General features: G+C 61.9%; 50 protein-coding genes, 1 rRNA gene and 1 riboswitch (1 of these 52 running past the window's edge). Of the genes, 21 read left to right on the top strand and 30 right to left on the bottom strand.

Annotation, left to right across the window (positions count from 1 at the left end; all coding sequences use genetic code 11):
- Positions 1–194, top strand: partial view of a PucR family transcriptional regulator gene (locus AC1DWA_RS18675; RefSeq protein WP_019746725.1) — the 3' end only. It extends 1,324 nt beyond the left edge of the window; 194 of the gene's 1,518 nt are visible here — the last part of the coding sequence; the start codon falls outside the window, past its left edge; the stop codon is at positions 192–194.
- Here AC1DWA_RS18675 and AC1DWA_RS18670 read toward each other — a convergent pair.
- From AC1DWA_RS18670 to AC1DWA_RS18655, 4 genes are all read right to left on the bottom strand, one after another.
- Positions 171–3,422 (bottom strand): NAD-glutamate dehydrogenase domain-containing protein, encoded by a 3,252-nt coding sequence (locus AC1DWA_RS18670; RefSeq protein ID WP_477847486.1) that lies wholly within the window; start codon positions 3,420–3,422, stop codon positions 171–173. The two genes, AC1DWA_RS18675 and AC1DWA_RS18670, sit on opposite strands and share 24 nt — an antisense overlap.
- 127 nt (positions 3,423–3,549) lie before the next feature.
- The gene (locus AC1DWA_RS18665; RefSeq protein WP_097387941.1) at positions 3,550–5,238 is read right to left on the bottom strand and encodes a flavin monoamine oxidase family protein; all 1,689 of its coding nucleotides are present in this window, start codon (positions 5,236–5,238) and stop codon (positions 3,550–3,552) included.
- Complete coding sequence (locus AC1DWA_RS18660) at positions 5,235–6,080, bottom strand: carbon-nitrogen hydrolase family protein (protein WP_021342734.1); 846 nt, start codon at positions 6,078–6,080, stop codon at positions 5,235–5,237. The genes AC1DWA_RS18665 and AC1DWA_RS18660 overlap by 4 nt, the downstream gene beginning before the upstream one ends.
- A gap of 133 nt (positions 6,081–6,213) precedes the next feature.
- Positions 6,214–6,849 carry a helix-turn-helix domain-containing protein gene (locus tag AC1DWA_RS18655; RefSeq protein WP_020968310.1) on the bottom strand — a complete coding sequence of 212 codons (636 nt, stop codon included), beginning with the start codon at positions 6,847–6,849 and terminating at the stop codon, positions 6,214–6,216.
- Positions 6,850–6,995: 146 nt separating this feature from the next.
- On the opposite strand from AC1DWA_RS18655, the gene speB reads away from it, so the two are divergent.
- The gene (speB, locus tag AC1DWA_RS18650) at positions 6,996–7,952 is read left to right on the top strand and encodes an agmatinase (protein ID WP_003941134.1); all 957 of its coding nucleotides are present in this window, start codon (positions 6,996–6,998) and stop codon (positions 7,950–7,952) included.
- On the opposite strand, the gene AC1DWA_RS18645 is transcribed toward speB, so the two are convergent.
- Positions 7,916–8,590: a class I SAM-dependent methyltransferase gene (locus tag AC1DWA_RS18645; RefSeq protein WP_030534841.1), complete on the bottom strand. Its 675-nt coding sequence runs from the start codon at positions 8,588–8,590 to the stop codon at positions 7,916–7,918. The two genes, speB and AC1DWA_RS18645, sit on opposite strands and share 37 nt — an antisense overlap.
- A 111-nt stretch (positions 8,591–8,701) precedes the next feature.
- Here AC1DWA_RS18645 and AC1DWA_RS18640 point away from each other — a divergent pair, with 111 nt between their 5' ends.
- Entirely contained in the window at positions 8,702–9,139 is a 438-nt protein-coding gene (locus AC1DWA_RS18640) for a hypothetical protein (RefSeq protein ID WP_030534842.1), read from the top strand.
- A 168-nt stretch (positions 9,140–9,307) separates the two neighbouring features.
- Positions 9,308–10,909 carry an ABC transporter substrate-binding protein gene (locus AC1DWA_RS18635; protein WP_029254380.1) on the top strand — a complete coding sequence of 534 codons (1,602 nt, stop codon included), beginning with the start codon at positions 9,308–9,310 and terminating at the stop codon, positions 10,907–10,909.
- 40 nt (positions 10,910–10,949) lie between these two features.
- On the opposite strand, the gene AC1DWA_RS18630 is transcribed toward AC1DWA_RS18635, so the two are convergent.
- The 3 genes from AC1DWA_RS18630 to AC1DWA_RS18620 form a co-directional block, all read right to left on the bottom strand.
- A complete protein-coding gene (locus tag AC1DWA_RS18630; protein WP_477847481.1) occupies positions 10,950–11,330 on the bottom strand; it encodes a 6-carboxytetrahydropterin synthase in 381 nt (126 codons plus the stop codon).
- 35 nt (positions 11,331–11,365) lie between these two features.
- Entirely contained in the window at positions 11,366–11,731 is a 366-nt protein-coding gene (locus AC1DWA_RS18625; protein WP_020968305.1) for a metal-sensitive transcriptional regulator, read from the bottom strand.
- Between the two features lie 198 nt (positions 11,732–11,929).
- Entirely contained in the window at positions 11,930–12,736 is an 807-nt protein-coding gene (locus tag AC1DWA_RS18620) for a hypothetical protein (protein ID WP_477847479.1), read from the bottom strand.
- A 251-nt stretch (positions 12,737–12,987) separates the two neighbouring features.
- Between AC1DWA_RS18620 and AC1DWA_RS18615 the strand changes: the two genes are divergently transcribed.
- From AC1DWA_RS18615 to AC1DWA_RS18605, 3 genes are read left to right on the top strand one after another with little or no spacing between them, the layout of a single operon-like run.
- Positions 12,988–14,424, top strand: a complete 1,437-nt coding sequence (locus AC1DWA_RS18615; protein WP_477916902.1) for an MFS transporter — start codon at positions 12,988–12,990, stop codon at positions 14,422–14,424.
- Positions 14,375–14,902: a carboxymuconolactone decarboxylase family protein gene (locus AC1DWA_RS18610; protein ID WP_021333740.1), complete on the top strand. Its 528-nt coding sequence runs from the start codon at positions 14,375–14,377 to the stop codon at positions 14,900–14,902. The genes AC1DWA_RS18615 and AC1DWA_RS18610 overlap by 50 nt, the downstream gene beginning before the upstream one ends.
- On the top strand, positions 14,886–16,208 hold the full coding sequence (locus AC1DWA_RS18605; RefSeq protein WP_198586322.1) for an MFS transporter: 1,323 nt from the start codon (positions 14,886–14,888) through the stop codon (positions 16,206–16,208). The genes AC1DWA_RS18610 and AC1DWA_RS18605 overlap by 17 nt, the downstream gene beginning before the upstream one ends.
- Before the next feature lie 79 nt (positions 16,209–16,287).
- Here the strand turns inward: AC1DWA_RS18605 and AC1DWA_RS18600 are convergent, their stop codons facing one another.
- Positions 16,288–16,566 carry a YHS domain-containing protein gene (locus AC1DWA_RS18600; protein ID WP_020968300.1) on the bottom strand — a complete coding sequence of 93 codons (279 nt, stop codon included), beginning with the start codon at positions 16,564–16,566 and terminating at the stop codon, positions 16,288–16,290.
- Between the two features lie 272 nt (positions 16,567–16,838).
- Here AC1DWA_RS18600 and AC1DWA_RS18595 point away from each other — a divergent pair, with 272 nt between their 5' ends.
- Positions 16,839–17,798, top strand: coding sequence for a DMT family transporter (locus AC1DWA_RS18595; RefSeq protein WP_070796419.1), 960 nt, complete (start codon positions 16,839–16,841; stop codon positions 17,796–17,798).
- Here AC1DWA_RS18595 and AC1DWA_RS18590 read toward each other — a convergent pair.
- Positions 17,788–18,462, bottom strand: coding sequence for a TetR/AcrR family transcriptional regulator (locus tag AC1DWA_RS18590; RefSeq protein WP_070796459.1), 675 nt, complete (start codon positions 18,460–18,462; stop codon positions 17,788–17,790). The two genes, AC1DWA_RS18595 and AC1DWA_RS18590, sit on opposite strands and share 11 nt — an antisense overlap.
- 158 nt (positions 18,463–18,620) lie before the next feature.
- On the opposite strand from AC1DWA_RS18590, the gene AC1DWA_RS18585 reads away from it, so the two are divergent.
- Positions 18,621–20,123, top strand: coding sequence for an MFS transporter (locus tag AC1DWA_RS18585; protein ID WP_019746694.1), 1,503 nt, complete (start codon positions 18,621–18,623; stop codon positions 20,121–20,123).
- 341 nt (positions 20,124–20,464) lie between these two features.
- Here the strand turns inward: AC1DWA_RS18585 and AC1DWA_RS18580 are convergent, their stop codons facing one another.
- Positions 20,465–22,072, bottom strand: coding sequence for an ABC transporter substrate-binding protein (locus tag AC1DWA_RS18580; RefSeq protein ID WP_477847473.1), 1,608 nt, complete (start codon positions 22,070–22,072; stop codon positions 20,465–20,467).
- A gap of 159 nt (positions 22,073–22,231) precedes the next feature.
- Positions 22,232–22,810: a CGNR zinc finger domain-containing protein gene (locus AC1DWA_RS18575; protein ID WP_080908861.1), complete on the bottom strand. Its 579-nt coding sequence runs from the start codon at positions 22,808–22,810 to the stop codon at positions 22,232–22,234.
- A gap of 63 nt (positions 22,811–22,873) precedes the next feature.
- Here AC1DWA_RS18575 and AC1DWA_RS18570 point away from each other — a divergent pair, with 63 nt between their 5' ends.
- On the top strand, positions 22,874–23,251 hold the full coding sequence (locus tag AC1DWA_RS18570) for a hypothetical protein (protein ID WP_080908860.1): 378 nt from the start codon (positions 22,874–22,876) through the stop codon (positions 23,249–23,251).
- 92 nt (positions 23,252–23,343) lie between these two features.
- Positions 23,344–23,688 carry a PH domain-containing protein gene (locus AC1DWA_RS18565; RefSeq protein WP_019746690.1) on the top strand — a complete coding sequence of 115 codons (345 nt, stop codon included), beginning with the start codon at positions 23,344–23,346 and terminating at the stop codon, positions 23,686–23,688.
- Here the strand turns inward: AC1DWA_RS18565 and AC1DWA_RS18560 are convergent, their stop codons facing one another.
- Both AC1DWA_RS18560 and AC1DWA_RS18555 read right to left on the bottom strand, forming a co-directional pair.
- On the bottom strand, positions 23,689–24,900 hold the full coding sequence (locus tag AC1DWA_RS18560) for a saccharopine dehydrogenase family protein (protein WP_477847470.1): 1,212 nt from the start codon (positions 24,898–24,900) through the stop codon (positions 23,689–23,691).
- Positions 24,893–25,891 carry an alpha/beta hydrolase family protein gene (locus AC1DWA_RS18555; RefSeq protein WP_477847524.1) on the bottom strand — a complete coding sequence of 333 codons (999 nt, stop codon included), beginning with the start codon at positions 25,889–25,891 and terminating at the stop codon, positions 24,893–24,895. The genes AC1DWA_RS18560 and AC1DWA_RS18555 overlap by 8 nt, the downstream gene beginning before the upstream one ends.
- 143 nt (positions 25,892–26,034) lie before the next feature.
- On the opposite strand from AC1DWA_RS18555, the gene AC1DWA_RS18550 reads away from it, so the two are divergent.
- Entirely contained in the window at positions 26,035–26,913 is an 879-nt protein-coding gene (locus AC1DWA_RS18550; protein ID WP_477847468.1) for a PaaX family transcriptional regulator C-terminal domain-containing protein, read from the top strand.
- Here AC1DWA_RS18550 and AC1DWA_RS18545 read toward each other — a convergent pair.
- The 8 genes from AC1DWA_RS18545 to AC1DWA_RS18510 all read right to left on the bottom strand — a co-directional run bounded on the left by AC1DWA_RS18545 (position 26,892) and on the right by AC1DWA_RS18510 (position 36,834).
- A complete protein-coding gene (locus AC1DWA_RS18545) occupies positions 26,892–27,506 on the bottom strand; it encodes an LLM class oxidoreductase (RefSeq protein WP_020906017.1) in 615 nt (204 codons plus the stop codon). The two genes, AC1DWA_RS18550 and AC1DWA_RS18545, sit on opposite strands and share 22 nt — an antisense overlap.
- 210 nt (positions 27,507–27,716) lie before the next feature.
- Positions 27,717–29,042, bottom strand: a complete 1,326-nt coding sequence (locus AC1DWA_RS18540; RefSeq protein WP_477847466.1) for an aminotransferase class V-fold PLP-dependent enzyme — start codon at positions 29,040–29,042, stop codon at positions 27,717–27,719.
- A gap of 53 nt (positions 29,043–29,095) precedes the next feature.
- A riboswitch (SAM riboswitch) is annotated at positions 29,096–29,210 on the bottom strand.
- Between the two features lie 60 nt (positions 29,211–29,270).
- Positions 29,271–30,806 (bottom strand): PucR family transcriptional regulator, encoded by a 1,536-nt coding sequence (locus AC1DWA_RS18535; protein WP_477916899.1) that lies wholly within the window; start codon positions 30,804–30,806, stop codon positions 29,271–29,273.
- The gene (locus AC1DWA_RS18530; protein ID WP_400822816.1) at positions 30,803–31,861 is read right to left on the bottom strand and encodes a DUF917 domain-containing protein; all 1,059 of its coding nucleotides are present in this window, start codon (positions 31,859–31,861) and stop codon (positions 30,803–30,805) included. Before AC1DWA_RS18530 ends, AC1DWA_RS18535 begins: the two co-directional genes overlap by 4 nt.
- Positions 31,862–31,867: 6 nt before the next feature.
- Positions 31,868–32,977, bottom strand: a complete 1,110-nt coding sequence (locus AC1DWA_RS18525) for a DUF917 domain-containing protein (protein ID WP_317831081.1) — start codon at positions 32,975–32,977, stop codon at positions 31,868–31,870.
- Positions 32,974–34,554 carry a hydantoinase/oxoprolinase N-terminal domain-containing protein gene (locus AC1DWA_RS18520; RefSeq protein WP_400822813.1) on the bottom strand — a complete coding sequence of 527 codons (1,581 nt, stop codon included), beginning with the start codon at positions 34,552–34,554 and terminating at the stop codon, positions 32,974–32,976. Before AC1DWA_RS18520 ends, AC1DWA_RS18525 begins: the two co-directional genes overlap by 4 nt.
- Positions 34,555–34,584: 30 nt before the next feature.
- Positions 34,585–35,952 (bottom strand): purine-cytosine permease family protein, encoded by a 1,368-nt coding sequence (locus tag AC1DWA_RS18515; RefSeq protein ID WP_019746680.1) that lies wholly within the window; start codon positions 35,950–35,952, stop codon positions 34,585–34,587.
- A gap of 150 nt (positions 35,953–36,102) precedes the next feature.
- A complete protein-coding gene (locus AC1DWA_RS18510; RefSeq protein WP_021333722.1) occupies positions 36,103–36,834 on the bottom strand; it encodes an SDR family oxidoreductase in 732 nt (243 codons plus the stop codon).
- Positions 36,835–37,078: 244 nt separating this feature from the next.
- On the opposite strand from AC1DWA_RS18510, the gene AC1DWA_RS18505 reads away from it, so the two are divergent.
- On the top strand, positions 37,079–37,219 hold the full coding sequence (locus tag AC1DWA_RS18505; protein ID WP_003941170.1) for a hypothetical protein: 141 nt from the start codon (positions 37,079–37,081) through the stop codon (positions 37,217–37,219).
- A 15-nt stretch (positions 37,220–37,234) separates the two neighbouring features.
- Here AC1DWA_RS18505 and AC1DWA_RS18500 read toward each other — a convergent pair whose 3' ends face one another.
- Positions 37,235–37,699 carry a hypothetical protein gene (locus tag AC1DWA_RS18500; protein ID WP_397510839.1) on the bottom strand — a complete coding sequence of 155 codons (465 nt, stop codon included), beginning with the start codon at positions 37,697–37,699 and terminating at the stop codon, positions 37,235–37,237.
- Between the two features lie 3 nt (positions 37,700–37,702).
- On the opposite strand from AC1DWA_RS18500, the gene AC1DWA_RS18495 reads away from it, so the two are divergent.
- The 6 genes from AC1DWA_RS18495 to AC1DWA_RS18470 all read left to right on the top strand — a co-directional run bounded on the left by AC1DWA_RS18495 (position 37,703) and on the right by AC1DWA_RS18470 (position 47,863).
- Positions 37,703–38,005, top strand: coding sequence for a ribosomal protein L7/L12 (locus tag AC1DWA_RS18495; protein WP_228117932.1), 303 nt, complete (start codon positions 37,703–37,705; stop codon positions 38,003–38,005).
- 428 nt (positions 38,006–38,433) lie between these two features.
- On the top strand, positions 38,434–40,287 hold the full coding sequence (locus AC1DWA_RS18490; RefSeq protein WP_007727149.1) for a BCCT family transporter: 1,854 nt from the start codon (positions 38,434–38,436) through the stop codon (positions 40,285–40,287).
- 122 nt (positions 40,288–40,409) lie between these two features.
- Positions 40,410–44,303 (top strand): Pls/PosA family non-ribosomal peptide synthetase, encoded by a 3,894-nt coding sequence (locus AC1DWA_RS18485; protein WP_214500062.1) that lies wholly within the window; start codon positions 40,410–40,412, stop codon positions 44,301–44,303.
- A gap of 11 nt (positions 44,304–44,314) precedes the next feature.
- Positions 44,315–45,616 (top strand): M1 family metallopeptidase, encoded by a 1,302-nt coding sequence (locus AC1DWA_RS18480; protein ID WP_044480251.1) that lies wholly within the window; start codon positions 44,315–44,317, stop codon positions 45,614–45,616.
- Positions 45,617–45,764: 148 nt separating this feature from the next.
- Positions 45,765–46,280 (top strand): hypothetical protein, encoded by a 516-nt coding sequence (locus AC1DWA_RS18475; RefSeq protein ID WP_029537460.1) that lies wholly within the window; start codon positions 45,765–45,767, stop codon positions 46,278–46,280.
- Positions 46,281–46,291: 11 nt separating this feature from the next.
- Entirely contained in the window at positions 46,292–47,863 is a 1,572-nt protein-coding gene (locus AC1DWA_RS18470) for a flotillin family protein (protein WP_477847460.1), read from the top strand.
- Positions 47,864–47,912: 49 nt separating this feature from the next.
- Here AC1DWA_RS18470 and AC1DWA_RS18465 read toward each other — a convergent pair whose 3' ends face one another.
- Together AC1DWA_RS18465 and AC1DWA_RS18460 are read right to left on the bottom strand one after the other, a co-directional pair.
- Positions 47,913–49,187: an MFS transporter gene (locus AC1DWA_RS18465; RefSeq protein ID WP_029254359.1), complete on the bottom strand. Its 1,275-nt coding sequence runs from the start codon at positions 49,185–49,187 to the stop codon at positions 47,913–47,915.
- A complete protein-coding gene (locus AC1DWA_RS18460; RefSeq protein ID WP_020968281.1) occupies positions 49,187–49,831 on the bottom strand; it encodes a GntR family transcriptional regulator in 645 nt (214 codons plus the stop codon). Before AC1DWA_RS18460 ends, AC1DWA_RS18465 begins: the two co-directional genes overlap by 1 nt.
- A gap of 175 nt (positions 49,832–50,006) precedes the next feature.
- Here AC1DWA_RS18460 and AC1DWA_RS18455 point away from each other — a divergent pair, with 175 nt between their 5' ends.
- Positions 50,007–51,128: a GGDEF domain-containing protein gene (locus AC1DWA_RS18455; RefSeq protein WP_030534865.1), complete on the top strand. Its 1,122-nt coding sequence runs from the start codon at positions 50,007–50,009 to the stop codon at positions 51,126–51,128.
- 14 nt (positions 51,129–51,142) lie between these two features.
- Here the strand turns inward: AC1DWA_RS18455 and AC1DWA_RS18450 are convergent, their stop codons facing one another.
- From AC1DWA_RS18450 to AC1DWA_RS18435, 4 genes are all read right to left on the bottom strand, one after another.
- The gene (locus tag AC1DWA_RS18450; protein ID WP_269577545.1) at positions 51,143–51,940 is read right to left on the bottom strand and encodes an SDR family NAD(P)-dependent oxidoreductase; all 798 of its coding nucleotides are present in this window, start codon (positions 51,938–51,940) and stop codon (positions 51,143–51,145) included.
- A gap of 77 nt (positions 51,941–52,017) precedes the next feature.
- Positions 52,018–52,716 (bottom strand): class F sortase, encoded by a 699-nt coding sequence (locus AC1DWA_RS18445; RefSeq protein ID WP_134998487.1) that lies wholly within the window; start codon positions 52,714–52,716, stop codon positions 52,018–52,020.
- 129 nt (positions 52,717–52,845) lie between these two features.
- On the bottom strand, positions 52,846–54,315 hold the full coding sequence (locus AC1DWA_RS18440; protein ID WP_477847456.1) for a hypothetical protein: 1,470 nt from the start codon (positions 54,313–54,315) through the stop codon (positions 52,846–52,848).
- Between the two features lie 619 nt (positions 54,316–54,934).
- Entirely contained in the window at positions 54,935–55,393 is a 459-nt protein-coding gene (locus AC1DWA_RS18435; RefSeq protein ID WP_019746665.1) for a carboxymuconolactone decarboxylase family protein, read from the bottom strand.
- A 49-nt stretch (positions 55,394–55,442) separates the two neighbouring features.
- Here AC1DWA_RS18435 and pdxR point away from each other — a divergent pair, with 49 nt between their 5' ends.
- Complete coding sequence (gene pdxR / locus AC1DWA_RS18430; RefSeq protein ID WP_477847454.1) at positions 55,443–56,834, top strand: MocR-like pyridoxine biosynthesis transcription factor PdxR; 1,392 nt, start codon at positions 55,443–55,445, stop codon at positions 56,832–56,834.
- Positions 56,835–57,127: 293 nt separating this feature from the next.
- On the opposite strand, the gene rrf is transcribed toward pdxR, so the two are convergent.
- Positions 57,128–57,244: ribosomal RNA gene (gene rrf / locus AC1DWA_RS18425) — 5S ribosomal RNA — on the bottom strand.
- Between the last annotated feature and the right edge of the window lie 28 nt (positions 57,245–57,272).

The following is a 57,272-nucleotide window of genomic DNA, read 5'->3' as shown; positions in this document are numbered from 1 at the left end:
CACTGGTCGCGTCTTTGCGCGCCTATCTCGAGGCGAACGGCCAATGGGAATCGGCCGCAGCCGAACTCGGTGTTCATCGGCACACCCTCCGAGGTCGCATCGCACGCATCGAGGAACTGCTGCAATGCGACCTCGGACAGGCCAGGGTCAGAGCCGAACTGCTGCTATCGCTACTCGCCTGGGAGGGTCGCTGAACGCTCCGCGGCGTGTACCGAAGCGAAACTGGACGCACCGCGAACGAGTAGTTCGAGTTCGGTGTCGACCGTGCAGAGACGGGCGGTGTCCAGCGCTCCACTGCGGCTCACGCTCGACATCAAGGCCGTGAACCGGCGCACCGCTTGCGGATTGGCGGCGGTCCACAACTCGACGACCTCCGGAATACCTTCACCGAGCGCTCCGGACACGAGGTCCGCGAAACGCGCCGTCAACCTGGCGTGGACGGCAGCGCTGCCCATGACCTCCCAATGCGAGGCACCGACGGCAACGTCGACGCCCCCGAGAACGTCGCCCAGATCGAGGGTGTCGGAGAGTTCCCGGTAGATCGCAGCCGCGGCCTGAACCGTCGTATTCTCCTGCAACGCAATGTCAGCCAGGGCGAGCGCCCCGAAAGACGCCTCGATGCGGTCGCTGGCCGACAGCCCTTCGGTGAGAGCCCGCACCGGCGCGGCCCATCGATCGATGTCGGCTCGCGGGTTCACGGTGAACCGGCCGGCTGCTCCCGGACGACGCAACACCCAGCTCATCTCGGATTCCAACAACTGCTGCAAGCGATCGAGAGCCTGCAACTGCTCGGTGGCGCGCAGCTCAGAGTTCAAGATCTCGCGCCGAAGTTCCTCGGTGCCGAGCACTTCGCTGACCACTGCGTAGGCCAGAGCCGCTTCCGGACTGTGGACTCCGAGGTGTTCCTCCAGCCGGAACAGCACGCCGGGGCCGACGCGGTTGACCAGTTCGTCGACCACCGAGGTGATGATGATGTCGCGGCCCAACCGATGTGCGCGGATCGCGTCCGGTGCTGCCTCGACGACGGAGAGCGGGAAGTACTGCGGGAGACGATCGGCGAAGATCTGATTGTCCGGGACGGTCGACGCCCCCAATTCCGCCGTCAGCACGTTCTTCGACTGCGCCACCAGCACAGCAAGTTCCGGACGGAGTAGGCCCTGCCCGGCTCGCGCCCTGACCGCCAGCGCCTTGGCGTCCGGCAATGATTCTTCGAGGCGCTTCATCGCGCCCGCCGAGACCAGGTTCTCGATCAACCGTTCGTGCTGATCGAGTAGGGCGGGAGCGCGGTGCTCGGCCAGGCTGATCGCGAGGGTCTGATCTTCACTGGCCTCGAGTACCGATGCGGCTACCTCGTCCTGGGCCGCCGCGAGTAGTTCATTGCGCGAGGTCGCGTCCAACTCTGCGAGTGCGATCTTGATGTTGACCTCACGGTCCGAGGTAGCCACGCCTGCCGCGTTGTCGATGAAGTCGGCGTTGATTCGTCCTCCGCCAGCGGCATATTCGATGCGGGCACGCTGGGTGAAACCCAGGTTGCCGCCCTCACCCACCACGGTTGCACGCAACTCGTCAGCGCTGACGCGAACTGCGTCGTTGGACGGATCGGCCGCGTCGACGTTGCTTTCGGTCGACGCCTTCACGTAGGTACCGACGCCGCCATTCCACAACAGGTCCACCGGAGCGCACAGGATCGCTCGGATCAGTTCCTGCGGAGTCAGCCTCTCCTCGGCGATACCGAGGACCTGACGCGCCTCGAGCGGAAGGCGGATCGACTTAGCGCTACGCGGCCAGACGCCACCACCAGGCGACATCACGGTGCGGTCGAAGTCGTCCCAGGACGAGCGCGGCACGGTGAAGAGGCGAGCGCGTTCGGCAAACGTCGTCTCGGTGTCGGGGTTCGGGTCGATGAAGATGTGGCGGTGATCGAATGCCGCGACCAAACGGATCTTGTGCGAGAGCAACATTCCGTTACCGAACACATCGCCGGACATGTCACCGATGCCCGCGACGGTGAACGGATCGGTGTCGACGTCGAGGTCGCGCTCGGCGAAGTGGCGTCGAACCGCTACCCAGGCGCCGCGAGCGGTGATGCCCATCGCCTTGTGGTCGTAGCCGGCCGAACCGCCGGAAGCAAAAGCGTCGCCGAGCCAGAAACCACGCTCGACGGCGATGCCGTTCGCGACGTCGGAGAACCGTGCGGTCCCCTTGTCCGCCGCCACGACGAGGTAGGAGTCTTCACCGTCGTACTCGATTACTTCTGCCGGGTGCACCGCTGCGCCGTCGACGATGTTGTCCACCACGTCCAGCAAGCCGCGGATGAAGGTGCTGTACGACTCCTGCACCTGCGCCGGGGTCGGTGACGACGTGCCCCGAACCACGAACGCACCCTTGGCTCCCGAGGGAACGATCGGCGAATTCTTCACGCTCTGGGTCTTCATCAGACTCAGAGCCTCGGTGCGGAAGTCCTCGTATCGATCCGACCAACGCAGGCCACCACGGGCGACGGAGGAGCTACGCAGATGCACGCCTTCGACATTGGGTGCGCTGACGTAGATCTCGCGGAAAGGAACTGTCTTCTGCGGGGTGGAGAGCAACTGCGAGTCGATCTTGAACGACGCGTACGGCAGCGGTTCGCCGGCCTCACCGCGCAGGTACCAGTTGGTGCGCAGAGTCGCCTGCAAGAATGAACGCACACCGCGCAAGACGCGATCCTCGTCGAGAGTGTCTGCACCGTCGACTGATTCGTCGATGGCCGCCGCCGCGGTGGCCACGGCCGTCTCACGCGAACCTGCTACTGCGGGATCGAAACGCGCGGTGAAGAGTTCGATTGCCTGCCGTACGAAGAGCGGCTTCGCTGCCAACACTCCGACGATGTAGCTCTCGGACAACCCGATACGAGCCTGAGCGAGGAAACGGCACGCAGCGCGCAGCAACTCTGCGTCGCGCCACGTGATGTCTGCTCGTCCGATCAGACTGGAGAATGCGTCCATACGGGTCTGTCCGGCGATGACGGCTTCGAAGGCGTCCGCCATCTTCTCGAGCGCACTGCCGTCGAAGGTGCTCGGCTCGAAGGTGAAGTAGTGTGCCGAACCCAGAACGGTCGGAAGCGGGCGGTGCGTCGAAACTCGGAGTCCGAGGGACTCGAAGTTCTCGCACAGATCGGAGAGGGAGGGTTCTCCGGACGGCCACAGCACCACACAGGTCAGATCGTCACTGTTCAGGGCATCGCTGTTCAAGTCGTCGCTGTTCAAGTCGTCGCTGTTCAAGTCGTCGCTGTTCAAGTCGTCGCCCTGACGGAAGACGAGTCGCTGGCCCGCTGCTGCCAATTCGGCGACCAGTTCGAGCGCCGGGTCACCGGATCGATCACCGCCCGCGGGTCTCGATTCTGCAGCTGCGGTCTTGGTCGCCGATGATGTGCTCGCCATTGAACACCCTCCTGGAAATTATTGGATCCGAACACTTTCCAGTGTTGCGTGGATCACCGGAAAGAGGTCGTGCCCGATAGGAGTACCAACCCCCATCGGGCACGACATTTCGGCAGTTGCGGTGAGCTCAGTCGCCCAACCTGATCGGAGCGAGCTCCTCGAACACGTCGCCGGGTCCGGGATTCTCGGTAGGCGCAGCGCCGCCGAGATGGTTGACGACGCCCCATACCGCGTTGATCGCGGTCTGGATCGCGCCCTCGGCCCAGCCGGCAGTCCACGACACGTCGTCACCGGCGAGGAAGATTCCCCGATGACGCGGTTCGAGATCATTCTGCACGAAGTGAGAGAACAGGCGCTCCTGGTACCGGTAGTGCCCCGGAAGGTTCGCCTTGAACGCACCCATGAAGTCGCGCTCGGTTTCCCACGACAGCGTCACCGGGCTCGAGATGATGTGGCTGCGGAAGTCCACGCCTGGGTAGATCTCTTCGAGCGACCGCAGCATGATGTTCATGCGCTCGGTGGCGTCGAGCGCCAGCAGCTTCAGCGAATCGTCCGACCAGGTGTACGACAAGCAGATCAGGCCTGGCTTGCCCTCGCCCTGATCGAGCAGGTAGGTGCCGCGACTCATACGGTCGGTCAGTGTCATCGACACCGAATCACGGCCGGTCACGGGATCCTTGTCCTTCCAGAACGGGCGGTCGACGAGAACGAACACCTTGGTCGAACCCATGTAGTGAGTTCGCTCGATCGCAGTCCAGTGGTCGATCGGGAACAGATCGTCGTCACACCTGATGTTATTCAGCAGCATCCAACTCTGCACTGTCACAACGGCACTCGCATACGTGCGAATGAAACCTCCGGAGTCCGTCACCGTGATGTTGCCTGGCTCGGTACGCCGGAGTTCGGTGACGCGGGGACGCGTCTCGCCGTCGTTGAGCGAAGCGACCGTCGTACCGGCAGGCCAATGCGCCATGTGCGCCGGGGCGCGGTTCCACAACCGCATCGGCAGCTGCTGCGATCCACCCACGATGCCGCGGTGGTCGTCGTCGGCGGCCGTGATGACCACACGAAGGATTTCGAGGATCGAGTTGGGGTAGTCGGTATCCCAACCACCCGTACCGAATCCGACCTGCCCGAACACTTCCCGCATGTGGAAGGACTTGAAGTGCTTCGACGCGGCGAGGAATCCGTAGAACGTCTGGTCGTCGTAGCGCACCACGAGGTCGTTCCAGATCCGCTTGATCTCTGCGGTGTCGCGGTCACGAATGGCCTGCTGCAACGGAATCAGATCGGCATGCTCTTCGAGAGTGCGCTGCCAGGCCTGCGCCACCTCGGTGTAAATCGGCGGCAGATCCTCGAGAGTGTGCGCGTAGTGGCTCTCACCCTTGAGATCGATGACGGTGCTCGGCGTGACCTCGGCAAGGGGATTCGGGAACTCCTCGGTCTGCAGACCCAGTTCGTTCAGATAGTGGAACAACGTCGTCGACGACGGTGGGAAACGCATTGCGCCCATCTCGGCGACAACCCCGGGGTGCCCGTCGAACTCGACCGACCGCATCCGGCCACCGATCTGATCAGCTTCGTAGACAATCGGTTTGAGACCGACCTTGAGCAACTCGTAGGCCGCGATCATGCCGGAGAGTCCACCACCGATCACGGCAACTTCTGTACCCAGTGCCAGATCGGGCACCGAGCCGAGTCCCGCCGGACTGGAAACGTAGTCGTCGTACGGGAACGGAAAATCCGGTCCGAACATCGTGAGGGGCGGCTGCTTGCCGGGTTCCGAGGAACTGTCCGGAGCTACTGGGATGGTCATCTACGGTTCTCCTTGGAGACAGTCGTGACAGAAAGGTCTGGATACAGATCGAGGCGTCGATCGTCGAGATGCGTGTTGAGGGTGCGCGATTGCGAGACGGTGGCGGCGGCGATATCCGCGAAGAGCAATTCCTGGCCGCCCCCGGCCCGCGCCAACTCGGCACCGTCGGGTGCGATGGCGCACGAGAGACCGCAGTAGGTCAGCTCGGTTTCGGCGCCGCAGCGATTGACGTAGGTGACAAACATCTGACTCTCGTATGCGCGGGCCGGAACCACTTGCTGCGCAATGTGTTCGTACGGAGTCATCAACCCCGTCGGCACGATGAGCCATTCGGTACCGGCGTCGGCATGGGCCCGAACCGCTTCGGGAAATTCCACGTCGTAGCAGATCAACAATCCGCAGCGGATGCCCTCGAAATCGAACCCGACCACCAGGGTCTCACCTGGCCGGAAATGTTCGCGGTCGAGCGTGCCGAACAGGTGTGTCTTGCGGTAGTGCGCAAGCGAAGTGCCATCGCGGTCCACCACCTGCACGCTGTTGTAGACGTCTCCCCCGTCGAGTTCGGGGTAGCCGTAGACGACGGCGATGCCTGCACTGCGAGCAATCTCGGCGACGGAATCGAAGATCGGGCCGTCGGCCGGTTCCGCGCGCAGCGACACCAGTTCGCCGATGTCGTAGCCGGTTGCGGACATCTCCGGCGTCAGCAGGATCTTCGCACCGGATGCCGCAGCCTCGCGGGCAGCGGTGTCGATTGCAGCGAGGTTGAACTCCACCGACGCAAAGGTGTCCGGGGTGGTGAGCGGACCTTGGAACAGGCCAACTCGAACTGAATCGACATGCATGGTGCGCTCCTTCAGGAGTTCCGTGACGCCAATTTTCGACGGTGTGTGTGACGGGGACAACTACCAGCGTGACGGGTGCCGCCAATCATGTCAACTCTTGTTTCCTAAGAATCAACATTCACGGATTCGTGTCTCACGAAGGCGACGCGCGTGGCCCTTCCGGCAATGCCGGATTCAAGACCCACAGAACCTTCGCCAGAACCGAGCCTTCGGCCTGAAAACTATGGTTGTGCGTCGGCGTGAATGTGAAGGAATCGCCCGCCGCAAGCACGACGTCTTCGGCATCGACGGCCTCACCGTTCGGATCCGTCCGACCGCCCTCGAACGAGACCCGCAAGCCGCCCTCCAGCACGTGCACGAAGTTCACGTCGATCGGCAGACTGTAGAACTCCTGACCACTTCCGCCGCCTGGTTCCAGCTCGCCGAGCAGCACCTGAATTCGACGCTCGTTGGTAGGCGTGAGCAGGTACTCCGTCATCTTTTCGCCACCGAAGCTGATTTGCGGCATGGCGTCGGCGCGGACTACTTCACCGGCGGACGCATTCTCGAACAGGGATCCGACGGGGATCTCGAGCACCGCGCACACCTTGATCAGGGTCGCCACCGACGCGTTGACGTGATCGCGCTCGAGTTTCGAGAGATACCCCTTCGTCACACCACAGGCCTCGGCCAGGTCGTCGAGGGTCAACCGCTTCGATTGACGTGCCGCCTTGAGCCTCGCCCCGATGCGCGGTCCGACCGGCTCGACCGCTTCCTTCGCCTTGGCCACTGAACCCACTCCTTCACGACCGCCGTGTCCCTTTCAGGAAACAGGGGTTGACAACCGAGCCTCTTGAAGAAACCATACTTGCTCAGAGAGCTACATCACTGAAGGGCGCCCGGTGTGCGCCGAATCGAGAGCAGGGACCTCTGCACATGGCTACCAACAACCCCGGATCGTTCATCGGACCCGTCGACGCCACGCGCGTCCCCCGCTACGCCGAGCCAACCACTTTTGCGCGTCTGCCGCGCCTCGATGAGGTCTCGCGCGCCGACGTGACAATCCTCGGCATCCCCTTCGATTCGGGTGTCAGCTACCGACCCGGCGCTCGGTTCGGTCCGGGGCACATCCGCGCTGCGTCGAAGCTGCTGCGTCCGTACAACCCCGCGCTGAAGGTCTCGCCCTTCGCCAACCAGCAGGTAGCCGATTTCGGCGACATCGGCGTCAACCCCTTCGACATTCAGGAAGCACTCACGACGGTTCAGTCCGCCGTCACCGACCTGCGCGCCGACGGTTCCTCCGTGCTCACGCTCGGCGGCGACCACACCATCGCACTTCCGATCCTGCGCTCACTGGCCCGCGATCACGGCCCGATCGCCGTCCTGCACTTCGACGCTCACCTCGACACCTGGGACACCTACTTCGGTCAGCCTTTCACCCACGGCACCCCCTTCCGCCGCGCCAGCGAAGAAGGCCTGATCGACATGGAGCGTTCGCAGCACATCGGTATCCGTGGACCGCTCTACAGCGAGAAAGACCTCGAAGACGACCGCGTCCTCGGCTTCCAGGTGATCCGCAGTGACGACTACGAGGTCGACGGCGTCGCCAGCATCGTCGAGCGCATGCGTAAGCGCCTCGACGGTGGCCCGGTGTACGTCTCCGTCGACATCGACGTGCTCGATCCCGCACACGCTCCGGGTACCGGAACACCCGAAGCGGGCGGCATGACCTCTCGCGAATTGTTGAACACACTGCGCGGGTTGGTGGGACTCAACGTGGTCGGCGCCGACATCGTCGAGGTAGCGCCGGCGTACGACCACGCCGAGATCACCGGTATCGCAGCGGCTCACGTCGCTTACGAGTTGCTGTCGGTGCTCGCACTCAATCGCTGAAGCAGCACAACGGTATCCGTGGTGTGATGCATCTCGGGGTTCGCGGGAAGATCACGTTCCCGCGACTCCGAGACCAACACCTTCCAACCATCGGTGAACAGCGACTCCACGTATTCGGGTGTATGCAGCATTGCCCGATGATGTTCGGTGGGCGACTCGTGGGGCGAGTGGCCCACGATCAGCAAATGCCCGCCCGGCGCGACCAGATCTCCGAGAGCACGGAACAATTCCCCGCGCGCGGGTTCGAGCATGTGGAAGAACTGCGCGGACACCAGATCGAACGATCGACCCTGCGGATCCCACTTCGTCAGGTCGGCTTCCAGCCATTCGATGTCGACGCCCTCGCCCTCGACGTGAGCCTGGGCGCGACTGAGCGCTACCGACGATATGTCGGTGCCGGTGACCTTCCACCCGCGACGTGCCAACCACAAAGCGTCGGCGCCTTCGCCGCAACCGACGTCGAGTGCAGTGCCCGGTTCGAGGTCGGAGGCTTCGGCAATCAACTGTGGGTTGGGATTTCCGCTCCAGCGCGCGGGACGTTCCTCGTACAGCGAGTTCCAGAACTGTGCGTCCGCCTTGGCGTACGGATTCTCGGCGGTTTCAGAGTTTTCGTGGTGATTGTGGTGTTCGTGGCTCATGCACCCAGGATGAACGACCTTCCACAACTCACGCAACCATCTTTGCCGAAACAGCAACTTCTCCATTTCGACGCTCTGCTAACGTCACGCTTCGTGGCAGGTGGATTTCCCGTGTTTCGTCTCTACTGCAACTCAGAGGGCTCACACGTTTTGTGTTGTGCGCATTTCCCCGAGTTCAGCGGTTCGAACGCGGACGAAGAGTTCACCACTCAGCAGAGTTTCGACCGCGCAGTCGAGAAGATGCTGCGCGAGGCGTCCTTCGAACCGACAACCCTGACGTTGGTGGGCGAGCAACAGGGATATCCAGTCGGAGACCACCTGTTCGATGCGACGGTTCCGCGAACCGGCAGAGTCTCCTTTGCCTTTCAAGAAGCCGGACCGCCGTGGATCGTTCTCGGCCTCGATGTTTCTTCTGAAAAATTCTGGTCCGAGATCGACGAAGACGAAGATCTCCTCGCCCTCGGCCCGATCTCTCCGTTGACGTCGGTCCCTGCCGTTGTACTCACTGCAACCGGGTGGCCACGGCAAAATGACCTCGACTCACCGTGACCTGAACTGGTTCATCACCCCGGTTCTCGTGAGATCGAACAAAAATCGGCATGATTTTCGTGAAGATCGACCGAGATGCCCGTCACGTCCTACGCCAAGATTTAGCGGTCACACTCGACCGCGCCCTCTCGAATTTCGCTCGGGCCCTGGCTCCTTCACGGAGGCACAATGAAACACCGCTCTTATCCGGCACTTGCAACGGCCGCGGGGCTCGCACTCGTGTTGTCGGCTTGCAGCTCGGGAGGCACGTCCTCGGGCTCCGACGGCGGTGAACCTCTGACAGACGGAACCTTCCGTTATGCGTTGCAAGCCGATCCGGGTGCACTCAACCCGATCATGTCCGGCTCCGCGGCAACCGCTGACATCTCGAGGCTGGCCTACGACTCCCTGGTCTACCAGGATCCGGACACCAGTGAATTCAAACCGTGGTTGGCAGAGAAATGGGAAGAGACGCCGACCTCCGCATCCTTCACCATCCGCGAGGGAGTGACCTGTACCGACGGGTCGACGCTGAACGCGCAGACCGTCGCGAACAACATCAACTTCGTGGCCGATCCGGCCAACGGTTCACAACAACGCGGCACTACGGTCCCCGTAGGCGCTTCGGCCACTGCCGATCCCGCGACCCGCACCATCACGGTCACCACTCCGGCGCCGAGCCCCTTCCTCCTCCTCACGGTCAGTCGCCTCCCGATCATGTGCGACGCCGGACTCGCGGACCCGACCGCCTCGAACAAGAAGTCTCTCGGTTCCGGGATGTTCGAAGTCACCGAAGTCGCCGCCAACGACCACTACACGTTCGAGCGTCGTGACGGCTACAACTGGGGCCCCGACGACACCACCTCCGACACACCAGGTGTCCCCAAGACCGTCATCGCTGTCATGGCACCCAATGTCAGCACCGCCGCAAACCAGCTTCTCTCCGGCGAACTTAACGCATCTCCGATCGCCGGTCCGGACAAGGACCGGATCGAAGCCGCCAATTTCGCCTCGATCAATCGCCCGATGCCGTCCGGTCAGATGTACTTCAACCAGATCGCGAACAATCCCACCAGCGATCCCGCCGTTCGCAAAGCACTCATCCAGGGAGTCAATCTCGACGATCTGGCAGAAGTTATCACTGCCGGCCAGGGCACCCGCGCAACAAGTCTCGTCGGTGTAGAGCCCCGCGCCTGCGTGTACGACTCCGTCACCGGCAACATTCCGGACTACGACGTCAGCGCAGCGAAGGCAACCTTGGACGCGGCCGGCTGGACCGCCGGGTCGGACGGAAAACGAAGCAAAGACGGAAACCCGTTGACACTCCGCCTCTTCTACGCAGGAGGCGAAGAGGCTCGCAGCGCAGCAGCCGAACTCGCTCAATCTGCATGGTCGGATCTCGGCGCAAACGTCGAGGTAACGGGAGCCGACCAGACCAAAGTTGTCGACGTCATGCTCAGCGGTAAAGACAACAATCAGTGGGACATCGCATGGATCCAGATCAACAATTCGATTCCCAGCGGGTTCACCCCGTTCTTCACCGGACCTGCTCCGGCAGCCGGTAAGAATTTCTCTTCGATCAACAACCCCGCCTACGAAGCAGCGGTGGCCAAGGCTTCCGGGTTGACCGGCGACGCAGCGTGCGCAGAGTGGGCAGACGCCGAGTCGCAGATCACCAAGACGGTGTCCGCGGTGCCGTTCGCGAATACGAACATGAGCTTCTACTTCAACAAGGCCGGGCTCGCATTCGGTAAGTCCTTCATCGGGTCTGCACTGCGTCTCTACCAGTAGTCCGATCGATCGATACCCTGTGGCAACGAGATATGTCAGATCAGTGCGATCTGACGTATCTCGTTGCCACACCTATCGTCTCGTTGTCCAGCTCGACGTAGGTCAGCTGAGGAATCGTGGACGCAAGTTCCGTGAAAGCCCATTTCGCAACGTTCTCGAATGACGGACGGAAATCGAAAATCTCCGGCCAGACACCGCTCGCCAATCGCTCGGCGCACCGATCGACAGACTCGTCGAGAGCGTCCGTGTCGACAAACCATCCACGTTCTCCGAGTTGGTCGTCCTCGAACGAGAACCCGACTCGCATCGTCACGCGAAATCCCTCGACGGGCATCAGCGGCGGCAAATTCTTTGCGTCCCGCACGGGTGCCGGAAACCCTTGCCTCACAGCGAATGTACGACGGATCTCGATGCTGAACATGACGACCACGGTATCAATGTTCGTCGAGCACAGTTCTACGAGCGAACGAGCCTCGCAATCGCGTCGGTCGCTTCCTTCACCTTTGCCTCCGCCTCGGGACCACCGTCAACGGCAGCTTTGACGACGCAGTGGCTGATGTGGTCCTCGAGCAGCCCCATGGCCACCGCGTGGAGAGCCTTGGTCATCGCCGAAACCTGCGTGAGAATGTCGATGCAGTACTTGTCCTCGTCGACCATGCGCTGCAGGCCGCGGGCTTGACCCTCGATGCGACGCAGGCGCCCTAGGTAGTCGTCCTTGGCGGTGATGTAGCCGTGGGAATCACCCGTGCAGCACACATCGCCGGTCGTATCATTGCCCGGGGCACTGCTTGGAGCGTTGCCCACTTCTGTCGCTTCCGACATTCGATGTCCTCCTGTTCGTCAACGCGTGACTTCGCAACAATTCTCGTTACCGGGGCGATGTGCGGATACTCTTCGAATTCCGTTGTCTTGCAGAGCAATCACTGCGCACATCGCCACGCATTTCGCTACTGCACGAACAGATGGGTGCATGGTGATCGCCCATGCCCGTTTTCCCGTTGCTGCGAAACTCATTCGGTCTCAGTGCCCGTGGTGCGAGTGGCTCGAGTGTTCGGCCCCAGGCGTGGTCGCATTGTCGGCAGTCAGAGTGAATTCCGCCGTACGCACCACTTCGCCATGTTTGAAGTCCAGGAACAACCGGTAGTCCTCAGCGCTCGGCATGTTGGCGTAGAAGGTGATTGCCGGTCCAGCCGGCGTGACACCGTCACCCGGATGACCATCCGGATGCACATGGAGATAGGCGAGGTCGGAGGCACGCAACGCGACCAGATGCCCGTACGCGGCAAGGTAGGGCTGCAAGTCTGTGACCGGGATTCCGTCACGACTGACCGAGAGCGTGAGCTTCGATGTCTGGCCGGCATGGGCCGCGCCTTCGAGAGAGACGGTATAGCCGTCGACCGTCGTGACGGCAGCAGCGGCGGGCAACGGCCGAGGATCATAGGACCCGGCGACGCGTGCATCCGCACTCAGCGTCATTCCGTCACCCCCGTCCGGGGTGAAGTCAGCGAAGACTCGGTAGTCTCCCGCGTGATCGAAATCGACTGACACACGCCAGTTTCCGTTCTCGTCCAATTCGGGATGCACGTGCTGGAATCCGGTCAGGTCCAGACCGACCACGATCAGATGCAACTGCTTGTCGTGGGTGTCGGTGTACCTGGTCAACGGAGTTCCAACCGAATCCAGGATCCGGAACTGCAAGGGGACATGGCTGCCGACGGCCGCCTCCGACGTTGCCAATTCCAGTGCGTAGCCGTTGCCGCTGAACATCTTGCCCTCCAAAGTTTGGGTCGGCAGCACTTCCGTTGCCGTCTGCGTCGGGTTCGACACTCCTTGAATTCGAACCTGTTGCAATTTGTACCATACCCCCCTAGGGTATGCAACGAACTACTCGAACACCATGAATTCACTCGAAGGAGATCCGATGCGCATCTACGCAGAGCGCCGGCCGAATGAGTTCCAAGAACAGCATTTCCCCGCGCACCTCAACGAAGCGCTGCGCCGATGTCGCCCAGGCTCGCTTTCGACACCCCCTGACCACACGAGCATCACCTATACCCCGTAGAGGTAAGGAACTCAGAATGTCCACACAACCGAAATCCACCCGTAAGTGGTGGGCGTTGGCGTTGATCGCCGCCGCTCAGTTCATGGTCATCATGGACACCTCGATCATCGGTGTCGCTCTCCCCCAGATGCAGAGCGATCTCGGCTTTTCCCAGGAAGGCCTGACCTGGGTCTTCAATGCGTACGTCATCGCATTCGGCGGGCTACTCCTCCTCGGCGGCCGCCTGTCCGACCTGTTCGGCGCCCGCAGAGTGTTCTCCGCTGGTTGGCTGATCCTGCTGATCGGTTCCGTTGTCGCCGGTGCCGCCGGTAACGTTGCCGTCGAACTTGCGGGCCGCGCCGTTCAGGGTGCCGGTGCCGCACTCATCGCACCATCGGCGCTCACCTTGCTGATGATGCTGTTCGGCAGCACGCAGAAAGAGATGACCAAGGCGCTGTCCATCTACGGCGCTGCCGCCCCGGCAGGCGGTACGGCCGGAGTGTTCCTCGGCGGCGTCATCACCGAATACACCAGCTGGCCTTGGGTGTTTTACCTCAACATTCCCATCGCCGTCATCGCGCTGATCGCTACTCCCCTCCTGATGCCGAACGCACCGGCACGTACCGGGTCGATCGACTTCCTCGGCGCACTCGCTGTCACCGCAGGTCTTGCTGTCGGAGTCTTCGGCATCGTCAGAGCACCTGATGTCGGATGGGGATCCGGGCAGACGTGGCTGGCGCTCGCCGTTTCGGCCGCTCTGTTGGGTGCATTCGTGTTGATCCAGTCCAAGCGTCGGGAACCTCTGGTGCGTCTGGGAATCTTCAAGGCGCCCAACCTCGGTGCCGCGAACATCGCTCAGCTCGTCCTCGGCGCTGCCTGGATACCGATGTGGTTCTTCCTGAACCTGTACCTGCAGCAAGTGCTCGGATACAGCGCCTTCCCGGCCGGTGCGGCGCTGCTGCCGATGACGATCTTCGTCATGCTCGGCATGGTCGTCGTGGCACCACGGGCCATGGCACGCTTCGGTGCAAAAGCGATGATCGTGACCGGATYGCTGGTACTGGGAATCGGTTTGGGTTGGATGTCGTTGATCCGGCCCACCGGCAACTTCTGGGTCGACGTACTGCCGGCGTCGCTCGTGGCTGCGGCAGGTATGACGCTGGCGTTCATTCCCTCACTCGGTACGGCGATTTCGGCTGCACGCCCGGAAGAGGGCGGATTGGCTTCCGGCATCGTCAACGTCAGCTACCAGGTCGGCTCGGCTGTCGGCCTCGCGGTGATGACCGCGATCGCAGCAGTGTTCGGCGCTGATCAACTCGGTGACCTGACGGAGTTGACGAACGGTTTCTCCGCCGTGTTCCTGGGGGGTTCGGCCGGCTGTCACCAGCCGAACCCACCACCGGCGGAACCACTTAGGACTCGTTATGTCGCGCCTTGCATCTCTCACACCCGCCACCGCTGTCGGTGCATCTAAAGACCTTCTCGCCGAACTCGTCAACCGTCATGGACAGGTCGGTGACATGGTCGCGGCGATGGCTCATTCGCCCGCCGTACTGGGTGGCTATCTGCAACTCAGCCGGGCAATGAAGCGAGCGAAACTGAGCCGCAAGATCACCGAGCGAATCTCGATCGCCGTGCAGGTCCAGCAAGGTTGCGCTGTTTGCCTCGAAGCCCACGTTGCCGCCGCGCACGCCAACGGCGTCGAGGCGGACGAGATCGAGCGTGCCCGCGCGGGCACGTCCGCCGATCCCGCAATCGCGGCAATGATCGACCTCGGACTTCGCGTCTATCGGGAGCCTGCCTCGATTTCAGACGAACACATCGCGGGCCTTCGAGCGCACGGCTACGGTGATCGCGAGATCGCTGACGTCGTCGGAATCGTCGCCCTCAATGTCCTGACCGGAGCTTTCAATCTTGTCGCGGGAGTGAAACCAGATGAACCGGACCGCTAGGACCGCACCGGAACGGAACAGCATGCGTCTGTTCTTGATTCGCGACTATCGCCTGCTCTTCAGCGCCCAGATCATCGCGCTGTTCGGCACCGGATTGGCGACGGTTGCGCTGGGTCTACTCGCCTACGAACTCGCTGGGCCGAGCGCCGGAGCTGTGCTGGCCACCGCGCTGACGATCAAGATGTCCCTGTACGTCGTGATCGCTCCACTCGCGGCGGCGTACGTCGACCGGTTGCCGAGACGGGGTTTCCTCGTTGCCCTCGACGCCCTTCGTGCAGCGGTCGTGATCGCATTGCCCTTCGTCAGCGAGATCTGGCACATCTACGTGCTGGTAGGCGTTCTCCAAGCTGCGTCGGCAGCGTTCACTCCCACGTTCCAAGCGGTCATCCCTGACATCGTGACCGACGAGGCCGATTTCACCCGCGCACTGTCTGCATCGCAGGTCGCTTACACTATGGAAAGCCTGCTCAGCCCTGTTCTTGCCGCAGTCGCACTGTCCTTCATGACATTCAACCTGTTGTTCGTCGCCACCTCCGTGGGCTTTGCGGTCTCGGCACTGCTCGTGCTGGCCACCCGAATCCCCAACGCTCGCCGGAGTACTCACCGCAAGGCGTGGGATCGGATCGCGTCGGGGGTGCGAATCTTCGTGACCACACCGCGACTGCGCGGCATCATGGCACTCAATCTCGTGGTGGCAGCAGCCGGTTCGATCGTCGTGGTCAACACCGTCAACTACGTCCGCGACGAGCTCGGTGGAACCCAATCCGACGTGGCGTGGATGCTTGCCGCGTCAGGCACCGGCACGTTGGTGACCGCGCTGCTTCTTCCACGCGTTCTCGACAGAACCGCTGAACGCACTGTGATGACAGCAGGTTCCGTTGTCCTGGTCGTCAGTGCCAGCGCGGCAGCAGCCCTCGCCGTGGCCGGTGTATTCACGTGGATGCTCACTGCCGCAGTGTGGGCACTCGTCGGCGCCGGGATGGCCATGATCGTCACGCCGACCGGAAAAGTACTTCGGCGCTCCGTCGAGCCCGCAGGTATACCGGAGGTATTCGCAGCCCAGTTCTCCCTGTCACACCTCGCCTGGCTTGTCACCTATCCGATCGCCGGATGGGTTGGTTCGAGCGCGGGATTTGCGGTCACCTGGAGCATCCTTGCAGCGCTTGCCGCAGTGGGAGCCGTTGCAGGATTTGCACTTTGGCCTCGGGAGACAGTTGCTGAATTGCCCGTACAAGCGACGTACGAAACCACGCGAGGCGAATGCACCTTGGCGGCCACCCAGTGCGCATGCGCTCGCACCGTCTGATGTCGACGGTCTGCCCGAACCCCGATTGGGCCTCAACGAAAGTGGTGGTGCAGCCATCGCCTGCACCACCACTTTTCACTCAGCTCACGTCAGCGTACTTCCGCGGATTTGCGTCGAATCGAGGACCACAACCCTTGCAGCAAAACCAGTACCGATTACCTTCGTAGTCACGGAACAGGCCTTCCGCTTCGGCACGCGCCTTTTCGATCACACTGCCGGGCATGACCCGACATTCGACGAGTTCACTACTGCCAGAGTTGAGTAGGTCTTTCCCACCGGTCGGCATCGCCGTACCGACAGTGCCTACAGCGCCATTGGCGTCGGCCTTCGGGGTATTTCCACAGCCACAACTACTCATTGGGATTCCTGTTCTTTTGCTGGACGGATGTGGCCCGGAAAGCGAGCCCGACACAACCACCAATATACCCCCTATAGGTATATTGAAGATAACTTGAAGGTCTGCGCGTACAGCATCTCGACACATAAACCATTGCAGGAGAACGAATAATGCGTCCCCAGTCTCGGATCACCTACAGCATCATGACACAAGAAGCATTATACCTACTGGGGGTATAGGGTAGGTCTGGCATCGGCCATCCATGTCCGCGAGGTCGTCGACGAAGAGGCGCAATGAAGAACTGGAAAGCAATCGGCAGCAGCCGATTCGCCGTAGTTGGAGCTTTGCTGTTGGTCGGCGCGCTCTGGGGAAGCTCGTTCCCCCTCGTTGCGGTGGCAGCACCAACACTCGGCGCCGTCGGCACGACGCACGGCCGCTTCATTGTTGCAGCGTTGGTTCTCGCACTGATAACGGCTTCCAGCAGATCGACCTGGCGCGCGGTCGGTCACCGGTTTCCTGCATTCCTACTGCTGGCAGCCCTCAACGTCGCTGGGCCCCTGACGCTTGTCGCAACTGCGATCGTCGGCCTCAACTCGTCGACGGCGTCGATCCTGAATGCCACGACGCCGATGTTCACCGTATTCGTCGCCGCTTTCTGGCTTCGACAAAAGATCACCTGGCGAAAACTCTCGGGGGTCGCGATCGGCATCGTCGGCGTCTCGGTGCTCGTCGGTGGAATTCCTTCAGCGATCGACAGTCACGCAATGCTGGCCATTGGCGCATCTTTGACCGCGGCGCTGCTGTACGCAGTCGGAGGTGTCTACGCACGAAAGTCGTTCCAGGACACTCCGCCGATGACACTGGCCCTCGGACAACAACTTGCCGCGGTTGCCCTATTGGTTCCCGTGTCCGCCGTCGCTCCCCCACCGGGGCCCATAACCGTCGGTCCACTCATCGCCGTGGCAGCCCTGGGGCTGGGGGCTACCGCCGGTGGCTACCTGGTCTACTTCTGGATAATTCGTCAGGCGGGTCCAGTCGCGGCATCGGCCGTCACTCTTCTCGTTCCGATTTCGGCATCAGCCATCGGAGTGCTGTGGTTGAACGAGCCTGTTACCTTCGCGCTCGTTGGCGGTCTTGTCATCATTCTTGCCGGAGTGGGCTTGCTCCTGGATCTTCCGCCGACGCGAGATCCATTGCGCAGGGTTGCCCCGGGGCGGGCGGCTAGCGCGGACAAACGGCCGGTCAGCGGCTGATCGGAGCCGTCCAAAGTCCGACCAGCGCGTCGACGAGGTCGGTCGTGAAGTCCTCCCATGACGTGACCGCTTCCGGCCCCTCTTCGGCAAGCGTGCGCTCACGCTCGGCGAACATGTGCACGATCGCATTGCGTCCGATGTCCGCGCGGGCGCGTCGAACACTCATCGGCATGTCGGCCAGACAGTCAGAGAGTCCCCGAAGCGTCTCCTGCAGGGTGGGCGAGGCCAATACCTCGTCGTAGACGATTTTCCGCAGGACCGGGTCGGTGAGAATCTGTGCACTGAACCGCGCGTACCAAGTCGGGCCACCCATTTCGGCGTAGTGATCGGTCGACGCCCGAACCAGACACGAAATCCAGTCACGAACGTTTGTGGACCCTTCGATCTCACGCAGCAGTTCGCCACGCTTCTTCTCGACCTGCTGGGAATGCTTGTTCACGATCGCGCGGACCAGATCGGTCTTGGTCCCGAAGTGGTATCCGACGGCTGCATTGTTGCCCTGACCTGCCGCTTCACTCACCTGGCGGTTCGAAACCGCGAAGACTCCGTGCTCGGCGAACAGCTGCTCGGCGACGGCGAGAATGCGGTCTCGGGTTGCAGCAGAGCGCGCGGAATTTGCGGCGCCGCCGACGTCGGCCGACGCGTCCTCAGTCCTCGTAGTCATGGACACCATCATCCTCGACCATCCGAAGCTGCTCGGCACCGGAGATATTCGTCACGATCGGAGGCGCACCCTTCCGTTAAGTCAGTCACTTGATTTAACTTTAGTTCAATCAACTGACTTAAACCATTATTCGTTCTTCCTCCGATGGAGTTACCGCAATGTCGTCAACCACTTCTCCACCACCGACAACGCCGCCACAGACAACGAAGTCGCCAGCCACCACCGCAGTGGTGGCTGTTCTGGCGTTTTCCGGCATCGTCGTCTCGCTCATGCAGACGCTGGTCATCCCGATCATCCCGCATCTGCCCGAGTACCTGAACGCGCCGGCGTCCGATACCGCGTGGGCTGTGACCGCCACGTTGCTCGCCGCCGCCGTCGCCGTCCCGACCATGGGCCGCTTGGGCGACATGTTCGGCAAACGCCGTCTGCTCCTGATCAGCATGGCGCTGTTGGTAACCGGTTCCGTGGTCGGAGCCCTCAGTTCAAGCGTTATCCCCCTCGTTGCCGGCCGAATCCTGCAAGGCCTTGCTGCCGGTGTCATTCCGCTGGGTATCAGTGTGATGCGCGACGTGCTTCCACCCAAGAAGCTCGCCGGCGCTGTTGCGATGATGAGCGCTTCGCTGGGAGTCGGTGGCGCTCTGGGGCTTCCGATCGCGGCTTTGATCGCCGAGTACGCCGACTGGCACGTCCTGTTCTGGGCGTCAGCCGTGCTCGGCGCGCTTGCGGCCGTTCTTGTTGTCGTCCTGGTCCCCGAATCGGCGGTTCGCACAGGAGGCACGTTCGATTTCGGCGGAGCAATCTCACTCTCAGCCGCCCTCATCGCTCTTCTACTCGCAATTTCCAAGGGTGGCGACTGGGGTTGGACGAGCACGCTCACGCTTTCCCTGTTCGGCGCCGCGATCCTGATATTCGGATTCTGGGCATGGTGGGAACTACGCACCCCCAAGCCGCTGGTGGATCTACGCGTATCCATCCGCCGCCAGGTGCTCTTCACCAACCTCGCATCCATCGTGTTCGGATTCGCGATGTTCGCCGCCAGCATGGTCTTTCCCCAGGTAGTCCAGCTGCCTGAAATCACTGGTTACGGCCTCGGCGGTTCGATGCTCACCGCAGGTCTGGTCATGGCTCCCTCCGGCATCATCATGATGCTGATCTCTCCGCTGTCCTCACGCATCACCAATTCGCACGGCCCCAAGGTGACGCTCATGCTCGGCGCCATTGTGGTCGCAATCGGTTACGGCATCGGCATTTTCGCCATGCACTCGATTTGGGAACTGATCGTGATCGCAGTAATCATCGGCGCCGGTACCGGTATGGCTTACGGCGCAATGCCCGCTCTCATCATGGGGGCTGTTCCTCCGTCCGAGACCGGAGCGGCCAACAGCTTCAACACTCTGATGCGCTCCCTCGGTACATCATTCGCCAGCGCCATCGCGGGTGTCGTCATCGCCCAGATGACCATGTCCGTCGGTGGGGCAACGCTGCCGTCGGAGAACGCTTTCCGCGTCGTCATGGCCCTCGCTGCCGGATCCGCCGTCATCGCACTCGTCCTGGCCGGTTTCCTCCCTCGGTTCAACGGCTCGAACTCCCGCAAGGAGATTGGTAGCCAGCACACCGATACGTCCCCGACCACGTCGAAGGAATCCGTCCCGACGCACTGAGCAAGTGCGCAACACACACAGCACGGCCCCGGCGGAGTCCAACTCCGCCGGGGCCGACGCGTTTCACACATTTTGCGGTTGATACACCTGCAGACGACCGTTTCGTGACATGCTCCGTTGAGATGGGTGCTCGTTCGATACTCGGGGAAAGGATGCCGCGATCGCCGCTCCTCGTGCTGACGTCGCCCTTGCCGTCGCCGCTGCTGCCGTCCTGGGCATAGGCGTCGGTGTTCTTCTTGCCGATGTCGTCGCCGGCCTGGCTGCAGGTGCCGGTGCTGCAGTGGTATTTCGGTTTGCACTTCGGATGATCAATACCCGAAAGTGAGCGTTTGCCGAGGGTCCTACTTCAGGACACGGATCGCCGAGCCCGGAAGGATTCCGCTCGACGGCGGGTAGATCGACGTTGCGCCGTTGAAGAACATGTGAGCGGGAGTCGTGGATACCGGCAGCAGGTCGATGTCGTTGAACAACGCGCGCTCACTTTCCTCCCAGACCTTGCAGGACTCGTCACCGGGAAGAAGCGAAGCCTCAGTGGACAATTCGATGTACTTCTTGTTGTCGAGGGAAGCGAAGTTCACTCCTTCAGGTTTGGGCGGGCCGGTGAAGTACTTCGCAAAGATGCTCGGCGTATCACTCCCCAGCGTCAAACCGATGGAAACGTCCCACGACGACAGGTCGGTGGTGCTGAATGTGTTGGCAATGACGAAACTGTAGTCGCCGCCAGTCAGTTTCACCTTCGCGCCCAGTCCTTCCCACTGTGTTGCTACGTATTCCGCGGCGGCAGAGTTTGTATCGCGTGAGTTGTTGAAAATTACGTTGAGGGCAAGCGGTCGACCGTCCTTCGTCAGGAGGCCGTCGGGACCCGCCTTCCAACCTGCGTCGGACAGCGTTTTCTTTGCTGCATCGACGTCGAAATCGGGGATCGTCCCTTCGACACTGTTGTAGTCGCAGGCAAGGGGTTCCGAAACCGCGAGGGCGCGTGCACGGGTTCCTTTACCGCCGGTGGTGATCTCGGTGTAGTCGTCCAGGTCTACTGCCTGCACGAGGGCCTGCCGTACAGCACGGTCTGCCGTGGGTAGGGCCGCGAAATGATTGAAGATGAACTCGCCGGACAACGTGGTGTAGGTCTTCGAATCCAGACCCGCTGCCAAGACTCGTTCCTCGTCCGAACCGGTCACCGCCGCGGCATTCACTCCACCGGTGAGAACAAGATTCGCCGTCGTACTCGGATCGGTGACAATCTTGATCGTCACTGTCTTCGGCACCCCGAGAGTGTCGGAAGTGGTCTCACCGTTCGGACTCCAGGTGTAACCGTCGCGGCGTTCCATCGTGATGTGATCGTTGGGAACAACTTCGGTGACCTTGAACAGACCCGTTCCGTTACTACTCGAACGGATACTGGCCGGGTCTTCGAGCGTCGCAGCGCACGGAAGCCGCATCGAGCCTATTCGGGAGAGCAAGAAGGGTGCCGGTTCGGCTGTAGTGACCGTCAGTTCGTCACCGTTCGCGGACGCGACCGTCGACGACGGCACGGTGGATCCTCGTAGCGGTGAAGCGTTTTCAGGGTCCATGACCCAGTTGATGTCATCGGCTGCGGTCTGCGCGGTGAAGGAAGTGCCGTCGGCACAAGTGAGGCCCTTCTTGAGCACGAACTTCAGCGTGTTTCCTTCTTCACGCCAACTCTCCGCCAGATACGGACGCACCGTGCGGGTTTGCGCATCGATGTCGATCAACGAATCGTACGAGTACGCGTTCACGATCTGAGTCGACGTAAGGTTTGTGATCAGAGGGTGCAGATTTCCGGGATCGGCGTTGATGACAGTCGTGAAACTGCCGTCCTTTGCATACTCACCGACCGAACCTTCGGGACTGGATGCGCCGCCACACCCGGCCAGAGTGAATACGCCAACGCTGATAACTGCTGTCGCGGAGACAGAACGGGCTTTCATACGAGCCGCCATCTACTAGGAGTTGCCATGGCGACAATCGTGCGGGACTGACGTGGTCTGTATCTCGTTGAAGTTCCCCATACAGTCGGCCGTACGCTGTTCGATTGTCACTATCGACCGGGCAATCGCAGACGCTAAGTACGACGCCATCGTTGACGACTAAGTACGACGCTGCCGTTGACGGTGATTCGCGACGTTGATTCGGTTGCCGCACAACGCCGGCATGCAGTAGCGGCGTCGCCCTCCCCGGCTCGTATCGACAAACACCCCGTTGCACGTCGGCGACGCGCATGGGCGGAATCGTTCGTACCCCAATGTGCGCAGAGTCCCCAGCAACGAGAAGCCGATCAACAACGCAAGCTCACCCGCAAGATCGATTCTTCTGTCCGGTACCGCATTCCATCGATAGTCGAACTGGGCATCAGGCACGAGTCGAACGTGATGCGGGACAGTCTGCAGGAGTCGATCAGTGCGATCAACGAGTTCGTCGGAGGTCGAAGCATCGAGAATCGAACGAATCGCCTCTCTGAGTGCCTGCACGTCGGCAAGTTCACCGCTGGTAAGCCGACGCCCGTTGCGGAGCGCATCCGGCGAGAGTCCATGTTCATCCAGTAGATCGTGAAGCGCCTGAGGGTCAGCCAACGCGTCACCTGCCTCCACCCAGACCCGGGGCGAGGTGTTGACCAGGTCGGTCGCGAACGACGCACCGACGACGTAATCGTCTAAAACTACTTGCATCCCTTACCGCCCTGCCTTACCGTAATTGAATAACCCAACTTTACACCTTACGGAGGCAGCGGGATGGAACATTGCGCAGACCACAGACTGCCCGAGATACTCCGAGACACTCATCACCGATTGCGCCGCGCCGGCACCGTGGCATCGGAGACGCCTGTCGTCGCTGCCGATCTCTACTGGTCGATCGGCGCGCTCGCCCAGTGCCTGACCGCGATGGACGAGGTCATTTCACAACTTGGAGTCAATGCCCGAAAGCAGTTGCGAGCTGGAAAGTTCGACGTCCAGAGCGGACCGTTCGAAGGAGAGCCCGACGCCGCCTTACTCACCGCAGTTCTTGCGCTCGCCAGAGCATCGAGTAGTTGCGAACCGGTTCAGGCGGCAATCGGCAACGCTCAGATCGCGGTGAGCGATCTCGTCGTCGCGAGGACTACCAGCGCCTGACACTCGGGCGGGCCACCCGTCCCAGTAGAGACTGTATGGTTGGTTTTCGGCATCCGCCGAGACCGTCGAACAGCAGGGACCGGGTTTTCACTGTGAGTACAGGGACATCAACGATCTACGAGGACAGGACCGTCCGGATCGACGATCAGGGCGTCACGATCCGCCACTATTACTTCCCGTTTGTCAGCAAGTTCGTTCCGTACTCACAGATCGAATCCGTCGACCTCGGAGTCATGTCATGGCTGAGTGGACGCTTACGAATTTGGGGAACAACAGATTTCAGCTCGTGGTACAGCCTGGATCTTTCACGCCCGTGGAAGGAGACCGCGGTGGTACTCACCCTCGCCGGCCGCGGAGCGCCTTCATTCAGCCCAAAGGACGCAGATCGCGTCGAGACCGAAATCCGCAGTCGCATCGGATCGCACGCCGCGAACTGACTAGCGAAACTCGGATTCGACGGTAACGATGTCACTCCAGTCGGTTCGATCGAACAACCGCGACAGTGCAGTGAACAGAACTTCCGGGTCGATGACGCTCTCGGCTGAGTGCACACCGACCCGATCCCGAATCGTTCCGTCGGCCAGCCTGGACACCACCTGAGCAAGGCCGAGCGCCAAGGGGATTCCGGTTGCACCGGCCATGTCCGACAGTAACGCCGATACCGGTGAATCGTCAGCGATCCGTGCCACGACGCGCATCTCTCGACCTTCGCGCACCCCGGTCGCCGAGGCGAAAAACAACGGCAAGGATCCATGACCGGCACGCGTGAGCATTCGAGGCGCAGCACGGATCATCCGCCGGAGCGAGGGCTTGCCCAATTCTTCAGCAGCCGAGTCGAGATCAATTCTCCCCTTGTCGATATCTGAGCGGAGAACGTCGAGAAACGCCACGGTTTCCGGTGAGATCACCATCAGATTTGCCGAATGCCCTGCAGGATTGATGGTCCGATGAAACATCACCGGCTCCGGATGCCCGACCACGTAAGCGTTCCCCCGACGTCCGCCGGGCAGTTCGAGTGCGATGGAACGCAACGGTTCTTCGTTGACGATTCGCCCCGCACGAACCACTGGAACCGTGCCGCTGATCTGCTGCATCCAGTGAACGGCCGCTGCACTCAGTGTGTCTACCGACTCGTCCTCGCCCTCGACATCAACCGGCCAGGCTGTGTACAGATCGTCGACCACGTCCAATCGCGAGACTGCCATCGCGGCCAGGAGGTTACTCATCCCGGGACTTGCGCCCATGCCGACTACCGCGCAGATTCCGGCTTCCCTGGCAGCACAGTCCAATTCCAGCATGTCGACGGCAGGTTCCCAGTCGTCGCAGATGTCGAGATAGTGCGTCTCGGTCTCGATCGCTGCCTGGAGAACGCCGACACCGAAACGGAAGAACGGGCCGACGGTATTGATGATGACGTCTGCGTCATCCAACAATTCACGTAGCGTGCGACCGTCCGTGACGTCGATGCTGCGCGCCTCGACTTGCGCTGACGCCTGGGCCAGTTCAACTGAAAGACGCTTCGCAGCATCGATATCGCGATCCGCGACTACTACCTTGCCGATTCCCGGCAATGTTGCAGCAAGACGAACTGCTGCCGAGCCCATGGCACCGGCACCGCCCAGTGCGACAACCGTGACTCCGTCAGCCATGAATTCCCTCCAAAAATGCAGTCTGATCCGCTAGATAACCGGGAGCGAAGATAGAACGGGGAGCAAGGACGGCCACCAGAGCCGACATCACTTCCGAGTCTTCGAGGTCCTTCTCCACAATCGAGTGAGTGGCGTCGGGATACTTCTTGACCACCAGTTGCCCTGGCGAGTCAAGTAATTCGCGGTACACCCTTTCGGTATCGGCCACGTCGACGTTGACGTCTTGTCCGCCGATGATCAAGAGCACCGGAACCCTCACGGATTCGAGATCGGCTCGCGCATCCGATCGGTAGTTCTTTCGAATGAAGTTCCACCGGTCTTCGGTGAGACCGTCGGCCTCGCCGGAGGCCACGAGATCGTCGTACGATGCATCACGGGCCAACTGATCCAAGTTCTTCGCACGATCGACCCGCGCTTTCTCGAACTCGTCGGCCGACGCATTTCTCTCGGAAAGTTCTGCAAGGGTATTGAATTCGCCTTGTTGGAGCCAGTTGATCGCGGGACCCACGGCAATGACGAACGCTACGTCCGGGTCGAGGTTCACCACCTTGGGCATCACCCACCCTGCCTGGCTTGCACCCCACAGACCGATACGAGACTGATCGATATCCGAACGTCCCCGCGCCCACTCGATTGCCGCTTCCGTTTCTGCCGCGCGATCGTCCATGCTCTGATCGAGCCAATTGCCCGGTGCCCCATTCACCCCCGGCTTGTCCCAGGAGAGTGACGCGTACCCCGCCTTTGCGAACGCCTCCCACACCGGTCGATAGAACGTCTCATGTGTTGCATCGACCGGGCCGTCTCCGTGGACGAAAACCACGAGCCCGAAGGGACCGTCACCGTGTTCGGGCAATGCAAGGACTCCCTGGAGCGGCACCGATCCCCCGGTGATCGTCACTTTTTCCTCACGGATGTCATAGGTGTTCTGGTACAGCGTCCAGCCCACCAGAGTCGCGATCAGAACAACGACCACCGCCAGGGAAGTAACCATCCACCTGCGTAAACGAGGCTTACTCTTGCCCTCGCTCATCGATTCCGCTGCCATCTTCCCGTCCTAACGTACGAATTTGAAACGATCGTATTGCATTCGATAGTACAGTTGTGGGCGAAGATGTCGAGAAGCGAGGAAAGGACATGACGATGACCGACAGGGACGTCGATGTACCCACGAGGATCTTGATCGAGGGACTACTGCGCACGGACGGAACTGTCGACGGACGCACCCTTTATGCCACCGCCGACGCCCTCGACAAAACTGATCAACAGGTTCGGCTGTGCATCAAGCGGTTGGTCACCGAGGGGAAGTTCACTCAGGAAGGTCGCGGGCGGCAGGCCACGCTACGAGCAACGCCGAAAGCCGTGCGCGAGATGGAACCCGACGTCGAATTCGTTCGGCTGGCCTATCAACAAGACCGCGACACTGTGACGCCGTGGGACGGGTATTGGCACCTGGCCGGGTTCGCAATTCCGGAGTCGTCGCGGAAAGCGCGAGATGCGCTGCGCACCAAGGTCGTTTACCTCGGCGGCGCGCTCGTCCAGGGCGGTCTGTACGTCTCGCCGCACGCCTGGGAACCGTATATTCGCGATGCGGCCGCCGAACTCGACGTCGAACAGCACCTGTCTTCTCTCACCACTCGAGATCTGAAAGTGGGCATGCTCGTAGACCCCGTGAAGATTGCCGCGCAGTTGTGGCCACTGGACCAGATCGCTGACGGATACGAACGGCTGCTCGACGTAGCGACCGCACGCCTGCACAAACTGCAGAACGGTTCCGGTACCGATGCTGTCACGATGACCATCGAGCTCGCGGCGGAATTCACGCGAGCCATGGAACCGGATCCGCTGTTGCCGCCGGAACTACTGCCCACCAACTGGATCGGCACGAGGGCTCGGTCGATCACTGCGCAATGCTGGACGCTTCTGGCACAGGTGGACGGTGCCGACGAATTACCGTCGCTGTTCCACCTGTACGCAGATGCAATCGGTGACGATCAGGACGCAAGCGTGCGCTGACGGGGCGGCAGTCCGAAACGCCCGAGAACCTCGTCGACTGCGGTGGACGGTGTGACAAGTCCGCGATCCTGAAGCCACGGAATGGTGCTGTCCACCAGATGCTCGAGCGTGCGAGGCAATGCGAGAGGCAGCAACGTAACGCCGTCGGCGACCTCGGCAGCTCGGATATCGGCGATCAAACTGCCGAGACCGGAAGGCGTTCCGACGTAGTGAAGCGAAACGGGAACCCGCGGCGCCGTCAACGCGCTGTCCAACTGTGCAAGCTCTTTACGGGCGGAGCGAGCCTCCGGCGCGATCAGAATCTCGAGATCGACCAGTACTGCGACGCTGTCGGGATCGCGTCCTTCTTCGGCGACAGCAGCGCGTATCCGTGCACGTTCGAGCTGTGCCTCACGCAGGTCCGCAGCGCGAATCCGAACCACATTGGTAGGGAATGAAGCTAAATCGAGAGCCTTTTCGCCCTCGGTGAGGTCCACCCAGTAGTCGCCGCCGATGATGGGCAGGTTGCCGGGTGCGCCCTCAGCTGCCGGATGGTGACCGGATCCGGTCAACTCGACCGCTACGTGCAGAGAATGCGAAGCGCGTGAAGACATGTGAGACCTCCGAAAATCAGAAAAGTATGGGATGAGCGAGACGAATCGTCAGCTCGAACACATTCCTGACGAGGTGCGGCACAGATCGACATGGCGACGGCACCACTGACCGAGAGTGATGCTCACTCTCGAAGGGGTGGCGGGGAAATCCGCTGGTGCCATGGCTGCCATGCTAGTTGTCCGTTCGAGTTTTCGGGGACCGAGCTCAGCTCAGACGCACTCGGCTGCGCCGGCGTTGTCGTCTGCGGCTCCGAGGAAGGGGCGGGTCTCGGGCACGGGGTTCCACGCACCGGCAGTCTTGGCGTAGTTCCAATCACGCTGATTCGAAACCAGGATGTTCACGGCGTCTACCAACCGCGTCACGTCGTCCGAGCTGCTACCGAGGCCGAGGCTGGCGCGAACTGCACCGCCGGAGAGGCCGAGGCGTGCGAGAACCGGGTGTGCGCAGAAGCGACCGTCGCGAACTCCGATGCCGTGCTCGGCGGAGAGGAATGCGGCGATTTCGCCGGCTTCGAATCCGTCGACGGTGAAGGTGACGATTCCGACGGCGTCCGGTGCGTCATTCCACAGTCGCACGAGCGAGACGCCCTCGATGGCGGACAATCCGTCGGTGAGCTGGGCCGTGAGTGCCTTCTCGTGCTCGGCGATGACGTCGAAGTCCAGCGCGTGCAGGGTTTCGCATGCGGTCGCGATGGCTGCCGCACCGAGAACGTTGGGGGAACCTGCCTCGTGGCGGGCAGGCGCGCAGGCCCACTCCGTGGACTCGATGGTCACCTCACGCACGGCGCCGCCGCCGGCGAGGTACGGCTGAGCTTCGTCGAGCCAGTCACGGCGTCCGACCAGAACACCCGCGCCGAAGGGCGCATAGAGCTTGTGACCGGAGAAAGCGATGTAGTCGACGCCGCATTCCTGCAGGTCGATGCGACGGTGAGGAGCCAGCTGAGATGCGTCGACGAGGATACGTGCGCCGCAACGATGAGCGATGTCAGCCAAGCGTGCAATCGGCAGGATCTCGCCGGTCACGTTGGAGGCACCGGTGATTGCGAGCAGCGCTGCAGGCTTGGTGCACAGTTCACCGATCAGACGCTCGATCGTCTCTTCGATGGTGTCTGCAGCGGTGACGATACGAGCGTCGTTCCACGGCAACAGGTTTGCGTGATGCTCGACATCGAGGACGACGGTGCTGCCGGGGACGCACTGCGCAAGCAGGTTCAGCGAATCGGTGGTGTTCCGGGTGAAGACGACAACCTGATCGTCGGCACAATTCACGAAACGAGCAACGGATTCACGAGCGTTCTCGTAGGTGAGCGTGGAGATCCGAGACGCGTAGCCGGCACCGCGGTGGACGCTGGCGTATGTCGGCAGCAACTCGGCGATACGGTCAGTGACCTGGGCCAATGCCGGCGCACTCGCGGCGTAGTCGAAGTTGGCGTAGGAGCATTCGCCACCCTGAACCAATGGAACCTGCAGGTCAGCACCCGAAACCTTGGCAATCGCGGTGGTGCGGCAGGTGTCGGCACTCAATACAGCAGTCATCGAAGACAATCCTCACGTTCAAGGACTCGTTCGTCGGGTGATGGCCCCGGAAGAGTCCGCGCTTGCCGCATTCGTTTTCGAACGCAGCCGGGTCGTCACCCGGAGCACCCCACCGCGGAGGAGGGTTGCCGACCAGCAAGCCGGGGCTGAACACTGGTACTCGTGACCTGGCAACGAGGATGGCAGGAACCTCCCGTGCTTGTCAAGACGAAGCCGCGAAGATCTCCGTCAGGGCGCGATGGTCCGGCAAGCAAGGTGGAGCGCGAGTCTCGTTTCCGGATCTGCGAGATCCACCGAGAGAAGGCGCTGAATTCTATCGATCCGGCTCGATACGGTGTTGCGGTGCAAGCCCATTCGCGTTGCGGTGTGAGCCAGAGACGATTCTTCGTCGAGGTACGTCGACAGAGTCTCGAGCAACTCTCCATTCGAATCGCGTAGCGGCGCGAGCAGCGCCGCGGCTGCGGGCTGAAACGTGTCGGTTCGCGTCCACGCCAGCAGCAACTGCGCCAGACCCAGGCGGTCCACGTGCAGGAAGCGGCCTGTGTGCGACCTCGAACCCGCGAGCCGAGCGGCATCCCCGGCCTCAGACAGGGACGCACCGATTCCAGCCGGACCGYCGTGTGCGCGTCCCACACCGACCCAGGTCTCCATCGTGGGTTCCAACCTCGCCTGAGCTGCACGGATACTCTCGGCGATCCTGGTGATCGACTCCGGTCGCGGCTCGCCCGGCAGAGTGGTCCACGCTGCCCAGCCGTCAGCCTGTTCCACGACATTGGCGTCGATTCCCTCGGCGGCGAGGGCGTCTGCGACCTCACTGCGCCTGGCCACCAGGTCGACCTCACCGACCGCCAGGACTTTGATGCCGATATGCCATCCGTCCAGTGCCCAACCCGCGTCGAGTGCGCGCCGGAGCAGTCCGGGTGTGGCGTCTGCTGACGTGTCGATCAGTTCACCGAGTAACGCGCTACGCCGGCGCGCTTCACGCTCGTCGACCATGCGTGCAACGGCCAGTCGGTGCCCGGCAGCCAACGAGGCCACGTCGAGAACCACTGAGAGAGAAGCCTCTTCGACGCTTTGACGCACCGGGAGCAGCACCGCCAGCCAGGGCTCTCGGGCTGCGCCGGACATCACCGGGCACGCAATCAGGACCCCGCCGGAGTCCAATTCAACGGTGGTGGGCGCCCCGCGGCCCGACAACATACCGGCGGCTGCTCGATCAGCGTCGGACAACAAATCGGCGCCGGTCAGCGGGCGTCCGGACGAGTCCAGGAGGATGAACGAACGCTGAAATGTGTTCAGCAGCACGGACAGAAGATTCTCGACGCTTCCGCCGGCCCGCTGGCCCGCGTGTGTCGCCCGCAGTACCGCGTCGGCCATCACCGCCCGCGAATTCGAGAGAAGATCACGAAGATCCACGCTGAACTGCCACGGGTCGGATACTCCGAGCACCACCAGTCCGAGGCGATCGGCAAGCAACGAGAGATTCGCATCCTCCGCCGCAGTGCTGTGTACCGCGAGCACCCGGCAGCCGGTCGCCGCCGTGCGTCGAAGGAGAGCGTCGAATCTCCACTCCCCGACGTCGATTCGATCGAGAATCACCAGAACTGATCCTGCACCCGCCGCACCCGACACGGCCTCGGCTGACTGTGCCGATTCCCCGGTGAGCGCTCCCACTGTCGTCACGACGGGATCACCTTCGCCGGCAAGTCGATACAACCCGACAAAGATCGGGTTGTTCAGCAACGCCGACACACTCGCGCTCATTGCGCCTCCATCAGCACTGCGTCATGGTCGATCCCGAAGGCCCGCGGGCCGACAACTTTCAACCTGCTCACATCTTCCGCCCACCACTGAGGGCCGGGCAGAACCAACACGGCCACATCTTGCCCCTGGTGCACTGATTCGCACGAGACGAAGGCACCGGTCCGGACGTCGAGCAACGTCACGATGTCCGGACATGTCGCAATCATCTCGCCGTCCGACGCGACGGTCAGGAACTCACTTTCGAATTCGACTCGTATCACCGCAGAATCGTGTTCGAGAATCACGTTGCCCCGACGATCGCCGGCGTTCGGGCGACTACGACGCACCGCACGCACCCGGCCTGTCCCCATTACTCGCCCCCCGGAGCTTTCGGCGATCTCCCGCCAACTGCCGAGGGTCCCGACGTGCTGACCCAGTTCATATGCTCGGGACAGAGTTCCCGGAATGCACGCCTCCTGCACAGTCCGCGCATCGATCGACGCGATCGCCAGAGCGCCCCAACCGCTGGTTCTCCCGATCAACGACCGCACTGCTACCTCGGCGCCCAGCACATCCACTCCGTCGACGACGGTAATGAGGCCGCCGGGCTGGGCGAGAGTGACCGGGCACAATTCCAACCCGGCTGCGGCGAGAGAGAAGTGATCGAGCCGCGGCATCGCTCGACCGAGCAGGTCGGCGTCGACCACGGGAATTCCCAACGCCAACGCCGCCGCAATGCCGGAGAGAGCGTTGAGTCCACCGCCTTCGAAAGTCATCACCGCGGTCGGACGTTTACCAGTCCACCGCGTCAAAGCTGCTGCAGTGTCGGCAAACTCATACCCGGAGGGCAGTTGCTCTTCCAAAGCCAGGGCCGATCCGACGATTCCCACCGGCATGATCATCGCCCCGGACGGCAACTGGTCCGGCGCGATGACTTCTACCGACGTTGACGTCATCAGTGGACGCAGCATTTCCACGAACAGGCGTGGATCGCCGCCCCCACCGCAGCCCAAGACCACCGCCCCCGCTGCGATCGCGTCGAGGTCGGCCTCCCGGACCGCGTGCAGCCTGCTCACGGCTCGCTATTCTGCCAGTACAGGTTGCTCGAGTGTCTCCACCGGCAGGAACGGGCGATCGAGTCCGAAGCTTGCCGGGCCGAAGACCGCCAGTGCCTCCGGTGTTCTCATGATCGGCGGAGTCGCGATCCCGATGACCGCAACTCGCTGCCCGTACCGCAAGCCCTCGGTGGTGATGGGCTCGGCAGTGTCGGCCTCGACGATGCAGATAAGGTCTGGCACGATCGCCACCATTACTCCGGATTGCACGGCGATCAGATTTTCGTTCTGGAATTGAACTTCCAGCTCTTCGTCTCCGACGCCGGCGATCCGCACCGAACCCCGAGCGAACCCCTCATCGGTTCGCCGGTCGACATCGATCACCTTGCCGTGAAAGAGAACTCGCCCGTATCCGTAAAGCGTGTCGGAGAGACCGTCCACCAGCGCCTGAACCGGGTCCACCCGCTGCTCACGTGAAAGCCTGATGGACCGACCGATGACCAAGGCCAACGACAGAGTCCGTGGGATCGCCGTCCGCTTCACATCTGCACCCGTCATCGAGTACTGCGCGATATGCGCCATCCCACCGAACCTCGACGTCACCCCGCGAGCGAGGCCCTCCAATCTGCTGTTGTCGCTGCCGGTGTCGAAGATCGCCACCTCGTCGTGCTCGTTCGCCATGGCGAGCGGACTCGCCGAAATCCCGTACACCGAGAAGGTTTCCATCTCGAGCTGAGGAAAGGCTCGTCCCATCCCGTCGGCGTCGACAACCGGCAGTCCGCGCCGCGCTGCCACCAGCAACGGAATCATCGAATTGATCCCGCCGCACTCCATCGGCATCGTGGCATCTGCAGTTCGCCCCGTGTGCTTCTCCAACGTGATCAGCGCCAGCTCGGGTTCGGTTCCGCGCGGCATCTTCTCGACCACGACGGTCGGTGCACCCATCTGCGCGACGGGGATCACCCACGCGTCGTCGTCGAGCTCCTCCGGATCCAGAATCGTGATTTCACCGGCTTCCCCGAGCGCCTGCGTGACCAACATCTTGCCGACGAACGGATCTCCCCCGCCGCCGGTCCCCAACAAAGCTGCGCCCCTGGCGAGGTCGTCGAGGTCTGCCGTTCGTAGTGTCCAACTCATCGTGAGCCTTCCTGACGGGTGGAGACCAGACCACTGTGCAGTGCCAAGTCACCGACTGCCTTCACTCGAATACGTGTTGCGTTGCCCGGCAGATACGGAATCGGGACCTCATCGAACTCCACGATCTGCACCGACTCGGGCCGTGCGCCTGCTGCGACTGCCCGATCGATCGCCTCCTGGCGAGCGTCGTCGGCAAGAATCTGCCTGCGCCCGTCCCGTACCGCTTCGACTCGATCTACCTCACCACTTACCTGCGCGATCGCAGCGCCGATCGCATTGGCAACGTCGAAGCGCTCAGGACGAATCACCGTTCCCAGGCCGGGAAGTTCGTGCTCCAGCAGAACCGATCCCCCGCCAACCGCCACAACGGGAAGTGGATCCGACGTGGTCCGCATCTGTTCCACGGCGTCGGCGACCCGGCGCGAGATCCGGTCGAGTGCCGTCGACACCAGACCGCGGTCGAGGTGCGCCACCGCACTGCGATCTCCGACGTCGGCCAAGCCTGCCGCGACGGCGATGTCGGTGGCCGTCAACGTGTCACCGCCGAATACGAGTGCCCGTGAACCCAATTCGTATCCCACTGATTCGGGTCCGACTGTGAGTCCGTCCGGATCCACCAGCGAACCACCACCGATACCGATCGAGAAGACGTCCGGCATACGGAAATTGGTCCGTACCCCCGCGACCGTCACCTCCGTGGTGGCTTCTCTGGGGAAACCGTTGGTCAGTACGCCCACGTCGGTAGTGGTGCCCCCGATGTCGATCACCGCACAGCTGGCCAGACCGGACAGAACAGCGGCGCCTCGCATGGAGTTGGTCGGTCCCGACGCGAAAGTCGCCACCGGATAACGCCTTGCGTACTCGATGTCCATCAAGGTTCCGTCGTTCTGGCTCAGATACAGCGGTGCGGCGATGCCGTGCTCGACCAAAGAACTGGCAAGACCGTCGACGATGTGATCGGCAAGCTCGCGCAGCGCAGCGTTGATGATGGTCGCGTTCTCCCGCTGGAGTAGACCCACTCGACCGATCTCGTGAGAGAGCGAAATTGCGACGTCCGGACCGAGTTCCTGACGCACGATCTCCGCTGCCGCCGCTTCGCATTCGAGATTGACCGGAGAGAACACCGACGATATTGCGACCGAACGAGTACCGCTGCGAGCCATGTCGGCGGCATGGCGACGAATCTCGCCGGGATCCAGCGGTGAGATACGACGACCGTCGAACTCGTGCCCACCGTGAGCGAGGTAGTGCCTTCCTTGCACAGCGGAGACCAGGTCTCGCGGCCACCCCACCATCGGCGGAAGCGCTGCGGTCGCCGGAAGCCCCAATCGCAGAGCCGCCGTTGGTGCAAGTCCTCGCTGCTCGATAAGAGCGTTGAGAAAGTGCGTCGTGCCGATCATCACTGCTTGAACAGCGCTGGGAGAGAACGAGTACTGCTGCTGCAGCGCCGTCAGAGCTCCGCCGATTCCGCCGGTGATGTCCTTGCTGGTCGAGTGTTTTACATGCCCGATGACGGTGGTCCCGTCCATCAGGACCGCATCGGTGTTTGTACCACCGACGTCGATTCCGATTCGCATCGCGAACTCCCTTCTACAGTGTTTGCAGTGCTAGTGCGTGAGCGCCGATGTTCCCGAAGGCTCTTGCGGCGCTTCGGTTGTGGTGCGTCCGACCCCGCGAATCAGGCCGAGTCGACCCGCGACGACGTAGAGAACGAATGCCGAGGCCACCGCGTTGATGGACGGCAAACCGAAGGTGCTGTAATGCCCGATCAGCGCCGAGACGATCCAGATCACCAACGTGGCAGGTACCCAAGTGGGCGCCGAGTTCGGGAGGGTACCCGCGGCTCGACTCTCTTCCAGGTCCTTGCGCCAGGTCTTGACGATGAAGTACTCCGCCACCATGATTCCGGCGATCGGCGGGAATCCGACGCCTAACAGGATCAGGAAGTCGGTGAACGAGTTCAGGATTCCGGCAGCCGCGAGGATCGAACCGGTCACGCCGACCACAGCGGTGACGACGGCGCGATTGATGCGTCGCCCGAACACGACGTCGATGAAGTTCACGATGCCGAGCCCCGAGCTGTACAGATTCCAGTCGTTGATCTTGAAAGTTCCGAGAACAATGATGAGAACGCCGACCCAGCCGACCGACGACAGGATGATCGTGGCGATATCGGAACTGCGAACGGCATGCGCAAGAAGTACACCGGTCAATCCGATCACGTATTCGCCTAATGTGATTCCGACGAGTGTCTGCTTCACGACGTCACCCGCCGTGCGATTGAATCGCGTCATGTCGGGTGTGATCACTGCTCCGGCAATGAAACCGCCTGCGACGATGGTGGTTCCGGCGAGGAAGCTGAGCTCCGGTCCGGCTGGAGCAGATGCCATCAGATCTGACAGCGAGTGATTACGCAGTTCGGCGATGACGGCCCAACCCACCAGAAGCAAGAACAGGGGAACGGTGATGTTTGCGATCAGTTGCATGGAGCCGAACCCGCGAAGGACTATCGCGGTGATCAGAAGGCCGAAGACCAGAGCCCACGCCCACTGCGGCAGAAACGGCATGATTCCGTGCAAACCTGATGCAGAGACAGCAGATTGGATGCCGAACCAACCGATCAGGCTGACTCCGATCACCAAGCCGATCACCGCGGAACCCGCGTGCCCGAATCCACACCAGCGTGCGACCACCGACGTGTTGAGCCCTTCACGAACCCCGATGATGCCGATGAAAATACAGACAACCTCGAGAATCACCGCCCCGACTGTCAATGCCCAGAAGGCATTCCAGAACGTCATGCCGTAGCCGAGCGTCGCACCGAGCAGGAACTGTGCGAGTGCCGATACCTGACCGAATCGCTGTACTGCCACCGAGAACCACGAATACCGTGCTTCGTCGGGAACGCGGGTGAGCGCGTAGTCGTCACCGTCGGACACTTCACCGCCGGCGGCGGTCGTTGATGTGTTTTTCATGACGGACTCCTCGAATAGTTGGGAAGTGTTCTCGGAGAAGACGGTACGAATGTGGTCGGGGTCACGCCTATGGGCGAATTGGCGTTTCTTCGTGTTACGACAATGCATTTCGCACAGTCGTCATTTCACACAGTCGTCAAATGGCACGGTCTAGCGCAACGCGTACCCGCCGTCGGGGTACAGCGTGGAACCCGTTGTGTACGTGTTGGTGAAGAGATAGAACACCGCTTGTGCGATCTCGTCTTCGTTCCCGACGCGGCCGAGCACGTTGTTCTCCGCACTCCAGGTGAACGCCGCCTCCCGAACCTCCGCCGGACGCTGAGCCCACAGATGCCCGTCGATGGTTCCGGGAGCAACGGTGTTGACGCGAATCGGCGACAGCTCGACCGCCAGCCCCCGCCCGAGCCCCTCGATTGCCGCATTGGCCGCCACGTATGCCGCAGCAGCCGCGGGTGGCCGCACACTGGCAGCACCGGACATGAGGACCACCGATGCGGTGGGTGTCAGCTTGTCGAGCGCAGCGTGCACGACGCGGTACTGCCCCCAGAACTTGGAGGTGAACGGCGACGCCGCTTCCTCGACGCTCTGTTCGCGGAACGAGCCGACCTGGTAATCGGCAGCCGTGGTGAAGAGAGCGTCGACGCTGGGGATGTTGGTGAAGAACGCTTTCACCGAGTCGTCGTCGGAGGTGTCGACTGTGAACCAGTGCGCCGCCTCACCCAGCTGCGTGGCCGCTGCTTCCAGCTTGGATGTGGTTCGGCCACCGAGAACTACCTGCGCGCCGGCGTCGACGGCAAGCTGCGCCACCCGCAGCCCGATGCCTGTTCCGCCACCGATCAGTACGACGGTCTTGCCTGAGAGAGGAGAAGGTGTCGTTGTCATTTAGCGACTGTAAGGCTCACCGAATTGTCCCGACATGTGCAGAATGCACAGATTTCACTACGCCACGGTGCTAAGTATCCAGACTAAGCCGGTAGAGACTGCCGCCCCCAGGGATCTCACTTGACTGAGTTTGCTGCGTCGAAACTGCCGTCACATGCACTCCTCCTTCGAGTTCGCTTGTAACAAAACAACTCCCACGACCGAAAATGTCGGTGAACCACAACCGCGAAGGGAAGTAACGAATATGGGATCAGCAGATGTCATGGCCTGGCTCGCCGAGGGTTACCTCGCCGGCGACCCGATTCGCTATCCGCTCTACGTCGGATCGATGTTCCTCGCGATGCCGTTCCAGTTGATCGGCGTAATTCTGGGTCACCCCTTCTGAGTCGCCCCTATTGAGTCACCCCTTCCGAATCGTCACATCAGGCCAGGGCGGTCGACGTAGAACGGCCAGGGTTGCGATCACCGCGGCCGCCAACCCGATGAACTCCCCCATCAAAGCCGCCCTGGTGTGATCGACGGCCGGTGACCACGACGGCTCACCCTCGTGGATCGAGAACACTCCCACTGGCACCGGTATCGGGTCGCCCCGCCACCGCCGGTGTAGACGCGAAACCGTGATGATCGTCGATCCGTCGCTGGTCTGATGCGGTTCACCGAAGATCATCGAGGTCCCGGAATCCGCTCGAAGTCGCTCCACCGCATCACGAATCTCCATGATCACCATGTTCGCACCGAAACAGCAGCCCCGTGCGAGTATCGATCGATGGCCGAGTGGTGGGTACCGAGCAGGCGCGTCGAGCGATGGGGCCAGACGATTGGCCTCGTCCTGCTCGTAGTCGTAATCGGTCCGAGCACCATCCATACAGTGGCCACGGAACCGACAACCGGTAATTGGGTTCGCCTGGCAATCTGGCTTTTCGCGACGGTCGGATTTGCCTACGGCACCGTCCAAGCCTGGCGAACCAGGAACAATCCTCAACCGGCGTGGGGGGAAGGGACAACTGCCCCCACCGAAATACCCGCCGACGACGTCCGTAGTGCACTCGCGTCGACTGACGACCGTATTCCGGCAATCAAGGCACTACGCGAACTGCATCCGGGCTTGGGTCTGAAGGATGCGATGGATCTGATCGACGCTCAGCGGGGCGAACAGGGCCCGCATCACTGATAGTTGCGACCATCACAATCACAGTTAGGTATCGACACCTGACCGCCACGATCGGGCAAGCACGCCAGGAGTTAACCACCTGACAGACAGGCTGTTTCGCCGAGTTTGACAAATGTGGTCAATCGGTGAGCGTCGACTCGACCGATTCAACTCACCGTACCAATCGAATTCGCCGTTCAGCATTCCACTCATGGCCCAATGCCACTATTACCCAACGATTTACAACCGGAACTACGGCATCCAGTGAGAACTTTCGCGACAGTGCAGCATCTTTCGTCCAGTTGAGTTGACCGAAACTTGACGTTACGTTGAATTTCAAAGCAATAGCCCGGTCTTGACCTGCGATGGTGTGAGCGAAACGCCCACCTACGCGTGACACGTGGCCGCCCTGATGGGCGCTGTGAATGCCTGAACGTTCGAGGAGTGGAATGACTGCGGTCAAAACTGCGTGGCGTGAACTACGGAAACCCGTGTTCATCCCCGCGTCGATAGTGATCTTTGCCCTGATCGCCTTTGCCGTGATCTACGCGGGAACCGCCGCGGATGCTTTCGAAACACTCAACAACGTGATCAGCGACGGCGTCGGCTGGTGGTACATCCTCTCGGCCACCGGTTTCGTGATCTTCGCGCTGTACTGCGGAATCAGCCGCATCGGCAACATCCGATTGGGACGTGACGACGAGCAGCCCGAGTTCGGGATGCTCTCGTGGTTCGCGATGCTCTTCAGCGCCGGCATGGGCATCGGGCTCGTGTTCTACGGAGTAGCCGAACCACTTTCGCACTACGTGACCCCACCCGTCGCCGGGCAGATCGCCGGATCCACGGACGCCGCAGCCAATCAAGCCATGGAACTGACGCTGTTCCACTGGGGCTTGCATGCATGGGCGATCTACGTCGTCGTCGGCCTTGGTCTGGCGTACATGACCTACCGAAAGGGTCGCCCGCTGTCGATCCGTTGGCTGCTCGAGCCGCTCCTCGGACGGGCTCGCATCGAAGGAAAGATCGGCCACGCCATCGACGTCGTCGCCATCGTCGGCACACTGTTCGGTGTCGCGACGTCGCTGGGCTTCGGTGTCCAGCAGATCTCGGCCGGCCTCGACTACCTCGGCTGGGTGGAGACCGACAACTGGTTGGTCATCACCATCATCGTCATCGTGACGGGCATGGCGACCTTCTCGGTCGTCTCCGGTGTCACGAAGGGCCTCAAGTGGCTCTCCAACATCAACATGATGCTCGCTGCCGCGCTGGCACTGTTCGTCCTGATTCTGGGACCGACGCTGTTCCTCATGCAGTCGTGGGTGCAGAACCTCGGCGGATACGTCCAGGCCTTGCCCGAACTGATGCTGCGCACGTCCCCGTTCGCCGAAGACGGCTGGCAGGGCGCATGGACCATCTTCTACTGGGGTTGGTGGATGAGCTGGGCACCGTTCGTCGGCATGTTCATCGCGCGCATCTCACGCGGCCGCACCATCCGCGAATTCGTCTTCGGTGTGCTGCTGGCCCCGACGCTGGTTGGTTCGTTGTGGTTCACGATCTTCGGTAACTCCGGCATTCTGCGTCAGCGCAACGAGGGCACGATGCTCGACGCATCCGGCGCAGTGGACACCAACACGTCGCTGTTCACGCTTCTCGACGGACTTCCGCTCGGAACGATTTCGAGTGTTCTCGCGATCGTCGTGATCGTGTTCTTCTTCGTCACGTCCGCGGACTCCGGCTCGATCGTCATCGACATCCTCGCGACCGGTGGCAGCTTGGAGACCTCCAAGATCACGCGTGTCTACTGGACGTTCCTCTCCGGTGCCGCGGCCGCAGTTCTCCTCATCGTGGGTGGCAGTGGATCGCTCACGGCGCTGCAAACCGTTGCCATCGCCACGGCGGTACCGTTCTCGGTCATCATGGTGCTTGCATGTCTGTCGATGCTGAAGGCGTTCCGATACGAGGTCGCGTCGGCACCACGCTACCTGCGGGTTTCTACAAATGCCTCGGCATCGACCGACGTTCCGCAACCCACCGAAAAGCGGCTCCGCGATCTGAAGATCTCGTCGACCTTCGCCGGGCTCACCCCGTCACAAAGCGGAATCATGACGGATCCCTCCGACGCCCACATGCTCGTCGCGGTCCACGAAGTTCCCGCCCATGCGGTCAACATCGACCCGGATACCGGCGCCGTCGACTTCTCCGAGGAATCGAAGGTCGTCGATCCGCTGGGCGGAGAGGTGTTCGACACACCCGAGTTCGCCGACTCGGCAGAAGGCCACGCGCAAGCTGCCAGTACGGACTGACCGGCACGTTCGGCATGTTGCATTAGGCATATCTGTTCACCAACTCGCAAACTTGTCATGAGACTTTCAACTCGACAGTTCGCAGGACTCTAAGTTTCGTGAGTAGAACAGGACCAACGGGTTTGCCACTCCAGTCGCAGTCGGAGACGGAACAATCTTTCGGGATTCCGTCCGTATTCCTACGGTCGGCGCATGCACCTGCGCCGCGCACGCTCATCGACATCGTGCGGGCCTCAGCCGAGGCCAACCCGGAAGCACCTGCCATCGACGACGGCGACACCACACTGTCGTACTCGGAGTTGCTCGACGAGATCGCGCTCGGTGCGCGCTGGCTCGGTGATGCCGGCGTCGGCGCAGGTGACCGCGTCGGAATCAGGATGCCGTCAGGTTCGCGTTCGCTGTACGTGGCGATCCTGTCGATCCTCGCGGCGGGCGCCGCCTACGTTCCCGTCGACGCCGACGATCCGGAAGAGCGCGCCGAGTTGGTGTTCGGCGAGGCGCAGGTAGCGGCGATCATCACCGGCGACGGAATCCAGCCGGGGACGGCGCCGAAGCGGCTCGAACATCCACCGGTTCGCGAACCCGAACCCGAGGACGACGCCTGGATCATCTTCACCTCAGGATCCACGGGCACCCCCAAGGGCGTCGCGGTCACTCACCTCAATGCCGCAGCCTTCGTCGACGCCGAGGCGCGCATGTTCCTCCAGGACGAGCCCATCGGGCCTGGTGACCGCGTCCTCGCGGGACTCTCCGTGGCATTCGACGCGTCCTGTGAGGAGATGTGGCTCGCGTGGCGCCACGGCGCCTGCCTCGTCCCGGCTCCTCGTTCGCTGGTTCGCAGCGGCATGGACCTCGGCCCGTGGCTGGTCTCGCGTGACGTCAGCATCGTCTCCACTGTGCCGACGCTTGCGTCTCTGTGGCCGGCCGAGGCCCTCGAAGCCGTTCGACTCCTGATCTTCGGCGGCGAAGCCTGCCCACCCGAACTGGCAGAGCGCCTGGCCGTCGAGGGCCGCGAGGTCTGGAACACTTACGGCCCCACCGAGGCAACCGTCGTCGCCTGCGGCGCACTGATGGACGGCAAGAGCCCCGTCAGCATCGGCCTCCCCCTCGACGGCTGGGACCTTGCCGTCGTCGACGCCCAGAGCAATCCCGTCGCGGTCGGCGAGGTGGGCGAGCTGGTGATCGGCGGCGTCGGCCTCGCCCGTTACCTCGACCCCGCGAAGGACGCCGAGAAGTACGCGTCGATGCCCTCGCTCGGGTGGGAACGCGCCTACCGAAGCGGCGACCTGGTCCGGCTCGAGACCACCGGCCTGATGTTCCAGGGCCGCGCGGACGATCAGGTCAAGCTCGGCGGCAGGCGCATCGAACTCGGTGAGGTCGACAACGCCTTGCAGAATCTGCCGGGTGTGAGCGGCGCTGCCGCAGCCGTGAAGAAGACGGCAGCCGGCAACCAGCTCCTCGTCGGGTACATCGCCAGCACGGATCCCGACTTCGATCTCAAGGCCGCTCATGCACTGCTCAGCGAGCAGCTACCAGCAGCCCTCGTGCCGCGTCTGGCGTTGATGGACGAACTTCCGACGCGTACGTCAGGCAAGGTCGACCGCAATGCGCTGCCGTGGCCGTTGCCCGGCGCCGGTGAAGATGCCGGGGCCGCGTTGGGCCTCGACGGCACCGCCGCCTGGGTTGCCGGTCTGTGGGGATCGATCCTGGGAGCCCAGATCACCGGACTCGACGACGACTTCTTCGAAGTGGGCGGCGGATCCCTCTCTGCTGCTCAGTTGGTGACCGCCCTGCGCGAGCGGTTCCCCGAAGTGACCGTCGCACAGCTCTACGACCATCCACGGTTGGGATCGCTCGCCGAATATCTCGACGAATTGGCACCCACCGAAACTGTGGAGCCGCGCATCGTCGCTCCAACACCCTTGAAAACTCAGCTGGCGCAGATCGCCGTCACCGTTCCGCTCACGACGCTCACCGGACTGCAGTGGGTGACGTGGCTGGCGATCGCGAACAACGTCCTCGGCTGGTTCGTCGACGTCAGCTGGGCGCCCACGGTCTCGTGGTGGTGGATCCTGTTGGCGTTCATCGTGTTCATCACGCCGATCGGCCGTATGACCATCGCCGTCGTCGGGGCGCGCCTGCTCCTACGCAAGTTGGAACCAGGAACGTACCCGCGAGGTGGTAGTGAACACCTGCGTCTGTGGATCGCGCTGCGACTCACCGAAGCCAGTGGCGCAGCCAATCTTTCGGGCGCACCGTGGATGCTCTATTACGCCCGCGCCCTCGGCGCCGACATCGGCAGCGGCGTCGATCTCCACACACTTCCTCCCATCACCGGCATGCTCGAACTCGGTGACGGCTGCTCCGTCGAACCCGAAGTCGACCTCTCCGGCCACTGGATCGACGGCGACGTCATTCACATCGGTGAGATCAAGATCGGGGACGGCGCCTCCGTCGGTTCACGCTCGACGCTTCTGCCCGGCGCGCGTATCGGTCGGGACGCCGTCGTCGAACCCGGATCTGCGGTGTTCGGCCGAGTAAAGGCAAACCAGCAGTGGGCCGGCTCCCCCGCCACCAAGGTCGGGAAAGCGAATCATCCTTGGCCGGCCGAACATCCGAAGCGCGCACCCGGCTGGGTGCCGGTATACGGCGTCACCTCGGTCTTCCTGGCCGGTATGCCGATCTTCGCTCTGATGGCCGGAATCGCCTTGATCGGTTGGTGGATCCGCGACACCGACACGCTCACGAGCGCAGTGCTCCAATCGCTGATCATGCTTCCCGTCGCGACCATCGTGAGTTTGCTCGTCTTCGCAGTCGTCACGCTGGTGGCCGTTCGCCTTCTCTCGATCGGGCTGACCCCCGGCTACCACCCTGTCCGCAGCCGCATCGGCTGGCAGGTGTGGGCGACCGAACGCCTGCTCGACTCGGCCAGAACGTTCCTCTTCCCGCTCTACGCGAGCCTGCTGACGCCGGGATGGCTCCGCCTCCTCGGCGCCAAGATAGGCAAGAACGTCGAAGCATCCACCGTGCTCCTCCTTCCCAAGTTCACGACGGTCGCCGACGGCGCATTCCTCGCCGACGACACCATGGTTGCGAGCTACGGCCTCGGCGGCGGCTGGATGCACATCGAACAGGCGAAGATCGGCAAGCGTGCGTTCCTCGGCAACTCCGGTATGACCGCACCCGGTCGACGCGTCCCCAAGAACGGTCTCGTGGCGGTTCTGTCGGCCACCCCGTCCAAGGCCAAGTCCGGATCATCGTGGCTGGGTAGTCCACCGGTACGTCTGAGAAGGGCTGCCGGGGACACCGACGCCGCCCGCACGTTCAATCCGCCGATGCGACTCAAGATCGCCCGCGGAGTGGTCGAAACCTGCCGACTGATCCCCGTGATGGTCACGTTCGGCATCGGTCTCGGTGTTCTGTTTGCACTCGAAGCACTGGTCGGCGCCGTCGGATTCTGGTTCGCGGCTCTGTTGAGCGGCGTAATTCTGCTCGTTGCCGGAGCAGTGGCTGGCGCGATCACCATCGCCGCCAAGTGGATCGTCGTCGGGCGCATCGCCAAGGTCGAGCATCCGCTGTGGAGTTCGTTCGTCTGGCGCAACGAGGTAGCCGATGCGTTCGTCGAAACCGTCGCGGCGCCGTGGTTCGCTCGCGCAGCGACTGGTACTGCCGTACTCAACATCTTCTTGCGTGGGCTCGGGGCCAAGATCGGCAAGGGCGTTTGGTGTGAGTCGTACTGGCTACCCGAGGCAGATCTTGTGACTTTGGGCGACGGAGCGACAGTGGAACGGGGGTGCGTCGTGCAAACTCATCTCTTCCATGATCGGATCATGTCCATGGACACCGTCACCTTGGGAGCAGGAGCAACGCTGGGACCGCATTGTGTCGCGCTACCCGCAGCCGGCATCGGCGCGGGAGCGACGGTAGGGCCTGCATCTCTGGTGATGCGAGGTGACACCGTTCCGCCCTCCACCCGCTGGCAGGGCAATCCGATTGCACCGTGGGTGGCGTCGTGAAGCCGAACAGAATGCTCGAAGAGCCGCTCGATCCGTACCTGCCACACAACGGCAACCGCGGTTACCGCGTGTCTCGGTACGAACTGGAACTGACGTACAAGGTCTTCAGTAACCGTCTCGCCGGCAAGGCAGTCATCACCGCTGTCACCACCGAGAGCCGATCCAAGTTCAGCTTCGACCTCGCGCAGAACCTGCAGGTGTCAAAGGTGTCCGTCAACGGTGCCCGCGGCACCAAGTACGCGCACTTGAACAACAAGCTGATCCTCACGCCGTCTACCAAGATCCCCGCGGGCGGTGCCCTGTCGGTCACCATCGCGTACAGCGGCAACCCCGAGCCGATCAAGAGCCTGTGGGGCGAAGTCGGCTGGGAGGAACTCGACGAAGGAACTTTGGTCGCAAGTCAGCCCAACGGCGCGGCGTCCTGGTTCCCGTGCGACGACCATCCGATTTCCAAAGCGTCGTACCGCATCTCGATCACCACCGATTCCCCGTTCTATGCCCTCGCCAACGGCAAGCTGATCCGCAAGCAGACCCGTGCGAGTCAGACGACGTGGGTCTACGAGCAGACCGAACCGATGGCAACCTACCTGGCGACGATTCAGATCGGTCAGTACGAGCACCGACAAGTGAGCGCCGGGCCGGTACCGGTCTTCGCCGTTCACCCACCTCGGCTGCGCGCAGCGTTCGACGTCGACTTCGGGCGCCAACCCCAGATGCTGGAGGTCTTCGGAAAGCTGTTCGGCCCGTATCCCTTTGCCGACTACACCGCTGTGGTCACCGACGACGAACTCGAAATCCCCATCGAAGCGCAGGGACTCTCGATCTTCGGAGCCAACCACTGCACGGGTAGGCGCGGTTCCGAACGTCTTGTCGCACACGAGCTTGCCCATCAATGGTTCGGCAACAGCCTCACTCTCGGGCAGTGGTGCGACATCTGGCTACACGAAGGCTTTGCCTGTTACGCGGAGTGGATCTGGTCCGAGAATTCCGGTGGCCCATCCTCGAACCAACTCGCGACCAACGCCTATCAAGGGCTCGGGCGTAAATCTCAGGACTTGATCGTCGCCAATCCCGGGCCTGCCCTGATGTTCGACGATCGAATCTACAAGCGGGGCGCGTTGACTCTGCACGCCCTGCGCGGCGTTCTCGGAGACGAGAAGTTCTTCGAACTGATTCGCCAGTGGACTACGAAGCATCGGCACAGCACGGTCAGCACCGAGCAATTCACCGATCTCGCTTCACGTTTCACCGACACCCCACTGCGCCCTCTCTGGGATGCTTGGCTGAATCAACGCCCGCTACCTCGGCTTTGACGCTTTCCCCCAGCCGTAGCACCACGCCGAAACATTCCGAATGCGCCGATTAGCTTTGTCTTACCTTTACTATAGAGGTGGGCCGAGGGACGACCCCGACAACACAATTCTCAGGGCACGCTTCCTCGACAGGTAGATCGGGGGATCGATGTTCGTTGTATTCACAATATGTTTCGTGATCGGGGTTGTCGCCCTGATCGGAGCCTTTGCCGTCGGCGAGGTTGCAGATCTGGGCGGCGGCCACGCAGACGGGCTGCCATTTCTGAGCCTGACAACTTTGGCCACAGCACTTTTCGGCTTCGGCGCCGGCGGCGTAGCTGCCACTCTCGCGGACGCTCCGACGTTGGTAGCGGTTATTGCAGCACTCGCACTCGCCGCCGTTCTCGTTGTCGTCACGCGCGGCCTCCTTCTCCCCTATCTCCTTAAGCAACAAGATAATTCGCACATCGGGCGGGCTTCATACCACGGACTGTTGGGCACGGTCACCCTCACCATCGCAGCCGAAGGTTGGGGAGAAGTCTCGTTCGTCGACGCCGAAGGCAATCGCGTGCAGGCCAAGGCCGTCAGTGCACAGCCGATGGTTCTCACCACCGGCACCACCGTCTACATCGCCGATGTAGACGATCAATACCTTCACGTCGTCACGGTTGACGACGCGATCTAAGGACTCGATACATGCTGCCAATCATCATCATTGCGGTTGTAGTCGCAGTAATCATCTTCATCGTTCTCCCCGCGATCTACGTGAAGAACTACGTCAAGGTCCCGCCGAACGAAGTGGCGGTCTTCACCGGACGAGGCAAGCCGAAGGTCGTCCGCGGCGGTGCCCGGTTCAAGATTCCCGGCATCGAACGTGTCGACATCATGTCGCTCGAGCCGTTCAACGTCAGCATCAATCTCAAGAATGCGCTCTCCAACGACGGTGTTCCGGTCAACGTCGAGGCAGTCGGCCTGGTACGAATCGGTTCCGCCGACGAAGCGGTTCAGACAGCGGTGCAACGATTCCTGACTTCCGACCTGGACGAACTCCAGCAGCAGATCAATGAAATCCTCGCGGGCAGTCTGCGCGGAATCACCGCGACCATGACGGTCGAGGATCTGAACTCCAACCGCGACTCCCTCGCTCGCAGCGTGGTCGAGGAGGCAGGCGGCGACCTCGCCCGCATCGGCATGGAAGTCGATGTCATCAAGATCGCGGGAATCTCCGACTTCAACGGCTATCTCGAATCGCTCGGTCAGCGCCGCATCGCCGAGGTCAAACGTGATGCCGCGATCGGAACTGCTGAAGCAGAGCGTGATTCGCAGATCCAGTCAGCAAAGGCGCGACAGGCAGGTTCCGTCGCACAGGCCGAGGCCGACACCGCGATCGCGAGTGCAAATCAGAAACGCGACGTCGAACTCGCTCGCCTGCGAGCACAGACCGAAGCCGAGAACGCAGAAGCCGACCAGGCCGGACCTCTCGCGCAGGCAACAGCCGAGAAGGCCGTCGGCATCGCACGGGAGCAGGCCGAGGCGGCCCGCGTCGAAGCTCGCACCGAGGTCGAGCGTCGTCGCGCCCAGCAATCGGAAGCGGCATTGCAGGCAGATGTCATTGCACCGGCCGAGGCCGAACGCCAAGCCTCGATCGCACGCGCAGAGGGTGAGCGACAGGCCGCGATCCTCCGCGCCCAGGCACAGGCCGAGTCAGCAAGGCAGGCCGGCGGCGCTCAGGCCGATGCACGAAAGCTCGTCGCCGACGCCGTTCGCTCTGAACAACAGGCTGATGCCGACGGCCTTCGAGCACGTCTGGAAGCCGAAGCCGACGGCCGCAAGGTAGCGGCAGACGCCGTCCGTGCCGAGCAACAAGCCGAGGCGGATGGTTTGCGCGCCAAGCTCGAAGCCGAAGCTGCCGGTAAGCGTCAGATCGCCGAGGCGCTCAATTCCTACACCCCGCAGGCCGCGCAGTTGCTCACTCTGCCTGATGTTCTGGCAGCATTGGTCGACGCCACCGCAGCAGCAGCGAAGCCGGTCGGCGACATCGACCGCATCTCCATCGTCGGCGGCAGTGATGGGGCCAAGGGTTCGATCGGCTCGATCCTGGGCATCAGCCCCCAGGTGATCGCCGGCGTCATCGAAACTCTCGAAAGCTCAGGCGTCGATATCACCGGATTGCTCAACGGCCTGAACAAGACCGCATCGGTTCCGGTTGGTTCGGTACACAATTCGGTCCACAATTCGGAAAACGGTTCCGCAACTGTGGACGCGTGATTTCGCCCCGGTCCGCCGACTCTCGCAGGGGTCGGCGGATCGGACGGCATCACGCGCTCGGAAGATGTGAACGCGACTTGAAGAGAATCAGAATCAAGCAGGCAGCGGCGGCGGCTGATCCGAACAGAAGAGTCACCGTGTAGCTCAGCGCCGGAATGCTTTCCGACAGCATCGCCAGCAACGCAGGCACAGCAAAACCGATGTAGGTGATCGAGTAGAACACCGCGGTCAGTCCTGCCAGATCGTCCGGCCCCGCGATTCGCTGGATCTCCAGCAGCCCGGAAACCAATGCCATGCCGTACCCGCAACCGAGGATCGCTGCAGCCACGATCGCGATCGCCACGGTCAGCGTCGACGCAACCAGAGCAGCGCCGGCCATACCAACCACCAGAAACACCAGAGCCACAACGGCGCCGCGCGCGCTGCGGTCGGTATCGATCTTTCGCCCCAACGACTGAATCGCAAATCCGCATGTCAGCGCGACCATGCACAGTAGAGCCGAAAAGGCCACGGGCGCATCGCCACTGTGCCCGGTCATGAGCGCCGGAATAACTGCATACGCGACACTGGCAGCACCGAACACCCACGGCGCCAACGGAACAACAACGTAGAGGAATCGACGATGACCTGCCGAAGGGATCTTGAGGTCGTCGATCAACCTGCGACGGTCGGATTTCGCCTGTGCCGGTCGTGTTTCGGGAGCACGCCACAGCGCCATGGCGGCGAGGACGGTGATCGCGATGTGCAGGACGTACGCCAACACACTCGGCAGGGGCGCCCACTGCGCCAAGATTCCCGCGGCACCCGCCCCCAAGGCGAAGCCGGCAGTCAGACTCATCGCTGCTCGCCTGGCACCTGCGCCTTCCGACGCCGTCGAATCCCAAGGTTGCGTGGACAACTCCTTGACCCAGGAGCCGCCGACGGCCATACCGATCCCCAAGGCGATGCCGCAGAGGATCCTTCCCAGAATGAGAGCGGCAGCGGAGTCCGCCCCGAAAGCGAGCAGTGTCGAACCGGCGATCGCGATGATCGGCGCGGGGAGCATGATCGGGCGTCGACCCAATCGATCGGACAGCGGGCCGCCGAGCAGCAGGGCCGGCACAATTCCGACGACGTAGGCGAAGAGGAAGAAGTCGACCATCACCGGCGAATAGCCGTGATCGAGTCGGTACATCACCAGCAGTGGCGTGAATTCGTTTCCGCCCCAGGCCGCGGCGAACATGCTGGCGGCAACGGTCAGCCACAGCCATTTTCCGCCGGTGCCACGTTCACTGCCTGGACGACGTTCGGCTGCGGTCCCAGCGTCTATCGTTTGGGTGCTCATCACAGAGTTCCTTCGAAGCCGAGGCCGTGCACCTGGCGCATGTGTGTGAGGACGGCAGTGTTGTATCCGTCTGCATCGCCTGTTTCTACGAGGTCGGTAAGCGCGGTGTGGTCGGCAAGGATGCGAGACAGTTGGCCGGGGTCGCGTGAGATCGACCGCGCTGTCATCCGTCGTTGCCTGTCGCGCAGACTCGCGTAGAACGAGTCGAGCAAAGGGTTCCCACCGGCGGCAACGATCATCTTGTGAAAGTCGGCATCGATCGCGCTGAACGCGGCAACGTCCCCGCGATCAGCAATCTCACGTTGCTCGATCAGATTCGCGCGCAACGCTGCGACAAGCGTTTCACGTGCGTGCGGTCGGACCGACACCACTCGAACGCTCTGAGTCTCGACGAGCTGTCTGGCACTGACTACGTGTTCCGCTTCCCCATCCGCGACCGGGACGATCAGCGCCCCCTTCTTCGGGTAGAGGCGCATCCAACCTTCCGACTCGAGACGCAGAAACGCCTCACGCACCGGCGTTCGGCTCACATTGGTCCGAGCGGCGATGTCACCCTCGCTGATCAGCTCCCCGCCGGCGAGTTCGCCGGAAAGGATCAGCTCTTTGACTTCGCGGAAGACGTTTTCCGAAGCGGAATACAACATAGACACAAGATGTATTTATACTCCATGCTGGCGGAACCCAGACATTCGGGTCGCCGATCCGAACATCTCGGTCCAACACGGCATCGATCCAGCTAGCATTGCAAGGTGCCAGACAGAAGAGGAGTCAGTTCACGATGAACGGCGCACGCTCCCGCCATCGCAGACTGACGCACTCATGACGTCGCAGATGAAGTCCATGAGGACCCTGACCCGCGAGTGGCTGGCCCTCCCCGATCAATACGACCGATTCACTCGCTATCTCCGCGACAACGGCCTCACGACCGCCACCCGGCTATTACTTGGCATCATTGTCATCGGACTGGGCGTGTGCGCACTACTCAACAGATTCAGTCCGGCCGGTCCGACAAGCACGATTGCGCTGTTCTTCAACACTGTTGTCGTGATCTCGTGCTTCATGGTCGGAGTCTCATGGTGGGTCTTCGGCCCGACAAAGCGCCGCTCGTTCGGTTTCGTAGTCTTCTGCGACATCGCAGTCACAATTTCCGTACTTGGAGATTCCTCGCAGCTTGCGCGATTACTCACCTGTGTCATCTACGCGCTGATCGGTATCTACATCGCCTATTTTCACAATCCGAAGTTGCAGATCGCACACCTGACCTTCTCGGTTGTGATGATCGTGGTGGCTGCGCAGCCGATCCTCTTCGGGCCGGAGCGAGATCCCGCGCTCGGTGTTTCGAAAGTGCTGGTTGTCGTCACCGCACTCGTGGTCTGTGCGTTCATCTCGCAGATCGTGCTGACGATGCTCAGCATGGACGCGTCCAGCTCCGACCTCGATCCCCTCACCGGGCTCCTGAACCGTCGTGGCCTCGACCGCCACGTCGAGAAGGTACTCGCGGAGTTCCAGCGTCAGGAATCGGCGGCACTACTCGTGATCGCGATCGACATCGACCGGTTCAAGACGATCAATGACGTACACGGTCACGACGTGGGCGACCGCATAATTCTCCGGGTTTCACAGCGGTTGTCCGCCTGGGCACATGCCGATGCTGTTGTCGCACGGGTCGGCGGCGACGAATTCATCCTCGCTCAAAGACTTTCCGTGCCGGCCATCGGCCCGATGCTCGACTCGATCGGACCGGCAATGCACTCGAATACCGACGAGATACCGTCGACATCGAGCATCGGAATCGCCGTGCGTACCCACAAATTCGTCGCCGGAGAAGAGCGTGCAAGAGCGTTCACCGACATGCAGAAAGTCGCCGATTCGGCGATGTACGAAAGCAAGAGACTCGGCGGCGGACGCGTTCACACGATCGTCACCACTGCGAGCAGGTAGCAGTACGTGAGTTATCAGTAATAAACCGGCCCCGGCACTCCTCCACCCGCTGCCACCGCGTCACCGGTGATCGCGATGCTTCGCGGCGATGCCAGGAAGGTCACGACATCAGCCACCTCTTCGGCGTCGATGATCCGGTGTATCGAATTCGTCGCGATACCCCGCTCCACCTCCGCCTGCGAGCGGCCGGATTCTTCCGACTCGCGCGTAATCCGCGCGGTCAACCTCTCGGTCCGCGTCACGCCCGGATGGACGACAGTGACGTTGATTCCCTTGGGGCCCAGCTCGTCTGCAAGATTCTTGGTCAGCGCAGACACACTGACGTTGCGGATCGTGTGGGCGATCGAGGTTGCCTGTCTGGCGCCCAAACCGCTGATGTTGATGATCCGACCCCAACCCTGATCGATCAGATACGGCGCCACAGCACGCGCAGTGCGCAGGTAGCCGAGCACTTTCACTTCGACTTCGTCGCGCACGACGTCGTCGGTGGTCGCCTCGAAATCCGTCGGCTTTCCGGCGCTGAACGGAGTCGCTGCCGAGTTGACCAGAATGTCGACGCCGCCGAACTCCTTTACTACTTGCCGCACCGACGCCTGAACTGCGTCGTCGTCTCGCGTATCCGTCACGACTCCGATCGCACGAATTCCGAACTCCGAAACCAAATCTCGTGCAACGCTTACGACGGTTTGCTCAGTGCGCGCGAGTATCGCGATGTCGACCCCTTCAGCAGCCAGACCTCTGGCGATTGCCAGACCGATCCCCTTGCTACCACCGGCAACGATCGCACGCTTTCCAGACAGGTGAAGATCCATACCTGCGACACTATCCAACAGGCGATCCCCGATCTCTACGAAGAGGGATCGGGGACCGACTGGATTGTTTCTGTGTCTCAGACCATCAGATCCGCGTACAGGTAGACGTTGTCGGCGTAGTTACCCACACCGTCCTCGAATTGCAGTTCGCCGCCGCAGGTTACGACTGCCAACTTTCGAGGGCCATCCGGGCCGGCCAGCACGCTTTCCTCCACGCCATCGGCCTTCGGACGCGTCGTCACCGCAGTCACCTTCCACGACGTGCTCTTGCCCGTCGCGTCGGATGTACGGATCACTTCACCCGGTTCGATCGTGCCCAGGTCGAACAGTGCACCGTTACCCTGGCCGGTCAAATTGACATGTCCGGCAATCAAAGTCGTGCCGGTGACCGAGTCGAGCGAGGCGCCGTCGAGCCAGATTCCGACGTTCTTGACGTTCTCCGGCGGAGTGAGAACTCCTTCCGGCACGGTGGCGTCCACGATCGGCGCCTGAACACCGACCGGGTCGAGCGAAAGGGTGTTGGGAGTCATCAACTCATCCGAAGGCGCTGCCGGATTCGCGGAGTGCGACATGACAACTCCCGGACTCGGCGGGATCGCAGCATCGTCATCGGAGGATCGCAGGCCGACGAAGGCCATGGAAGCACCGGCGACAAGCACCGCGACGAGGGCCAGGATGAACGCGACTCGACGCCCCTTGCCGATGTTCGCGGGCTGATCGTGGTTGGGATCGTCGTATGGATTGGATGGATTGGGATCCGACTCGTGCATGGTCATCGAACTGTCTCCTGCGGGATGAGGCACCCCCGGCGCCTCTTGCGAATTGACGCCCCCTGCGTCTGATCTGTGTCGGCACCGATCACACGAATCGTGACCGGTGCCGACGTCTACTACATCTGCCTGGCGTCAGGAACGCTTGCGGCGGAGAGCAACTGCTCCGGCAGCAGCCATACCGACAAGCCCGAGGCCCGTCACTGCGACGGCGACGTTGCGGCCTGAATTCTGTTCAGCGGCACCACCGTCGATGGCAACCGGGCGAGGTCCGGTGGCCTGCTTCGGAACCGACGGCGCCGGAGCAGCGGGAGTTGCAACCGGCTGCGACGGAACAGGTGCACCCGGAACTACGGGCACGACCGGCACAATCGGCACGATCGGAACAATCGGCACGATGGGCACAATCGGAACGACCGGAGTTGCAGGCGTCGTGGTTGCCGGTGTCGTTGTTGCCGGTGTCGTTGTTGCCGGTGTCGTCGTTGCCGGTGTCGTCGTTGCGGGTGTCGTCGTGGGCGCTGCTGCATATCCGACGCTGGCAGACGCATTCATCAAAGCCGGCCGAACGGTGTCGAACGACGCGAAGATCTGGCACTGTGCGCCTGCCGTGTTCCAGTGCAGGTTCTCGACCGAATCCGGAATGACGCTTGCGGTCACGGAGTAGTCACCGCCGTCCGCAGCGGTGAGGCACAGATCCACGGCAGTCGGTGCGTCGCCGCGGCCGTCGACCGTCAATTGGTTTGCACTCAACGTTGCCTTGGCGTTGTCGCCACAGACGGTGAGTTCGGTGCCCGCCGAGGACTGAACATTGATCGGCTTCCGGTACATATTCGTGTTCAGGGTGAATACGGCAGTCTCGCCGGCCTTCAAAGTTCCCGTCGCGGGCGTCTTGCGAACGAGGTCGAGCGTCTGCGTGACGTTCATGATCTCGACGATGCGAGCTCGCTCGTCGTCGCCGATGTTCCTGTCGCACAGGCCTTTGAAATCGGCCATCAGCGGATTGTCGTAGTCCGAAACGCACCACACCAGCGTCTGCCGCGCCGAACGCGCATCCTCACTGCCATTTCCCGAAACGACGCCGTCGAGCTTGGCGGGATTCTGCAGCAACCAACTGATGACAGCGAGATCGTCGGCTGACAGATCGGGATTGCCCGATGACGGAACCGTCGCACCCATCTCGTCGTTGTGCTTGTCCACGGGCAAACCGTTTTCGTCGACGCCGGCACATGGATCGAGATCGAAGTCCGTGCAGTACATCCATTCCGACTTCGCAATTCCGTCGACGTCGCGGACACCGCAGACCGGCGCATCCACCGCGGCCGAGGTACCCCGATCCGTGGTGCCGTACATCGGCACGATGTTGCCGTCGTTGTAGTGATCCAGCCGAATGCCGGAGATGTCGAGCATCTGCTCTGAGGGCGTGTACTCGGTGCCCTCACACAACCCGGCGGTGAACGCCGGAGCAGCCGCGGTTCGCACCGGCATCGGCGCGGACACAGCTGGTGAAGCAAAAGCAACGCTACTACCGGCCACCGTTGCGGCAATAGCTGCAGTTAGCGAGAGCCGGAGAACAAGCGGCCTACGCCGTGAACCAGACACAGTCATCAAAGCTTTCCTTTCAAGACATTTCGGTAGCGGGAAGGTTGCTTGGATTCCCAAGGCCACGCCACCCAGCGCTCACTTCCGAGAGGATCGGCTGATCGCTTTTGGCAACCAGCCAGTTACTAGATGGCAATGTAGTGCATGTTTCAAGAAAGTCCACCCGATCGTCGAGCCCCCGTACGCAGCTTGAACCTCCGGACGACGAGTTAGCCAATAAGATGACTGCACCTTTGTCCAACCGCACAACTATCGCGATCAACTCAAAATCGGCTCACGTAACCGGGGCGTTTCCGGCATTCCTCCGACGCTAGCCGGTCGGTAACTCGGACATTCTGGGGAAACTCACAGGAAGGGGCGTTTTCAGCGCGCACACAAAAGAAGGGGCCCGCAATGCGGACCCCTTCACCGGAACTTCCAACCGAGACTGCTTTGTCTGGATTCAGACAACTTGCAGATACTCGGAACAATCCACCGATTCACAAAATGTGATTTGCCTCACATTTAGAGAATCTGTTGGTTTTGTTCACACTCTGAACCAATCTTTTGGTCCTCTTTGTGTCGATTACCAGATCTTCGACGGCGGCAATCTGCACCCGATAGAGAGCGGAGTACGAGCCTCGGATCAGTCTCGGACCGGAGGCGCCTTCCTTGTGGTAACCGCAATGCGATTCCACGCATTGATCGTGAAGATGACGCTGATGAGCTGGGCCAGTTCCTCGTCCGAGAATTCGCCGGCAGCCTCGTTGTACACCTCGTCCGGAACGAAACCGTCAGTAAGGACTGTCACGGCCTCGGTCAAGGCGAGTGCGGCGCGTTCGCGATCGGAGTACATCCCTCGCGCTTCTTCCCACGCGTTCAGTAGGTAGAGCTTCTGCTCCGTCACGCCGACCTTTCGGGCATCGCGAGTGTGCATGTCCAAGCACCATGCGCAATGATTCAGCTGCGACGCACGCGTGAGGACTAGCTCGACGAGCGTCGGCTCCAGCCCCTTGCGCGCAGCGGCATCCAACGCAATCATCGCCTTGTAGACCTCGGGCGCCAGCTTTGCGATATCCAGTCGTTGTCCTGTTGCTGTAGTCATACTCAAACCGTAATCCCGGAAAGACCCCGAAACATGGTTCAATCCGGTGATGAATTCATGGGCCAATCTTGGGTTCGATCTGCATATCGAGCTGCCACAGGGAATCGGGGTTCGCGCTGCGCTGCTTCAGACGCTTCGCGACGCGATCGACAGTGGACTATTGAAGCCCGGCACCAGACTCCCACCTTCCCGCACCCTCGCACTCGACCTCGGAGTTGCCCGAAACACCGTTGCGGACTGCTATGCCGAGCTCGCCGCCGCTGGATGGCTTGTCACGCGGCCGGGTTCCGGAACCGTGGTCGCCACGCTCGCCAGCACACACAGTCGCGAGGTCGATCCATCGCCGACCCGACGGCGCTTGACCTACAGCCTTCTCCCCGGATCGCCGGACGCGTCGGCGTTTCCCCGCACTGCATGGATTTCGTCCGCCAGACGTGCTTTGACCACCGCGCCGACCGACGCTTTCGCGACCACTGATCCCAGAGGCCGAGTCGAACTCCGGAACGCCCTCACCACATACCTGAGCCGCACCAGAGGCGTTCGCGTCGATCCGAGCCGCATTGTGATCAGTGCCAGCTCGGGTCACGGGATCTCCCTCCTCGCCCGTGCACTCGGAGGAACGATTGCGGTCGATGCTTTCTGCCTTCACCTGCACCGACAGTTGCTCGTCGACGAAGGACTGCTGACAATTCCCATTTCGGTCGACGAATCAGGCACTTGCACAGACGAATTGGCGTCAACGTCTGCTGAGAGTGTTCTGCTGACGCCGACGCATCAGTTTCCCCTCGGAGGTCCCCTCACGCCGGCGAGGCGCGCGACCGCTCTCGAATGGGCCTCGACTACCGGTGGCGTCATCATCGAGGATGACTACGACGGCGAATTCCGTTACGACAGAAAGCCTGTCGGCGCACTCCAGGGAATCGCGCCGCAGCACGTTGCGTACCTCGGCACTGTCAGCAAGACACTGTCGCCGGCCATTCGCATCGGATGGATGGTGTTGCCGGACAGACTGATCGAACCCGTCCTCGCAACAAAGGGACCCTACGAACGCTGGGTAAGTTCAACGGATCAATTGACCTTGGCAGACTTCATCGAATCCGGAAGATTCGACAGCCATATTCGAAAGATGCGTACCTCGTATCGACGACGACGCGATCAACTGGTTGCGACCCTTGCACAGCAAGTACCCCGGGTCAGGGTCGAGGGGATCTCCGCGGGTCTTCACGCTGTGATCCGCCTTCCCTCCGGCACCGAACAATCTGTTCTTGCGGCGGCGCAGGCGCGCGATCTCGGACTCGAAGGGTTGTCCGTCTTCCGACATCCCGACGTATCGTCAGTCGGCGGTGACGGCATCGTCGTCGGTTACAGCACGCCGACGCAGTCGCAGTACTCCAGGACGCTGGATGTGCTCTGCGAGGTGTTGCAGGCGACTCTGCGATAACGCCTGTCGGATCTACCCATTCGCTCACCTGCCCTGCCCTGCCCTGATGGAGTGAACGTACCGTTCATCTCGTTAGAGGCGGTGAGAGTGTCGTTCACTCGATCCCGGACGGGGTGGTGAGCCGGCCGTGCTCTTCTGCTCGTGATGGTGTGAACGGTACGTTGGGTCGATCTGAGGCGACGGACGTACCGTTCGCTCGATCCGGGGGGTGCCGGCGACGGGATGTTTCGGGGTGTTTTGGGTACGAGAAAGCCCCCCAACCATCACTGGTTGGGGGGCTTCTCGTAATTTGTGTTCGGCGGTGTCCTACTCTCCCACACCCTGTCGAGTGCAGTACCATCGGCGCTGAAGGGCTTAGCTTCCGGGTTCGGAATGGGACCGGGCGTTTCCCCTTCGCTATGACCGCCGTAACTCTATGAAACTGTCACAGTAACCAAC

It is taken from the genome of Rhodococcus sp. P4_F3_2, from assembly GCF_056401335.1.
The sequence above is the reverse complement of the archived record's forward strand: the minus strand, read 5'-3'. Positions and strand labels throughout refer to the sequence as shown.

Bases quoted from the DNA above. Each gene is read 5' to 3' on its own strand.
- AC1DWA_RS18580 (WP_477847473.1), bottom strand. From the start codon at position 22,072: ATGAAAGCCCGTTCTGTCTCCGCGACAGCAGTTATCAGCGTTGGCGTA.
- AC1DWA_RS18555 (WP_477847524.1), bottom strand. From the start codon at position 25,891: ATGGTTACTTCCCTGGCGGTGGTCGTTGTTCTGATCGCGACTCTGGTG.
- AC1DWA_RS18630 (WP_477847481.1), bottom strand. From the start codon at position 11,330: ATGTTCAGCATCGAGATCCGTCGTACATTCGCTGTGAGGCAAGGGTTT.
- AC1DWA_RS18445 (WP_134998487.1), bottom strand. From the start codon at position 52,716: ATGACCATGCACGAGTCGGATCCCAATCCATCCAATCCATACGACGAT.
- AC1DWA_RS18520 (WP_400822813.1), bottom strand. From the start codon at position 34,554: ATGCGAATCGGAATCGACGTCGGTGGTACAAACACCGATGCGGTCCTG.
- AC1DWA_RS18525 (WP_317831081.1), bottom strand. From the start codon at position 32,977: ATGAGTTGGACACTACGAACGGCAGACCTCGACGACCTCGCCAGGGGC.
- AC1DWA_RS18470 (WP_477847460.1), top strand. From the start codon at position 46,292: ATGCTGCCAATCATCATCATTGCGGTTGTAGTCGCAGTAATCATCTTC.
- AC1DWA_RS18510 (WP_021333722.1), bottom strand. From the start codon at position 36,834: ATGACAACGACACCTTCTCCTCTCTCAGGCAAGACCGTCGTACTGATC.
- AC1DWA_RS18465 (WP_029254359.1), bottom strand. From the start codon at position 49,187: ATGAGCACCCAAACGATAGACGCTGGGACCGCAGCCGAACGTCGTCCA.
- AC1DWA_RS18515 (WP_019746680.1), bottom strand. From the start codon at position 35,952: ATGAAAAACACATCAACGACCGCCGCCGGCGGTGAAGTGTCCGACGGT.
- AC1DWA_RS18450 (WP_269577545.1), bottom strand. From the start codon at position 51,940: ATGGATCTTCACCTGTCTGGAAAGCGTGCGATCGTTGCCGGTGGTAGC.
- speB (WP_003941134.1), top strand. From the start codon at position 6,996: ATGGCTACCAACAACCCCGGATCGTTCATCGGACCCGTCGACGCCACG.
- AC1DWA_RS18645 (WP_030534841.1), bottom strand. From the start codon at position 8,590: ATGAGCCACGAACACCACAATCACCACGAAAACTCTGAAACCGCCGAG.
- AC1DWA_RS18550 (WP_477847468.1), top strand. From the start codon at position 26,035: ATGACGATGACCGACAGGGACGTCGATGTACCCACGAGGATCTTGATC.
- AC1DWA_RS18570 (WP_080908860.1), top strand. From the start codon at position 22,874: ATGGAACATTGCGCAGACCACAGACTGCCCGAGATACTCCGAGACACT.
- AC1DWA_RS18460 (WP_020968281.1), bottom strand. From the start codon at position 49,831: ATGTTGTATTCCGCTTCGGAAAACGTCTTCCGCGAAGTCAAAGAGCTG.
- AC1DWA_RS18440 (WP_477847456.1), bottom strand. From the start codon at position 54,315: ATGACTGTGTCTGGTTCACGGCGTAGGCCGCTTGTTCTCCGGCTCTCG.
- AC1DWA_RS18625 (WP_020968305.1), bottom strand. From the start codon at position 11,731: ATGTCGGAAGCGACAGAAGTGGGCAACGCTCCAAGCAGTGCCCCGGGC.
- AC1DWA_RS18575 (WP_080908861.1), bottom strand. From the start codon at position 22,810: ATGCAAGTAGTTTTAGACGATTACGTCGTCGGTGCGTCGTTCGCGACC.
- AC1DWA_RS18600 (WP_020968300.1), bottom strand. From the start codon at position 16,566: ATGAGTAGTTGTGGCTGTGGAAATACCCCGAAGGCCGACGCCAATGGC.
- AC1DWA_RS18455 (WP_030534865.1), top strand. From the start codon at position 50,007: ATGACGTCGCAGATGAAGTCCATGAGGACCCTGACCCGCGAGTGGCTG.
- AC1DWA_RS18605 (WP_198586322.1), top strand. From the start codon at position 14,886: ATGAACCGGACCGCTAGGACCGCACCGGAACGGAACAGCATGCGTCTG.
- AC1DWA_RS18635 (WP_029254380.1), top strand. From the start codon at position 9,308: ATGAAACACCGCTCTTATCCGGCACTTGCAACGGCCGCGGGGCTCGCA.
- AC1DWA_RS18595 (WP_070796419.1), top strand. From the start codon at position 16,839: ATGAAGAACTGGAAAGCAATCGGCAGCAGCCGATTCGCCGTAGTTGGA.
- AC1DWA_RS18545 (WP_020906017.1), bottom strand. From the start codon at position 27,506: ATGTCTTCACGCGCTTCGCATTCTCTGCACGTAGCGGTCGAGTTGACC.
- AC1DWA_RS18670 (WP_477847486.1), bottom strand. From the start codon at position 3,422: ATGGCGAGCACATCATCGGCGACCAAGACCGCAGCTGCAGAATCGAGA.
- AC1DWA_RS18665 (WP_097387941.1), bottom strand. From the start codon at position 5,238: ATGACCATCCCAGTAGCTCCGGACAGTTCCTCGGAACCCGGCAAGCAG.
- AC1DWA_RS18560 (WP_477847470.1), bottom strand. From the start codon at position 24,900: ATGGCTGACGGAGTCACGGTTGTCGCACTGGGCGGTGCCGGTGCCATG.
- AC1DWA_RS18490 (WP_007727149.1), top strand. From the start codon at position 38,434: ATGACTGCGGTCAAAACTGCGTGGCGTGAACTACGGAAACCCGTGTTC.
- AC1DWA_RS18500 (WP_397510839.1), bottom strand. From the start codon at position 37,699: ATGGATGGTGCTCGGACCGATTACGACTACGAGCAGGACGAGGCCAAT.
- AC1DWA_RS18585 (WP_019746694.1), top strand. From the start codon at position 18,621: ATGTCGTCAACCACTTCTCCACCACCGACAACGCCGCCACAGACAACG.
- AC1DWA_RS18435 (WP_019746665.1), bottom strand. From the start codon at position 55,393: ATGACTACAGCAACAGGACAACGACTGGATATCGCAAAGCTGGCGCCC.
- AC1DWA_RS18480 (WP_044480251.1), top strand. From the start codon at position 44,315: ATGCTCGAAGAGCCGCTCGATCCGTACCTGCCACACAACGGCAACCGC.
- AC1DWA_RS18505 (WP_003941170.1), top strand. From the start codon at position 37,079: ATGGGATCAGCAGATGTCATGGCCTGGCTCGCCGAGGGTTACCTCGCC.
- AC1DWA_RS18590 (WP_070796459.1), bottom strand. From the start codon at position 18,462: ATGACTACGAGGACTGAGGACGCGTCGGCCGACGTCGGCGGCGCCGCA.
- pdxR (WP_477847454.1), top strand. From the start codon at position 55,443: ATGAATTCATGGGCCAATCTTGGGTTCGATCTGCATATCGAGCTGCCA.
- AC1DWA_RS18540 (WP_477847466.1), bottom strand. From the start codon at position 29,042: ATGACTGCTGTATTGAGTGCCGACACCTGCCGCACCACCGCGATTGCC.
- AC1DWA_RS18610 (WP_021333740.1), top strand. From the start codon at position 14,375: ATGTCGCGCCTTGCATCTCTCACACCCGCCACCGCTGTCGGTGCATCT.
- AC1DWA_RS18660 (WP_021342734.1), bottom strand. From the start codon at position 6,080: ATGCATGTCGATTCAGTTCGAGTTGGCCTGTTCCAAGGTCCGCTCACC.
- AC1DWA_RS18475 (WP_029537460.1), top strand. From the start codon at position 45,765: ATGTTCGTTGTATTCACAATATGTTTCGTGATCGGGGTTGTCGCCCTG.